The sequence below is a fragment of the Streptomyces inhibens genome, from assembly GCF_003389455.1.
GTDB lineage: Bacteria > Actinomycetota > Actinomycetes > Streptomycetales > Streptomycetaceae > Streptomyces > Streptomyces inhibens.
Genome location: NZ_QUAC01000480.1, coordinates 1 through 44,322, shown reverse-complemented (window position 1 = coordinate 44,322; position 44,322 = coordinate 1). Strand labels below are relative to the sequence as shown.

The window sequence follows — 44,322 nt, the reverse complement described above, 5'->3', positions numbered from 1 at the left end:
GGCCGCCGCGGCGGTGCCGCCGGCCGCGGCGATCCACAGGAAGCGGCGGCGGCTCGGCCCGCCCGGGGCCGCCGTGTCCAGCGGAGTGACAGGCATGGGCGGCGCGGTCACCAGGACGGCGGCGTGCGCCTCCCGTTGAGCGAGGTCCTCGCGCAGGCCCGGCGTGAGCAGCGCGGAGGGATCGGCGGAACCCAGCGCGTTCAACAGCGCGCCGACGGCCGGCCTGCGGGCAGGGTCCTTGTCCAGACAGGCCTCCACCAGCGGACGCAGCGCGTCGGGTACGCCGTCCAGCTGCGGCGGGGCGTGCACGGCCCGGTAGAGGATCTCGGCCGTGCTGCCGGCGCCGAAGGGGCCCCGGCCGATGGCCGCGAAGGTCAGGACGCAGCCGAGGGAGAAGACGTCGGCCGCCGGTCCGGCCTCGCGGCTCGACACGATCTGCTCGGGGGCCATGAACCCGGGCGTTCCGATCACGGCGTCCGTCCGCGTCACCTGCGTCGCATCCACCGCCCGGCTGATGCCGAAGTCGATGACACGGGGCCCGTCATGGGTCACGAGTACGTTGCCGGGCTTGAGGTCGCGGTGGACGATACCGGCGGCGTGGATCGCAAGGAGCGACTCCGCGAGGCCGGTGCCCAGGGCCCGCAGGGCCGGCTCGGACAGCAGGCCGAAGCGCCGCACGACGTCATGCAGGGACGGCGCGGGTACGTAGGCGGTGGCCAGCCACGGCTGCTGGGCGTCGGCGTCCGCATCGAGCACGGGCGGGGTGTAGAAACCGCTCACCCTCCCGGCGGCGTCGGCCTCGCGCCGGAAGCGCCCGCGGAAGTTCGGTGCCTCGGCGTACTCGGGCCGGATGACCTTGAGCGCGACCAACCGCGATCCCGGTGACCTGGCCAGGAAGACCCTGCCCATGCCGCCTTCGCCCAGGAGTTGGAAAATCTCGTAGGGACCGATCCTGCCCGGGGTGTGCGGTGGGGGGACCGTGGCGTGCTGGGGCGGGGCAGCGGTGGGCGGCTGCGGGACCGTGGCGGGTTGCTGGGGGACTGTGGTGGGCGGCTGCTGGAGCGTAGGGTCGCTGCCGCCGTGCGTCGGTGTGTGCACCTCGTTGCGGCGGCGGTCAGCTGAGCGAGCCGAGCACATCGCGGGCGGCGGCGATGGCGGCGTCCTCGGCCTGCTGCTGGTTCTTGCCGGAGTCCGAGGTGTGGTACGTGTAGCCCACGGTGAACTCGGCGTTGCCCGCACGGACGATCACCTGTGCCTCGGCCAGGGACATCGGGTCCTTGTCGACGGCGTGCACGACGTAGGCCTCCTCGCCGAGGTCGCTGAGCGACCGGGAGCCGGTGGTCGTGCGCACTTTCTTCAAGGCGTTGAGAGCACTCGACTTATGCATGTCGTACATGCCTTTCGCCGACGGTCCGACCATGAGGTTCACGCCCAGGTCCAGCATCTTGCCGCCAGAGCCGAAGGGCGTCCGCCAGCTCGGCATCCTGGTGATCATCGCCGCCATGGTCGCATTGTCGAACTGCGACGGCTTGCACTCGGTTCCGGGCGCGATGCGCGCGATGGTGGATGCCTTGATCAGCTTGCATGCTTCGGGCACCTTGGTGAACGCCTTCTCCGTCGGCGCCGACGGCTTGGCGGCACCGCCCGGTGCGCCAGGAGACTTCCCCGATGCGGTGTTCTTGCCGTCGTCCCCCGAGGCGGCAATGATCACACCGACGATCGCGGCCACGGCGAGCGCCGCGCCACCGCCGATCAGCCAGGGCCGCGCACGCCGCCCCGCGGACGGCGCACCGCCTTGCGGCAGCGCCGCCGGGACGGGCTGAGACCAGGCCGAGGGTGCGCCAGGCGGTTGGGCTGAGGGTGCGCCAGGCGGCTGGGTCGGGGGCGTGCCCGGCGGTTGGGCCGGGGGCGGAGGCGGCATCTGGTCCGGGGGCTGCGCCGCAGGGCCCCATCCCGGCGTTCCCGGCGTTCCCGGCGTTCCCGGTGTTCCCGGTGTTCCCAGCGTTCCTGGTGTTCCCGGTGGGAGCGGTTGGGTGGGGCCGGTCTGGCCGGGGCCCTGCTGGGGGTTCATCTGCGGACTCTCACTCACGGGGCGGTTCGCTCTCCGTCTAGCTCTCGACGTAGGAAACAGGGGACCGGGTAGCGCCGGCGGAGACCTGGGTGAGGTCGAACCCGTCGGTCATACCCGGCGAGGCCGGGGGGTGGGGATGTGCGGGCGGTGTGCTCAGCAGGAGTACGGCGGGGCTGCCGGAGCGACGACCGCCGCCCTCGCGCGCAGGAGGCGGGCGGACAGGGACGCTCTCTTCGAGCGTGTTGGCAGCCGGTTGTGAGCCATGGGCCGAGTATGGACCAGACGCCCTGTCAATTAAAGTCTAGTTCTAGAAAATTTATCTACTTCAGTGGCCGGAACCTGCGGGCCGGAACTGCGCGGTGCCACCGCTTGCGAGGGCGGGCCGAGCCTCGGCCGGTCATAACGGGCAATGGCTCCGTGCCGGTTCGATCAAGACGACGACGATCCTCAGTGGGAGCAGCTCCAAGTGGCGTCAGTCAACGGCAACGGCACACCCTGGCCAACGATCGGATGATCCGAACGAAACGGCCCGGGTGCGTTGTCCCGTCACGTTGATGACAGGAGACGCACCTTGCAGCCCGGTGATGCCCAGAACTCCCCAGCCACCGACAGTCCGGTCCCATACAGTGCCGAGGCTATGACAGTTCTTGCTTCTTTCGACTTTGTACGCCACATCGATGGGCTCCGCTACCACTTCGAACGGGACGGCGAGCGTCACGGTCGCCCCGCCTATCGCCGAACGGATGGGCAGGTGTGGTGTATCTGGGCGCCGACGGACGGCTGGCACTGCGAGATCGCCGACGGCCTCGTCACCGCACATCCCCTGAACAGTCACGGTGACGAACCCGAACCCCCTGCCACCGTATGGCGCAGCTTCAAGCGCGACCGCTCCTACCTCTACGACCTCCGTCCCTTCGGATCCGAAGCCTGATCCATCGGACAGGGCCTGGGGTCTGTCCGTTCAGCCGTCGCACCACGGCACAGACGGCGACGTGTGGCACGCGCCCGGCGGCGGAGGCGGGGCGCCCTCGCACACCTGGCCCACGGCCCCCGGTCAGGATCATCACCGCCGTCACAGTGGCCCTCAAGCACTGCACCCACACGTCACCACGGCGCGCCGACATGAGACAGCCACCGCCGTCCACACCATGAGCGCACACAGCACACAGCACACCGGCGGCGAGATAGCCCCACACCGGATCGGGTGTGCCGGGTTCGGCGGGGTCGAAGCTCCACCCGGAGACCCACCACAGCCCGAATGCCATGGCGAGGACAACAAGTTCGAGAACGACGAGGGTGAGGGCGTCAGATACGTCCGCGCCCCGGGGCATCAACTTGTCAGCATGGCCGGGGACTTGGCCATGCCCCAGCCCGTCCCGGAGGGCGGGACGACGGAGACATGAGTACGGGAGGCAGGCAAAGGCCAGGCCCGGGGCACGTGCCCGCGAGTGACGTCATCGGTCGGCTGGTTCAGGAAGATGACCGTGCCGTGGTCACGAGATCCGCCATGGCCGCGGCCATGCGTTGGTGGAAGCGCCACAGGAAGGGATCACGGGGGCTGGGTGCACCGAAGAATCCCTGCGGCGTCACCCGTCGGGCGTGTTCACCTCCCTTGCGCCATTCCATGAGGTCCTCCGCGCTCAGCCCCGTCGGCTTCAGTTCGGCCATGGCGTCGTAGTCGACGAGTTCGGGGAACCAGCGCATCATCAGGGCGCTTTCGATCTCTTCGGCGTGCACGCCGAGTTCGCCTGTCAGCTCCAGGCCCTCGAAAAGCGGTTGCATGGCGAATGACGCCAGGGCGGGGGTTGGTGAGCAACCGAGCCGGTCGGCGATGAAGTCGGGTTCCAGCAGCACTACCCCGGTGTGCCCTTGATCGTGCTGGCGCTGCACCACGTCAAGCAGCATGCGGTTGTGGGCGATGTCCCCTTGATGATTGATCACGTAGATCCGGTCAAACCCGTCGGTGGACAGGGAGTCCAGGATGTCGGTGTGCAGAGCTACGGCGGTCTCGGGGCGGGTCCGGAACGTTCCGGGGAACGCCGACGACACCTGGTTGATTCCCCAGAAGACCGGCGGAGCGATCAGAGCCTCCACCCCACGTTGCTCCAGCTCCGCCAGCACCAGGCGACAGAGTTGGTAGGCGCCGTACGCATCGGTTCCCAGCGGCAGGTGAGGGCCGTGTTGTTCGATGACCCCGGTGGGCAGCAGAACGCATGCCCCTCGTTCGGCCGCTGCCTCTACCTCCGGATAGGTCAGGTCGGCCATCGTCCGAGCGAAGATCGAGTAACCGTTGTTCATGAAGCCCCCCTCGACTGGTTCTGCGCCACGTGGCGCTCAACCCCGAGCCATCCTTGCGCGCCGCGGGCGTGGTGCGCGAGCAACAGCTCCGACCGGCTCCTGACCGGCACGTTGTAGAAAGATCACAAATGAAACCACCGTGTCCACGATCAACCGGCCCAGTGTGATGTCGACCCGGACCACACGCACACCGATGCACCGATGCCGGGGAACCGGACTCGACTCGTGCGATGAAGGTCACCGGCCGCAAAGACCGGGGAGGGAACAGCAGCGGGTTGTGCGGTGTGTAACCAAGGTGGCCGAGAGCCGCTGCGGGCTCCTGACTGAAGAGCCGGGGCCCATCCCACACTGAGCAGCGCGGGCTGGCGGGACGGCGTTGCTTTGTCGGGGCGCCTGAGCCCGGCCTCCACGGGCGGGCCGCGCTCCGAGGCCGAAGAGAGGCCAGCGGCTGAGTGCCCCGTCCGAACGCCGTCGGATACCGATCTCGACACATGGGCAGTCAGCCCAAGAAGGGGCGTCCAAGATGAGGCGTGCCTTGGTCAGCGGTTTCGCGGCCGTCTCCCTGGCTGCGGCCGGTCTCGTTGCCACGGCCGGAACCGCCGGCGCGCAGGTGCCGAACACCCACCAGCCCAGGTCGAATTGCGTCGACTGGCATGACAGCAACACTCAGGGTGTCGCCTCTGTGGGCGGCCCTTACCAGGCCTGGGTCAAGTGCGCCAACGGCAGGTACGTCTTCGGACACGCGGTGCGCAACTACTCATGGTCCTACGCGTATTGCACCTCCGTGCACTCCTACCGCGTCGCCGGCGACGTGAGCTACCTGCAATGAGCCCTTAGCCCTGAGCTCTGCTGGGCGCTGTCGTCGGCGTCACCGTTCGTGCGGTGACAGGTCACGTCGGTACCTCGGGCCAGCCATCGGCGCAGGCGCGGCTGTGGGTGGCGGGGCCGTACCGTCTCGTGTGCGGGGGCGGGAGGGCCCGTCGCCGCGCAGGCCACGAAGCCTCTCTCGGAGCGTTCCTGGGATGGGCCGTCGACCAGTACCCGGGTCGAGTGGCCGATGCCTGCTGTATCGCCCACCCCGGGGGACGCGCCGCAAGACCGTTCGGCCAAGCCTGCCCAGCAGGACATGAGCGCCGCGCTGGTGCGCGACTACGGTGGTTGTCGTAGAAGCGGCGGGTCGCGCCTATCTTGACGGCTCCGAACTCCTCCGGCCTGAACCAGCAGCCCTGCCGCTGCTGCCGCTGATGGCGTCGGTCCAGTAGATCTCGTCCGCGCCTCCACCTGGTCCCCAGCTGCGCGCTCACACAGAAGGTGTGACTCCCCAGCTTCACCTGGAACGTCGCGGCGCCACGCGGCCGCTGCCGGTCTCCTCACCCGGCTCACCCGGCGTGTTCTGCGCCTGCCCGGTGCCGTCTTCCGCAGTGTCGATGGCGATCAGGGGTTCGGACGGACGGGCGTAAGCGGTGACCACGAACTTGCTTTCCCCCATCGCCTCGATGAAAGCCAGTCCCTCCGGCTGCCCGGTCGCCGCCACGAGCGGGTCCAGGGTCTGCACGTTCGGAGCCGCCAGGGCCCCTCCGACGACGGGCTGGAGGTCCTGGTGCAAGTCCGCCATTGCGCAGCCCTGCCTCACGGTCCGGCTCGTGATCGTCTGCAGCACCATCGTCACCCGGTCCTGAGCGGGGACCTGCTCCCGGTGCACCCGGCCCCACTCCCGGGTCTCCGCATCAGCGACCGCCGTCCCCAGGGCGTTCAGCAGCAGCTGCTCCGGATTGGTGGGCGTATGCCGTGCCGTAGCCGGTCGGCGCTGTGCGGCATCGCCCCCAGCAGCACATTGCCGTACGGGCCCGGCCTCGGCGCCCGGCTCACACGCTCCTGCGCACGCGACCCCGACAATTACCTGTGATCCGGGTGCTACATGCCCATTCCTGAGCAAGGCCCCCACAGGCGTTGCGTCTTTCCCGCGTGACATTCGACATAGCAAAATCTCGAAAACCAGGGGCAACTGCCCGGTTTCGCTGAGATCTTCCCCCTGCGATTAGCTGGCGCTCACAGTCGGCCAGCGGTAGATCTCTGGGCGCTAAGGCTGTGCACCCTTACGATCAGCGCCTGCCGCACCGCGCACCCCCATACCGCGACGGCCTCTCGTCTCCTTTCTTATTTCGTTTTTGATCCAGAAGAAGGCTTCATGAAGCTTCGTCGTGCCTTGGTGACGGTCGCCACGACCGCCGTACTGCCGTTCGCCCTCACCGCGTGCTCCTCCGGTGACACCAGCAGTTCATCGACGGTCGAGTCCGGACCGTCAGCCCGTCCCACAGCGGGCGGCCCGAACGCCGGTCTGCTCAACGGCACCCGGCTGAAGTCCCTGCTTCTTCCCGTCGGGGTACTGCCCAAGGGCTACAAGGCCGACCCGCAGGCCACGCGTGACTCGGGGAAGGCCTTCGCACCCCCGTCGTCGAGCTCGGCCGTCGACTTGGCGGGCGCCTGCCCGAAGCTGGAGGCCAGCGCCTGGATCCAGACCAGCGGCATCGAGAGCGCCTCCTTCGCCCAAGGCGACTTCGCAAACGCCTCCCAGGAGGAGTTCAACCAGGAGATCGACAGTTTCCGAGGCGCAGACGCGCAAACGGTCATGACGCGCTTGGAGCAGGTGCTCAAGCACTGCGCTCACTTCAAGGACACCTCCAACGGCACCACTGCTTCGGTGACGATCAAGACCGCGAAGGTTCCGAAGGTGGGCGACCAGACCCTCAAGGCCGTACTCTCCGCGCCTGAGTGGGAGGGCGGCACCACGCTGGTGGCGACTCGGGTCGGGAAGGTCGTCATCACCACCTTCTACAACGTCCAGTCCAGTGACATGGGCGCCTCCGGCCTCGGTCTGACCAAGAAGATCGTGGCACAGGTGCAGCAGGCGAAATAACGGGCTAGGCCGTTTCGTCCAGATGTGATCGCGTGGAAGTTCCGGACCGGATCGCAGCGGGTCCGCCTGCCCGAGAAGTACGGCAGGAGGGTGTTTGTAACCGGCTGCGTATGTGGGCTGTCGGCGACACCTGGGAGTGTGACTTCACCGCGCTGATGGCCCAGGCTGACGCCGGCGAGGACTTGAACCGGGCGGTTGCGGTGGACTTCACATCGCGCGTGTGCACCAGTACGCGGCCGGGGCCCGCCAGAAAGGGGCCCCGGCTCGCGAACCGGCCGACCATGCCCTGGGCCGGCCCTGGGGCGGGCTGATCACCGAGATGCCTCTCGCGGCCGACGGCTACTGCCGGCTCTGGCGTTCGTTCTCACCGCCGGACAGGCGGGTATGCGCCTGCCTTCGCGGACGTGATGGCCCGCCTACGTGTTCCCCGTCGGCGTGGGCGGCCTCGCACCAGGCCGGATGTGGTCCTGGCGCCTTCGACCGCGAGGCGTACAAGCAGCGCAACGCCGTCGCGCGGTGCATCAACCGCCACGCAGTCGAGCAGCTTCAACCGCCTCAAGTAACACCGGGTGGCCGTGGCTACCCGAGTCGATGAACCCGCTGACTGCTACGAAGCCTCGGTGTCCTCAAGGGGCATTGCCCCCGGAGGCTACTGACGCGGTGCTTCAGTCGCCAGGCCATCGAGATGGGTGGCGATGCGCTGCAGCAGGTCCATCAGGACCTGGAAGTCCTCATGTGAGAGGCACTCCATCATCCGCACCCGTTCTGTTCCGGCTCGCTCGGAGACCCGCTGGTGCGTGCGCTTGCCCTCTTCAGTCAGTGCCACGCCGTCGGCGTCCGTAACGCGCACCCAGCCGAGCTCGGCGAATCGCTCGACGTACGGGCGCATCGTCGGCTCGTCGCCGGACAGGAACGCCGCCATGGTTTCGTCGATTTCGGCGACCGTGATGGGGCCGTAGGAGATGGTGTTCAGCACCTGCCAACCGCGCCGGGTCAGACCGTCGTCGGCGAACAGTCGGTCGAAGCTCGTCTCGATGGCGCCGTCGATGTACTTGAGCCAGTAGCCGAGCGGGCGCTGCTCGCGGACGTTGGGCAGTTGAGTTTTGCCGGTCATGGCGACCCCCCTATTGTATGTATTTTTACAACAGATGTAATCTAGCATGCATGTCGAAGAGTGAACAGGACGAGGCGGTCGCCGCCGTCGAGCGGGCCATGGTGGCGATTCGCCGCAGCCAGACCCGTCGATCGCTGGGGCGACTGACGCCACCCGATGAAGACGGGGCAATTGATCCCACGCTGTTCGGCGTGCTGGACGCCATCGAGGACCGCGGCCTGCCGTGCGGCGTCACGGATGTCGCCGCCGCACTCGGCGTGGACCAGCCGAGGGCAAGTCGCCTGGTGCTCCGTGCCGTTGATCAGGGGCTGCTGGTCCGTCAGGCCGACCCGTCCGACGGGCGGCGCACGTTGCTCACGCTGACCAGCAGCGGGCGAGGACAGCTGTCCCGCATGCACAAGCTTCGGCAGGACGTCTTCGCTCGGGTGATGGCGGACTGGTCGGACGCCGACCGGTCCGCGTTCGCCCGGCTCATCACCACGTTCGTGGCTGCGTTCGCCGAGGTGGTCTCCGGCGCCGACTAGGTTCTGGTGCGAGGGCTGAGCGGCTTTGGTGAAGTTTGCTGTTGATCCTTTGATGCGTGCGCGTTGACGGTTGAGGGCTTGGTCGACTGTGGTGCCGACCGCTTCGGCGGTGGTGTGGACGCGCTCGGGGGTAGTCCTCGTACTTCGCCGTGCGCCACACCCGCTCGATGTCGTTCAGCTCGGGACTGCGGGGCGGGAGACAGAAGAGTTCGACACCGATGGTGGCCAACTCCTCGCGGCGCCCTTTGAAGACCCGGGCCACGTGCGCGGAGGCGTTGTCCAGGACGACGGTGCACGGCCGTACGCGCGTGAAACCCGTGGGGGGCTTGTCCAGTGCGGCGGCCCCGCCCGGCAGGCGGGCCGGCCTCGTGCACACGAACTCCAGCAGCAAGGCCGCGTCAATCTTGCCGCAGGTCCTCTCCCGGACCAGATCGGCGTGCTGTCCGACCGCCAGGGCTCCGAGCACGTGCACACGCCGGCCCTTCTTGTCCTCGCATGGCACGACGGCCCGCTGCCCTGCCCGTGACCAGGTGTATCCGGTGGGCATGGTCGGGGCGAACCCGCTTTCGTCGAGGAAGTACAGGTCCCTCACGCCCTCGTGCGCGTCCAGCCGTAAGGCCGTAAATCCTCCAGCCTGGCCCGCGCGGCCTGCTGGAGGACGGGGTCGGCCTTGTGCCGCAACGTGTCCCGGGTTCGTTTCCACCGGAACCCGTCCCAGTGGAGCAACTCGGTCAGCCAGGCCGCCGAGGCCCTGCCGCCCCGCTCGGCGGCCAGCCAGTCGCACAGTGCGGCGGCAGTCCAGGTGCGGCCCCGGCGCCCGGACTCGTCCAGCGGTGCGGCCAGCGCCTCGCGGTCCTCGCGGGTGACCGAAGCCGGGCGGCCCGGGCGCGGGGCATCCGCCAGCGCGTCGCCCCCCGGCCTCGAAACGGTGGACCGCACCGCGCACCGTGACCTCATTGCATTCGAGCAGGTCAGCCACCTCGGGCACGGTCAACCCCCGCCCCATCAGCCGTATGCAGTCCAGACGCAGCCTGGTACCCGGTGCGAGATCACGTGCCCGTAGACGCTCACGCACCTCGCGTTCCTGATCAGACGTCAACACCACATGCAGGATCTTCGGCATGGGCAGCCCCTCCCTGCCCCACCTCATACCCGAACCGCAGACACATCACCAACACCGCCGCTTAGCCCCAGGTGAGCGGGTCGAGATGGAGGTAGAAGCGTAGGCGGTCGTGGTCGAGGGAGATGCCGTACTTCTCGGCGAACGCCGCGTCCGCGGCCCGCGCCCGCTCCTCGTCCGTCCATGTCTCCCGCGCGCTGGTGAGCAGCAGCGCCAGGTCGGCGTAGCGGTCGGCCAGCCCGAGGCGGCCCAGATCGATGAAACCCGACACGTCCAGGGTCTGCGGGTCGAGGACGATGTTGGGCAGGCATAGGTCTCCGTGGCAGACGACCGTGTCGGCGGCCTCCTGGTCCCGTCGCCGCGCGACCTGCGGGACGAGGCGGGCCAGCAGCTCCGCGGCCGGCGTGTGCTGCTGCTCGACGGGGAGGAACTCCGGGTTCACCGCGCCACGGGTCACGACGTCGCGCGCTATGGCGACCATCCCGTCCACGTCCCGGCGGAACGGGCACTGCTGTACGGGCAGCTCGTGCAGCCCGCGAACCGCGTCCGCGATGCGTTCCCAGGAGGCTCGCAGGTCCGCGGCGGACACTTGGTCGGCGGGTACGCCGGAGACGGCACCGGTCACAAGGCAGGCGCCAGCAACGCCGGTGTGCCAGTCAAGCACCCGTGGCCCCGGGACACCCTGGTCGCTCAGCCATGCGACCCGGTCGCGCTCGGCCTTCAGGTCGGCTGCGTCCGCTGCCGCTACGCACTTGGCGTACCGGGTGCCGTCCGCGCTGCGGAAGACGGCGGCCCCCGATTCGCCCGCGGTGACGGGCAGCCAGTTGCCCTCGCCGCCACCCTCACCCAGCAGCACCGGCGACACGGTCTGAGGTCCAGGACGTTCACTCATGGCGGCCACTCTAAGCGGATGGATGCAGTGAAGTGCGCTGCCGATCCCGCGCTGGTCGCGGGTTCGGACGGGGAAAGGATCAGCACCCGACTTTGCCGTAACCGCGTAGATGAATGAGTCCGATGTTTGTGCTGGCCGCGACTATGGCGAAGGGCGCCCGTTGGCTCGTGTGTGCCGGCAAAGCTGGATGCTCTTCTGAACCGCATTGGAGGTGTCGGAGTCGTTCGCGGGTGGTTCGGGCTTGGTCCTGGCCTATGGCCACCTCGGCCTCGACCCTGCCGTCCAGGACCGACTGTCGGCCGTGCCGGGACGGTTGCTCAACCGTGTCACGGTGATGCGGGACATCTGCATCGAGCACGGTGGCCGCACGGCTTACGAGGATGCGCTTGCCGACGTTCGGGCGGCCTGGCGCAACGATCAGATGCAATGTGCGATGGCGGAATTGCTCGGCGGCACACCGGACGCCGCCGACCTCGGCGCCCGTGACCGCCACCTGGCCGACAGCGTGCTGCAACTGCTCGACCGGTCTGCGCCCGACACCTGGATCGTGGCCACTGCTCACAACGTCCATATCCAGCGCACCGTCAACCCTGAGGGTGGTCCGCTTGCTCGGGTGCCCATGGGGCACCCGCTCGCCAAGGAGTTGGGAGCGGAGTAAGTGTCGGTGGCGTTGACCAGCGGCGGTGGCCGGACCGTGGCGAACGTACCGGACCCGGCGCACCCGGCGGGGATGCGCCAGTCCGCTGCAGCTGCTCCTCAGGCACCGCCTGACAGCGTGGAGGCCCTGTTCGTGGGCGTGCCGGAAGCGCCGGCGATGGTCGAGACCCGCGCACTGCGCACGCACGCCCGACGACACGGTCTGCCGGAGCCGATCCGCATCCGCATCCGCATGGACGACGGCTTCCTGCCGATGCCTGCCTTGGACGCCTATGACGCGGTGGTGAGCGTCCCGCGCACCACGCTCAGCGCGGACTTGGCCGAGTAGGCCCCAGGTCGGTAACACTGTTTCCGTTGCGCTACAGTGTTGCCCATGAGCACGCTCTATCAAGACGCGCTACGCGCCGGTCAGGACGCCGTGCGCACCACGATCCTCGATTGCGCCATCAACCTGCTGGTCACGGACGGGCCCGCCGCGTTGACCATGCGGCGGATCGCCACCGACATCGGCTCCTCGACCAAGGTCCTCTACACCATGTTCGGTGGCAAGGAAGGGCTGATCGATGCGCTGTACCGGGAGGGCTTCGCGCGGCTGCGCCGGTTTCAGGAACAAGTACCGCGTACCGAAGACCCGTTGACGCACCTCACCCATCTCGGGGCGGCTTATCGGGAGCACGCGATTGCCGAACCGGCCTACTACCGGGTCATGTTCGAGCAGACCGTACCGGGCTTCCGGCCGAGCGCGGAGGCCCTCGCCGTCGCCGAGACCGCCTTCGACACCTCGGCCGCCGCCGTGGCCGCCTGCATGGAAGCCGGGATCTTCCAGCCGGGCGACGCCCGTGAGGTGTCAAAGATCTTCTGGGCGGCATCGCACGGCGCGGTGAGTTTGGAGATCGCCGGACATTTCACGCCGGAGGACGGTGGTCGGCGCTATGACGCGCTGATGGCGGCGGTGGCACGGGCGTTCAGCACCCAGCACGATTCGAAGAACGAAGGGCAAGGAACATGACCACCACGCGCAACCGCTACCTGTCGGGGAATTTCGCCCCGGTCACCGAGGAAGTCACCGCCTACGACCTGCCCGTGACCGGGCGGATTCCGACCCATCTCAACGGCCGCTATCTCCGCAACGGCCCCAACCCACTGGGCATCGAGGACGCCGCCGCGCACATCTGGACCCTCGGCGCGGGCATGGTCCACGGGGTGCGCATACGGGACGGGCGCGCCGAGTGGTACCGCAACCGCTGGGTCCGTTCCAGCGCGGTCGCCGACCACCTCGGCGAGCCGCGTCGCGGCACCCCGATCGACGAACAGTTGGACATCTCGCCGAACGTGCAGGTCGTGGGCTTCGCGGGCAGTACCTTCGCACTCATCGAGGGCGGCATCCGCCCCTACGAACTCACCTACGAGCTGGAGACGGTGGGGCCCTGCGCCTTAGGGGCGACCCCGGAGGGGTACAGCGCCAACGCCCACTCCCTCTTCGACCCGCGCACCCGCGAACTGCACTCGCTCGCCTTCCGCTACGGCTCCGACAACGTCCAGCACATCGTGATGAACGACTCCGGCACGGTGCGGCGGACCACCACCATCCCGGTCCCCGGTAACCCGTACATGCACGACTTCGCGCTGACCGACCACTACGTGCTGCTCTTCGACTCACCCGTGGTGTTCAGCCCCGCGCATCTGTCCACCGGGGTGCCGTTCACCTGGGATGACCGCCGTGGGGCGCGCGTGGGGGTATTGCCGCGCGAGGGTGGCGAGGTGCGCTGGTTCGGGCTCACACCGAGCCTGGTGGGGCACACCCTCAACGCGTACGAGAGGCCGCACGAGGACCTGCGCGGGTCGGGCACGGGCGGTTGTGACATCGTCGTCGACGTGGTCCGGCATCCCGAAGGGTTCGACATCAGGGACGTCGGGTCCAGCCGGCCCACACTGGACCGGTGGACGATCGACCTGACGGCGGGGACGGTCCGGGAAGAACGCCTCGATGACCGGGTCCAGGAATTCCCCCGCCTCAACTCCCGCTATACGGGCCGCCCTTACCGGTACGGCTACGCCGCAGCGGTCGAGCTCTACGCCCCGCCCGCCGGCCCGGAAGACGACCGGCCGGACGAGGGGTTCAGCAATGCGCTGCTCAAACACGATCTGAGCCGGGGAACGACGGAAGCGCACGAGTTCGGGCGGGACGCGGCCGTGGGGGAGGGGGTGTTCGTCGCGGCGGAGTCGCCGGCGGCGGAGGACGACGGGTACGTCATGGCGTACGTCTTCAACCCGGAGCGGTCCGCATCCGACCTGGTGATCCTCCCTGCACAGGACTTCAGCGGCGAACCGATCGCCCGGATCCACCTGCCGGTGCGGGTGCCGTTGGGTCTGCACGGGAGCTGGGTTCCGGGGGATGACCGGTGAACGGGGACCGTCGACCGGGCTGCCTGGCCTGGCCGTAGCGCTCCGGAACGAGGGGTCGTAGGCCGCCTGGGAGCCGCATGTAGTTGCCGGATGAGGCCGCGGCGTCGCCTGAGGCGCACCTGCTCGCGTACCCGACCACGTACGTGACGGCGGCGACTAGGCTGCACCTGTTCAGTGGTCAGTGCCGGCCCACTCATCTCGACCACAATCCAGGCACTGGCCAAGCAAGTGCCCACCTGGCACGACAACCTACGGCTGATCGACTTCACCCCACTGCCCTGCGCCGCCTCCCGGGAAACAGCCAAACGCTCCGACCTGGCCGGCCACGCAGGCTACGGCTACTGCCGCAGCCATTCCCGCTACTTCTGGGGATTCCGGCTCTACCTAGTGACAACAGCCGAGGGCATGCCTGTCACATGGTGCCTGACCCACCCAGGGCTCGGCGAACGAGAGGTGATGACCGCACTGCTGGAACGCGACCGCCACCTCGTCCATTCCGGCCAGGTGATCCTCGCGGACAAGGGCTTCGCCGGCCGGGAGTTCGAGGCATTCCTCGCCGGGCGTCCGAGCGCCCGGGCGTCCATCTGGTGCGGTCGGACCTGAGGAACGAGCCTGTCCGACACGGACGCCTGGCCCAAGTCCGCCAGTGGATCGAGGCCGGCCCGGATGCCGACGGGCCGGCCGTCGGCGTCGCCCTGTTCGAGGACGGCTCGCGCGCGGCCGTGTCGAGCAGGAGCATCGCGTTGTACGCGGGAGTGCCGGGCCGGGCGTGGTAGGCGACCAGGCGGTGGCCGCTGGTGCCTTCGCCAAGGCCGCCTCGCCGGTGGTCCAGGGGGACGCCGTAGGAGGAACTCAATTGCGTTGTCCGAACGCCGCTGACAGGGTCCTGGCCATGCCTACCTTCTCTGCGCCTGATGGAACCCGGCTCGCCTACCGCATGGACGGAGACGGTGACGGTGACCCGGTCGTCTGCCTCCCGGGAGGCCCCGCGGACTCCACCTACCTCGGCAACCTCGGCGATCTGTCCACGCACCGCCGGCTGATCTGTCTGGACTTTCGCGGTACCGGCCGGTCCGCGATTCCCGAAGACACCACCTCCTACCGCTGCGACCGCCTTGTCGACGATGTCGAGGCCCTGCGCGAACATCTCGGGCTTCCCCGGATGGACTTGCTCGCTCACTGCGCCGGCGCGAACGTCGCGGCCCAGTACGTGGCCCGGTATCCGGGAAACGTCAGCAAGCTGACTCTGATCACTCCCAGTACCAGGGCCGTCGGCATCACGATCACTGCGGAGACGCGACGCGAGACCGCGCAACTTCGGAAGAACGAGCCATGGTTCCCGGCGGCGTTCGCCGCCTTGGAGGCGATCGTCGAGGGAACGGGCAGCGACCGGGAGGCCATCGCTCCGTTCTTCTGCGGCCGGTGGGACGCCGCGGCACAAGCTCTTCATGCGACGAGCCAGCCGAGCAATGAGGAGGCTGTCAGTCTCTTCGGATCCGACGGCGCCTTCGATCCGGAAACCACGAGGGCGGCGCTTGCCGGCTACGAGGCTCCCGTCCTGCTGCTCGCCGGAGAGTTCGACCTGAACAGCCCCCCTCGGTCGACGGCCGAGTTCGCCGGGCTGTTCCCGAACGCGGAACTCGTCGTTCAGCCCGGAGCAGGCCACTACCCGTGGCTCGACGACGCCGAGCGGTTCGTGGCGACCACCGCGGCATTCCTGGGGTAGGCAACCGCCCGGTCGTCCGACTCGTAAATCAATGCCCCTCGTGCCTGACAGTGCGAAGGCCTTCTGACGAGTGGTTGTGACTCAGCGTGCCCGGTACGAAGAAGTTGAGCTGGCGGGGGTTTTAACCGGCCGCAGAGGGTTCTGAGTATTGATCGTTGTCAGGAGGCTCAGTCCAGGAGCTGCGTACGGAGTTGGGAGATCAGGGTTTCGTCGGCGCCGAGGTGCTTGAGGGCGTAGTCGTGCACGGAGCCATAGGTGGAGGCCAGGTCGGACAGGAAGAGCCGCATGACCTCCTCTGGTGCTCTCCCGTAGCCGGGCCACTTCAGAGTCCGGTCCGGGTGGGCCGCTTTCCAGTCCGCGATCAGCCGCTCGGTGGCCAGTTCGGTGAGTGCGAAGTCCGCGGCGATGGCGTCCTCGGCCACGCCCAGGAGCGAGAGAACCAGGCCGGCCAGCAGACCGGTGCGGTCCTTGCCCGAGGCGCAGTGGAAGACCTGCGGGGTGCTCTCGGACACGATGATCTCCAGTGCCTGACGGAGTTCCCCGGCGCCATCGAGAGCGACCTCCGCGTAGCGGTCGGCGAGGAAACGCCAAGGGTTCAGGTCAGGGTCGATCTCAGCCTGGTCGTAAGGGCGATGCTCCACGCTGAGGTTGACGTAGGCGAGACCCTCGGCACCAGGTACACGGCCCTTGGCTTCGATCTCCCATGGGTAGCGCAGATCGATCACCGTGCGGATGCCCAGAGAAAGAAAACGGTCCCAGTCGGCTCCCTGGAGCTTGGAGAGCGAATCGGACCGGTACAGGCGACCCCAGCGCACGGTACGGCCGTCCCGGGTGTGATAGCCGCCCAGGTCACGAAAGTTGTGCAGGCGCTCGAAATCTATCTGCCGTCTCATCCGCCGCACCCTACGTCCTCGTGCCGGACGAGTTGTGTTGTTTCGTCGTGTGGCGCCGCCGACCGAGGTGAAGCGCCGCCACGCGTGCCGGGCACCTGCCGGTCAGGGGTTCCCCAGCGCGTTGCGGGCCGGTGCAGCACCCCGCGCAGGCGCAGGGCTTGGACGATCTGTGACGCACCAATGCCCCCGCGCTCCACATGAGCACGGGGGCACCGGTGTCCGCACCTCGTGAGTGCCGGGTTGGGCAGTGCCGTGGCTGCGACCACTGCCCAACCCGGGGCTTGTCAGGCCTGCGGCACCAGCTCCGGGTGCTCGTGTTCGCAGGCGTCGTCGAGTCCGTAGGTGTCCCATGCGGGGAACGGGTCGTCGGTGAGCTGTTCCCCGGCGGTCAGGAGGCAGGCGGTCAAGGCCGCTTGTAGTGCCTCGGTGCGCAACCCGGTGCCGATGAAGACCAGTTCCTGGCCCTGGCTGTCGCCGGCATCGCGGGCACCGGACGGCTCGAAGCGTGCGACGGCTCCGGCCTGGGACCACAGTCCGGTGACGTTCGGGCGGCTGGCCAGCCAGAAGAAACCTTTGGAGCGAAGGATCTGGCCGTAGGTGCCGCTGTCGAGGCCCTCGGTGACGAAGGCCCACAGCCGGCCGGGATGGAACGGCGCATCGGCGCGGAAGACCGTGCTGGAGATGCCGTACTCCTCGGTCTCCGGTACGTGGTCGCCGTTCAGCTCCCGCACCCAGCCCGGGGCCTGCTGGGCCCGTTCCAGGTCGAAGCGCCCGGTGCCGAGGATGTCGGCGGAGTTCACCCGCCCGTGCCGCGCGCGCACGATGCGGGCGGCCGGGTTGAGGCGGGCGAGCGCGGCCTGAAGGCGGTCGGCGCTGTGCGCATCGACGAGGTCGGTCTTGTTGAGGATGATGACGTCCGCGAACTCGATCTGGTCCATCAGCAGGTCGCTGACGGTGCGTTCGTCCTCCTCGTACTGGTCCAGCCCCCGCTCGGCCAGCCCGTCGCCCCCGTTCAGCTCCGGCAGGAAGTTGGCGGCGTCGACGACGGTGACCATCGTGTCGAACCTGGCGAGGTCGCCCAGCGTCGCTCCGTCGTCGCGCGGGAAGGCGAAGGTGGCCGCGACGGGCATCGGTTCCGAGATGCCGCTGGACTCGATGAGGAGATAGTCGAAGCGGCCTTCGCGGGCCAGCCGGTCGACCTCTTCGAGAAGATCATCGCGCAGGGTGCAGCAGATACAGCCGTTGGTCATCTCGACCAGGCGTTCCTCGGTGCGGGAGAGGGCGGCCTCGCCACCGCGCACCAGTGTCGCGTCGATGTTGATCTCGCTCATGTCATTGACGATGACCGCGACGCGCAGGCCCTCCCGGTTGCCCAGGACGTGATTGAGCAGGGTGGTCTTGCCGGCTCCGAGGAAACCGGACAGGACCGTGACGGGCAGTCGGTTGTGGTGGTGCGTCATGCCGTCGGCTCAGCTCTCCGGGCGCAGCAGCCCGCGTTCGTACGCCTTGGCCAGTCGCTGAGGTACGAGGTACGGGGTGCCGTCGACGGTGATGGGTACGAGCTGGGGGGTGGTGGCCTTCCACTGGGCACGGCGGTGACGGGTATTGCTGCGGGACATTTTCCGCTTGGGTACGGCCATGGTGACCTCCTGCGTGACTGGGTGACGGAAGGAGGCTATATGAAAATGGATGCCATTCCCAAATTGCGCGGATGGTGCCTTGGATGCCGGCGCGCCATAGTGGGACGACGTGGTCCGATCCGGCCGTCGTGAGCATGTCCCCTTCGCCGGGCGCCAGGCCGGCGCCGATGCGCTTACGGGGATGCGTCTCCCGTGGCGGTGTCCGAATGATCAGCCTGCCGTCCGTGGCGTGCCACAGGCCGTATCCGTGGGGGCCTACCAGGGCCAGGTGGCGCCCACTGGGCGTGACCCGGATTCCGACGGCCGAAGCGCTTGGTCGTGCGCGTGGCCGCGCACAGCGGTTCCCGGCATCGGCCCGTCAGTGCGCGACGGTTGGGGCGGCCGCTTCTTGCGGGTGGTGGGTGTGGTCCCGGGCGGGGGCCGCGGGCAAGGCGACCGGTGGGTGGTTGTGGGCGCGGGACCGGGCGGAGTGGCGTAGGGCGAGGTGCCAGACGGCCAGCAGGACACCGGTCAGCAGCGCGCTGTGCCACAGCAGTGCGTTCAGGTGGCCGGCCGCGAGGTAGGCACCCGCGGCCACGGCCGCCAGTGCGCACACGGCGCGGTCGACGATGCTCTCGACGGAGAGCAGGGTGGCGCGTGGTGCGCCATGCGGAATGGCGTCGTTCACCAGCTTGCGCTGGAGCGGGTAGACGAAGCCGCAGACGGCGGCGAACAGGCAGAGCAGAGCGATGGCGGTCCATGGGCCGCCGAGGGCGAGACCCGCCAGTGTCCCGGCCATCGCGAGGCTGAGCAGTGTCACCCATGCCGCCGGCCGCAGCCGCGAGGTGAGCCACTGCGGGCGGGCCGAGGCCACCGCCTCTGCGACGGTCATGGCGGCCAGAATCGCGCCGTGCGAGCTCTCGCCGATGCCGTGGTCCAGCAGCACCGGCTGGAAGAGGTTGACCTGGCAGATGCGGGAGAGGGTGAAGACCGCGACGCCCTGCACCATGACCAGGGCGAGCCACGGGGTGGCGCGCACCGTGCGCAGTGCCGCCGCGGCGTCGTGCAGGGCCGCGGTCCGGCGGCGCGGTCCGGCCGCGTGCGGGGAGGGGGCCTGGCCCGGCAGGACCAGGGCGCAGAGCAGGGAGCCGCCGGCGCTGACGGCGCTCAGTACATACGGTGCGCCGTGCGCGAGGTCCATGAGCGGGCCGACCAGCGGCCAGCACAGTACCTTCGCGCCCAGGCCCCATGCCCTCGCCTGTCCCTCGGCCTTGAGGTAGTGCTCGTCCGCGCCCTGGGCGCGCAGGCTGTCGTAGAGATAGGCGCTGGCGGCGCCGGAGGTCAGGGAACGGCCGGCGGCGATCGCCAGGAAGTGCACCAGGAAGCCGGTGTAGGTGGGAGCGAGGACGGGGGCCAGGTTCGCCGCGGTCATCACCACGGCGCCGGCGCGCAGGCAGTTGCGGGCCCCGATACGGTCGGCCACCAGCCCGGTCGGAATCTCGAACAGGCAGAAGGCGACGTAGTAGATGCTCTGGATGCCGAAGATCTGTCCGTCGGAGAGGCCCGCCTGCCGCTGGTAGGCGTAGAAGACCGGCATCCACCACAGCAGGTTGAACAGCAGCTGGAAGCCGTTGTTCAGGCGGATGATCCGGCGGGCCCGCGGGGGCAGGGGCCGGGTCGCCGTCCGCGGTCCACCGGCGCTGCCCGGGCGGGCGCTGCGGCGGCTCATCGCGCGTAGGGGCGGATCTGGACCAGGTGGAACGCTCCCTGATCGGTCATCAGCCACTCGATGTCGAGCGGACGGTCCACGTCCGGTGCGCTGAAGTGCGACTGGAGCAGCCGGCCGGCCAGGGCCAGCTGCGCCAGCCTCTCCCGCGTGGCGGCGGGCAGGTCCGTGCCGGACGAGCCGAGCGCGACGGTGCGGCCACCGCCCTCGACCGTGTTGTAGAGGTACTGAAGGGGCAGCGCCGTGCCGTCGACGACGGCCTCGGGCGATCCGGGCGAGCAGTTGAGGCAGACGTTGCGGAAGTCCGCGCGCTTGGTCGGATTGCAGGTCACCAGCACTCCGCCGAGGTCGGCCGGCACGTACGGCTGGACGATCACGCCCATGTAGGTGTCGTCGAGGGAGATGCCCGCCTGGTGGCGGAGCCGGACGCTGCGCGGCGACAGCAGGGACGCCCACACCCGGCGTACGGCGTCGAGGAGTTGGTCCGCGCCGTACACGGAGGTGACCGAGTCGTAGACGCCCGCCGCGGAGAACCCGGGCAGGTCCTCGGCGTTGGCCGACGAGCGGACCACGAGACGGCGTCCGGCGGCCGGTCCGGCGGGCAGTGCCCGGACGATTTCGCGGGACACCTCGTCGGGGAAGGCAGCGGTGCGGACGAGTTGCTGCAGCCGCAGACAGAGCGGCTCGACCGCATCGAGGGCGCCGCGGTCGAGAGCCGCCTTGAGCCGGTCGATGCCCTGTCGCAGTGCCGGGGAGGAGGTCACGAAGCGGTGCTGCAGGCCGAACGGAAGGGCGATGCCGTCCGGCGCGCCGACGGTACCGGCCACGAAGTCGGCCGCCGCGGCCCGGAGTTGTCCGGGGGCCGCCGGGTGCGTGGTGCCGAGGCGGGCGGCCAGATGCCGGTAGAGGTCGGGGCGGGGCGGTCGCGGCTGCCCGTGGAAGGCGGTGAGGTCGGCGGTACGGGCGTCCAGGACGTGGTGGAGCTCCCCGAGGTTGGCCGCCTTGGTGCCGTAGCGATTCTGATCCTCGCGGCGCAGTCGGCGCAACGGTCGCGCCGAGATGTCGTCCAGCAGCGGCGTTTGCAGCCGGATCCGCTGCTGGCGCCGGGCCGGGGCGGCCGGCACCGCCGCCGGGGCGAGCGGGACGAGGCTGATGTCGTCCTCGGTGACCCGGTAGCGGACCCAGCCGCCGGCCAGGCTCTCGGCGTCGATGAGCCGGTCCAGGTCACGGACGACGGCGTTGGGGATGCCCCAGCCGGCGGCGAGGACGTTGGTGTGCGAGAGCGGGGTGGTCGCCGCGGTGTTGATGAAGCCCGCGACGCGCGGTACGTCATCCGGCAGGCACGGCATGGCCAGGATGTCGGATCCGCCGAGTGCGCCGGCCGCGGCCGCGTACTCCTCGGTGGTACGGAAGTGGCGGAGCCGGCCGGAGGCTTCGCCGGGGTTGAGCGGTGTGCGGGTGCGATGGCCGAAGAGCTCGTGGCTGAGGATCCGCGGCACCCGGACGTCGCTGATCGGGGTGAGGGCGTGCTCCTGACCGTGGTTCGCCGGCTTCAGCAGCAGCGGCAGCCGGCCGTCGAGCCGGTGGCGGACGTACGTGTAGAACTCCTCCAGCAACGAGCCGTCCATCGTGTCGGCCTCGGTCGTCTCCAGGACGAGGAAGGGCCGGCGGCGGCCCTCGGTGTCCTCGTCGGTGTGCAAGGAGAGCACTCCCAGCAGGAAGCGGCGGTCGGGGGCCATGTAGACGGAGGCGTTGAAGGCGTCCAGGCAGGAGTCCAGCTCCGCCGGTTCCATGCCGAGGACGCGGGTGGCGATGTAGTCGACGTGGAAGGGGTGGACGGCGGTGTCGAGCAGGTGCCAGGTGTCCTCGACGCGGTCCACCACGACCTTCAGATACGGGTGGCCGGCCAGGGAGCCGGACAGGCTCCGGAACAGCGGCAGGGCAAGGTGTTCGCCGACAGCCGTGCGGTCGGTGACGGGACGTGGATCGGCGGCCGGCGGGACGATGGTGGTGTTCATGAGCGGGCCTCCGTGGCGCCGGCAAGGGGAAGGATCTTCGGCAGGGCGTGCACCAGGGCCTGGAAGTCGCGGAGCACGGCCTCCGGGTCGGTGGCGGACAGCAGGCACAGCGCCGCCATCGTGTTGGCGCCCGCGGCCGGGTCGTACACCGGCACCGGCGCGCCGTCCGGGAGCGAGTTCTCGGCCACCACGGACAGCCGGCCGCCGTCGCTGACCGGCACCGCGTCCCGTACCGTCGGGAAATCCCAGACGCGGCGGTCCGGCCAGGCGTCACCGGCGGCGTCGACGGCAAGGACGACGAGCGAGCCGGCCGCGCCGCGCGCCTCCTGGGAGGTGAGGGTCTGGGCGGGCCATACGACCGGACGCCCCAGCAGGTGGTCGACGAGCATGCCGATGAGGTCCAGGCCGAAGACCTCCTCGATCTGCGGAACGGTCATCGCGCCACCGAACCGTGCGGCGGTCTCGATCACCCACATCCGGCCGTCCGCACCGAGCTTGATCTCGGTGTGGGTACCGCAGTTCTCCAGGCCCAGCGCGTCGACGGCGTCGCGGGCGAGAGCCACGATGCGCCGCTGGGCGTCGTCCGGCAGTGCCGCGGGGGTGATGCCGGCGCGCTCGGTGAACGGCGCCACGGTCGGCATCCGGCCACTGAGACACACCGGGCGGAACTCCCCGTCGGCGACGACGCCCTCGACGCTGACGTAGTCGCCCCAGCCGCTCTGGTCGAACCAGCCCTCGGCGGTGCCCGGGACGATCTCCTCGACGAGGAAGTCCCCGCCGGCTCCGGCCACATGGAGTTCGGCGTAGCCCAGCTCCGCGGATTCGGCCATCACGGCGCCCGCCCGCTCCCAGGCCGCCGGTATCTCGTCGGCGGAGCGGATGATCTGGTGTGCGGTCGACCCCGCGCTCCAGGCGGCCTTCAGCAAGAGGGGGAGACGGAGCGTGGCGGCCGCGTCGCGGAACTCCTGCTCGTCGGCCACCGGACGGAACCGCGGCTGGGAGATGCCCCGCTGCATCCAGGTGCGGCGCATCAGCCGCTTGTCGCGGGCGAGCGCACTGGAGCCGCCGGCCCCGGCAAGGCCGAGCTTCGCACAGGCCTCGGCGACCGCGACGACCGCGTACTCGGAGAAGGTGACGACCGCGTCCGCGCCGACGGCCTCGGCCCGGGAGACGATCAAGGAGACCAGGTCGTCCTGCTCGGACCCGGCGGGGCTCAGCACCGAGGCGCACAGCCGCTCGGCGGCCGGGGCGACGGTGGGCGGAAGCGTGCTGAGCGCCAGCAGGTGCACTGCCGACCGCGCGGCGACCCGTGACAGGGCATACCCCAAGGGCGGACCGCCCTTGGCATACACAAACAGCACCTTGCTCACTGGAATCCGACTCCTCTACAGGCGGGTGGGGGGCCGTACCTACCGGTGGACCGGGGCGGCCGACGACGCCGGATCGCTGTCCGTTCGCCGTACCTCAAGCGAAGCAGCAGGGCGCCGCCCGATGCGCCACGGCGGGCCTCACGCACTCAGGCAAACGCCAGAGTTGTGGAGTTCGCAGTCAGCCGGTGAAGATTCCGTGATGCCGTATGGCGGTGGAGGAAGTGCGTCCGGCGGTCGGGGCGCATGCGTCCAAATCGGCCGAGAAGCGGGTATGCGCGCGGGTGGCGCGGGATACGCATGGCGGTGGCGCGGTATGCGCCGTCGTTGAACTCTTCACCACAGAGAGGCCGTCGTGGACGAGACCGGTCTGAAGTCGCTGCTCGAACACCTTCCGGTGTCCTGGTGGGAGGCCGACCGTGAACTGCGGGTGATCGACAGCGGGGGTGGGGCCTTCGACGACACGGGGACCGCGCAGCGCTTCCTGGACACCGTGCGCCAGGAGCTCTCCGGCCCGCCCGCCGCCGGCCTCAGCCACTGGCAGGCGCACTTCGACGGCCGGCTCTTCGATGTGAACTGGCGTCTCGGCGCGCCGCGGCAGGGCCGCTCCCGCGGGCTCGCCGTGGAGCTGGGCACCGGCCCGGCCGCCACCCGTCGTTACGACGCCTTCGCCGACCTTGCCCCCGCCGCGGCCTTCATCCGGGACGCCGGCGGTCGCCACCTGTGGGCCAACCACGCCTACGCCCACCTGTACGGCACCACACCGGAGCACGTCATCGGCAAACACGTCGAGGACGTCGACGCACCCGCCGACGCCGCGCGGGTCCTCGCCCTCGACAAGGACGTGCTCACCCGCGGCAAACCGGTGCGGCACACCCTCGCCTACCACCGCCCGGACGGCAGCAGCGGGCAGGCGGCCGGCCATCGCTTCCCCGTGCAGGAGGGCAACCAGACCTGTGTGGCCGGCATCTACATCGACATCAGCGACTACACCCGCGCGCTCCACCAGCGCCGGGAGGCCGAGGAGAGCCTGTGCGCGCTGCGGGACCACAGCGGGCTGCCGTGCGCGCTGATCTCCGCGGGTGGCCGGATCCAGCAGGCGAGCGCGGCGGCTGCCGAACTGCTGCAGATCCGGCTGTCCGACCTGGTCGGCCGCCGGGCCGACACCGTGCTGGCGTCCGCCCCGGAATTACCCGGTCTGCGGCGCGGCTGGCACGATCTGATAGCCCGTCGCAGCCGGCGGATCCAGACCTCCGCCCTGCTCGTCGACGCCCACGGCCGGCAGCGCCGGGCCCGGCTGCACCTGACGACGGTGGGCCGGAGCGCGGCCCGCGCCACCAGCGTCTGGGCGGTCGTCACCCACCAGGGCATCGCCCACGAGTCCCACCCCGCCCTGACGGCCAGTCAGGAACGCATCCTGTCCCTGCTGGCGGCCGGCCGCAGCAACGCGGAAATCGCCACCTCGCTGCACCTCTCCCGGCAGACCGTCGACTACCACCTCAGCCGCCTCCGGGACCTCCTGGACGCCCCCAACAGGTGCGCGCTGGTCGCTCGCGCCTACGTCCTCGGCATCCTCGCCCCCCAGACGTGGCCCCCGCGCCCGGCGACCGCCGGCCCGCCACGGAAAGCCACCTGACGGGCCCGGGCCGCGCCGGGACCGGTACTTCCACGCCACCGCATCGAAGCAGGCCGCTGCCGAGGGACCGTTCCCGACACCGCCGTTTAGCGACCGTTGATCTCCGATGGGAAGGATCACCTTCGCAGGCGCGAACCAACGACCATGAGGGGAAAACCTATGGGTGTCCTGAAGATCGGCCGGCTCGAATGCATCAAGCAGGAGGACTGGAACGGTAAGGACGACATCTACATCACGATCAACGGGGGGAAGCCGGTCTACTCGACCCAGATCGGCGAGGACGGCAAGCGCGACATCAACAAGTCCTTCCGGTTCGAGGGCGACGTCGCCGTCGTTCGCATGTACGAGAGCGACAGCGCCGATGACGACGACCTCCTCGGTGAGCAGGTCCCCCTCGCCGGCTACGGCGAGATGAAGTTCCGCGAGGATGACGCCTACTACACGCTCTCCTACAAGCTCGAACCGTAGCCACGGGCAGGACTTGGCAGTCCGTACGTGACACATCCGGGTTGTAGGCCGGCCCGACTTTGCCAGGGGGGCGGCGGCCGCGAACGCGCCTCAGGTCGACACGATTCCTCTGGCTTACGTGACCGGCCTCTGCCCGGGGCGGCCCGGACGGTCCTGCCGTCGCGCGGTGGCACCGGCAGGGCTGCTTGGCGGGTCAAGGAGCCGCTCGGCCTTCGTGGTGCGCTGGTAGTACACACGGTTTCCCGCGCGGGTGCGCGTGACCAGCCCTGCCTGATGGAGCCGCGTGAGGTGGTAGGACACCGTCGACGGGCTCATGTGGTGCTGTTCGGCAAGTTCAGTGGTGGTGCGCGGCGAGTCCAGGAGCGTCAGCAAACCGAGACGAGAGTGGCCGATGACGTTTCCCCACGGTTGTCCCGCTGTGCCGCCCGGCCCGCCTCGACTGCCTGGCTTGCTCGGGCGGCGCGTCGGATAGATGAGGATGCTGCCCCGCTCATGCCAAGGGTCGACGCCGACCAGCCAGCCGGGGGCCAATGGGGAGGGGAAGAGGCGTAGCCGCCCTCCGCAGTCCACGTGGCTCACATCGGCCCCGCGCTCGCTGCCGCCGAAGCTCAGGGTGTTGTCGCGATAGGCGATCGTTGGGTGCAAGGAGTTGAGGGCGCCGCTCAGGCCCGTCCGGGCGATGGTGTGCGCCCGATCGTCGATGTCGGCTTCCGCCCGCGCAGCGATCGAACTCCACACGGGAGCCAGGCAATCGTTCCAGAACTGCTCCAACTCGCAGGCGACTTTCTGCGCGAACTCCCGCTCTCCCTGCTCCAGGAATGTCCGGACCGTGGGCTCGGTCGAGGATGTCGGATTGTCCCGTGGGGACGACATACGCAGCACTCTGTCCATCTGCCGGGCGACGAGATGGGTGGGTGTGGTGGCGACACGGTGGAGTTCGTCCTCGAGGTCGGACCCTGGACTGTCGCTCTGCCCGGCCATGAAGCCGGGGGCGTAGCCGCGGATCTCACGGCGCAGGGCGGACAGCAGGTGCAGCCGCCGTTCCTGCAGGGTCTCCCTGACTTCTCGGCCCGTGAAGTATTCATGGTGCAAGGCCGCCGGGTAGCGGGGGTGGATCACGGCACCCACCTGCATCAAAGGCGATATGGCAAAGCAGGTTGCGGCCAGCGAGTCCGCGCTCAGACGTAACTGAAGCATCGGCACTTCCCCCGTGTCATTCGAGTCTCCTCGAATCACCTGTACGTGTCCTCTGATTAGCACTTGAATCGTCTCTGTCGCAAGGCGAGGCCCCCTGAGACCACGGGGGAGGGGGCCGGGCTACCAGCCACGCCGCACCGACAGACCATGACCTCATGGGGGAGATGACACATATGAAGCGCACGCTCGTCCTCACACTCACCGCCGCGTCGCTGAGTGCAGTGAGCCTGCTCGGCCTCGGAACGGCGACCGCCGGTGCCGCGCCTTCCAAGAGTTCCGCACCGGCCGCGGTTTCCGCCGAATTCGGTCTGCAGGCCGGCAAGTTCTATGTCTACAAGGACGACAACTTCAAGAACGGGTACTACCCCTTCGTCCGGTCCGACGGGAACCTGGCGAACAACAAGTGGATCGGGGGCGACCACGCCCGCAGGGCGATCAACAACGGCACGAGCTCGGTCAAGAACAGCACGGACCGCTGGGTGGGTCTGTACGACAACGCCGACGACGGACACGGTTGCGGCGGCGCCAAGTATTCCAGCCGACCGCACAGCGAGGACTCCGACCTGACGAACAACGGCTTTGACAACAAGGCAAGTTGCGTCCGGTTCCGGTAGGAGCGCGTTCGGGGTGGGGCGCCGGGCTCCATCGGTGCCCCGCCCCTGACTCATGACTGTCAGAGGGTTCACCCTGTCGTCCCGTTCCGCGCTTGCCGCGCCGGCTTTCCTTGTCCTGGCCACCGGGTGTTCGTCGGCGACAGCAGAGCCGTCGTCACGGAAGGAAGCGGATGTTCCCGTCGTCTCTTCCGTCGGCGAGGAGGCGCGACGCCTGGTCCTGCCTTTCGACGCGTACGCGATATCCACTCCTCAGATCCATACCATCGAGTCCGCCGAAGATCTCCTGATCCGCGACTGCATGCGTGAACATGGAAGGGGATGGAATACTCTGCCCGGGCCGAGCGGCATCGACTGGGCCCCGTCGAACCGGCGACGTTACGGCCTCATCGAATCGGAAATCGCCGCCCGCTTCGGCTACCACCTGCCGCCGACCCCGCAGGAGCTGACCCGCCGCGAAGCGGTATGGGACGCACGAAAGAAGCTGCCGGAACGGGAACAGCTGGCCGCCTTTGGCAAGAAGGGCGGGGCGGGTGCTGGAAGCAGGCGCACGAAAGCCTGCTCCGAGGGATTGCGCAATCCGACCAGTCCCTGTTCAACCGGCGCATCGGTGAGGAATTCGACGCCTCCAGGCGCGACAGCGAGGTGGTACGCGTCGTCCGTAATTGGAGCGCGTGTATGAAGGAGAAGGGATTCCGCTACTCCGCCCCGCTCGCAGTCACCGCTGATGCCCGGTGGGGCAAGTCAACTCGACCCTCCCGACAGGAAATCGCCGTGGCACAGGCGGACATTCGATGCAAGGAGAAAACCGATCTCGTCTCCGTCTGGGCCGGCGTGGAGACTCGGATGCAGAACGACGCCATTCGTAGCCGCTCGAAGGAATTCCGGGTGCTGAAGGCCGAGAAGGAGCAGTGGCTCAAGGCTGCCCGCCGGGTCCTCGAACGCGGATGAGTCATGGCCGTCACGCCGCGGGTGGCCTACGGGGAACGTTTGCTGCGGCGTCGGCCGGTTCACCGACATGAATTCGTCCTTGGGGCTGTCCCGCGATGGCTACGGCAACTTCGTGCTTGAGCAGGTGGCCAAGGATGCCGGGTACGCGCGCGGCGTGCTCTATCACCACGACACATCATCAAGAAACGTAACGGAGAGCATCATGAAGGTTGGCATGATAGCAAGCCACTATCCGCACCCTTCCCACCGCGAGGAGTTCATCTCCCGCGTCCACCGGGTCCGCAAGGAATTTCTGCGGACACCGGGATGCCTGTCGGCCGACTACTGGGTGTCCGCCGACGGCGACGCGGTGATTTCGATTGTGCAATGGGAGTCCGAGGAAGCATCCGCCGCGTCGTTCGCTGCCGTCCAGGCGGCAGGATTTGCTTTGGACCTTGCCTATGACGAGCGTGAATCACGCCCTCGCGAGATAGTCCGACTCGTGGCGCCCTGACCCCACCACCTCATTTCGACACGCGGCCGCGACAGCTCTCGCACATCTGAAGCCGCCCACCACAGAGACCCGCTCGCCCGAACCGCCCATCGGGCGAGCGAGCTCAACTCCACACGACCGTCACCTGCCGGGCTCGTGCGCGGCCGTTCTCACCCGTCGAGTGCCGCCGCCATGTGGTCGAGGTCGGCGAGGATCTCGGCGAGACGTTGCTCCGGGACGGCGTCGGTCATGCGCTGGTCGATGGCGTAGACGGCGGAGCGTGCCGCCGCGAGGCGACGGTGGCCCTCCTTGGTGAGGTGGGCGGGCAGAGCGCGACCGCGGTCGGTGGTGGCCGGCCGGGTGATGAGGCCGGCGTCCTGCAGTCCGCGAAGGACGACGTTCATGGACTGCCGTGTGACGAAGGTGCCGCGCGCCAGCTCGGCGTTGGACAGGCCGGGGCGCTGGTCGAGGAGTTCGAGGCAGGCGTACTGCGGCACCGTCAGGCCGTACTCGCGCAGTGCTCTGTCCATCGCGCTGCGCAGCGCTGCGGCGGCGCGCTTGAGGCGGTATCCCAGGCGCTCGGTCACGTCGGCGGCCGGGGTCTGGCTGGAGGGAGTCCCATCGTGCATGTCAGGAGTTTGACATGTAAGCGCGGCGCCGTCTATCTTCCGTGTATGTCAAAGTCCTGACATGAAAAGTCCTGACATGAAGCGCGATCGAGGAGTACACATGACTGTCACCGTCAGCGGGCCGGACTTCATCGCTCTGCAGGTGCGCGATGTCGAAGCGGCCGCCGCCTTCTTCGAGGGGCATCTCGGGCTGCGCCGGGCGCCTGCCTCGCCGCCCGGCGCCGTGGTGTTCGCCACCGAGCCGGTTCCGTTCGCCGTCCGCGAGCCGCTGCCGGGAGTGGATCTCGACGCCGTCGAGCGGCCCGGCCTCGGGGTCGCCCTGTGGTTCCGGACCACTGACGCGCAGGCTCTGCACGACAGGCTCCACTCCGCAGGGATCCCCATCGTCAAGGCACCCGAAGACGGTCCGTTCGGCAGGATGTTCACGTTCGTCGGCCCTGAGGGCTACGCCATCACTACGCACGAAGGATGACCATGACCGCCATCGTCATCACACCGCGCGGGCCGTTCTCACTTGCGGCGAGCATGCGGTTCCTGGAGGGCTTTACGCCCGCCGGGTACCGCGACGCCTCGGACGGCAGGGTGCTGCGCCTGGCCTTTCCCGCCGACGATGGCCACTCGACGGTGAGCGCGGAGGTGAGCCAGACGGAGGGCTCGGGGGGCTCGGCGGGCTCAGAGGGCTCGGCGGGCTCCATACAGGCGAATGTCACCGTGCACACCGGGAATCCGGGCAAGGACGGGATGGGCGCGGCATCCGCGGAATCGGATGGTGTGAGTGCGGTGCGGGCGCAACTGGCCCGCATCCTCTCGCTCGACGTCGACGGCAGCGGGTTCCCACGGCTCGCCGAGCACGATCCCGTCGTGGCCGAGCTCATCGCGGCGTACCCGGGGCTGCGACCGGTGTGCTTCTACTCGCCGTACGAGGCCGCGGCCTGGGCGGTCATCGGCCACCGCATCCGGATGGTCCAGGCCGCCGCGATCAAGGGCCGCATCGCCGAGCACCACGGTCAGCGCGTGGCCGTCGCCGGACAGTTCCTGCACGCCTTCCCCACCCCGCTGGTCCTGCGCGGACTCAGCCGTGTTCCTGGCCTGCCCGAGGTGAAGGTCGAACGGCTACGTCTCCTCGCCGACGCGGCTCTCGCCGGCGATCTCGACGCCGCCCGGCTGCGCGCGATGCCGGTGGACGACGCCCTCGCTCATCTGCGGACCCTGCCCGGCATCGGCCCCTTCTCCGCGGAGCTCATCCTCATCCGAGGCGCCGGACACCCCGATGTCTTCCCCCGCCATGAACGCCGGCTCCACGCCTCGATGGCCGAGGCCTACGACCTCGGCGATCCGGACGCCTCCGACGCGCGCCGGCTCGCCGGGATCAGCGACCACTGGGCGCCCTACCGCAGCTGGGTCGCGCTCCTGCTGCGCACCCGCCGGGAGGAGCAGGCCGGACAAGCAGCCCGCGGTCGCTCGGTGCGGTAGTGCCCGCGGCGGCCAAGTCCGCCGGTGCCGCAATCGCCACGGCGAAGCGGCAACGGCCCGTGTTCGCCCGCAGCGCCCTGCGCTCGTTCACTGATCGTCGGCAAAGCTGCCCCGCTCAGTGAAGCGATTAGTCGACGGCGGTCATCAGTTGCGCTCCCACTTCTTGCGGCCGATCAGCCTCTGCCCGAGGAGCACAGCGACGCGCTCGCCCGCCTCGAACACCGAGTCCAGAGCCGCCTCGACGGTCTCCTCGACGCCCTCCTCCTCGGTGGTCAGCACCACGACGTGGATCGAGGGGTCGCGCTGCGCCTCACGGATGGTGTGCGAATGGCCGGAGTCCGGGACGTAGGCGATCTGTTGGACGTCGCGCTTCTTCCATGCGCTGCTCGCATGGCGGGCGGCTGCGTCCCTGCGACCTGCGTCCCTGCGACCTGCCGCCGACTACGGGCGGGCTACGGTCGTTCGTCGAGGAATGCCCCGACCAGAGCGCCGGCCTCGGTACGGCATTCTTCGAAGTAGGCGTGCCGGGCGCCGGGGAACAGATGTGTCCGGGTGTGGGGGATACGGGCGGCGAGCAGCGGGACGTTGTCCGGTGGCGTGAGCCGGTCGTGCTCGCCGTGCAGGATCAGGGTGGGCGCGCCGATGAGGGGGAGTACGTCCCAGGCGTCGTGCTTGTTGCTGGCCACCAGGTGTCCGCGCCGGGCATGCGGGGGCATGTCGGGGTCGCCGAGGGTGGTGTACGGGCCGGGGTGGTCGGTGAGCCAGGCGGGGGAGTACATCAGGTCGGTCAGGGCCTGCCGTGCGGCCTCCGGATCGGTTTGGGCCAGGGCGCGACGCACCGAGGTGTCGCGCTCGACGGCGTACGGGCCGCCGGGAGAGGTGCAGCCCAGCACGAGGCGCCGGACCCGGCCGGGGTGGCGGGCGGCGACCCATTGGGCGACCCGGCCGCCCATGGAGGTCCCGTAGACGTCGGCGCGCTCGATATCCAGGTGGTCGAGGACCGCGATGACATCCTCGGCGAACTGCTGTGTGGAGTACGGCCCTTGGGGCTTGTCGCTGTCGCCGGTGCCGCGGTAGTCGAGGGTGAGGGTGGAGTGCGTGGTGTGGAAGTCCTCGCGTATGCCGTCCCACCAGTGGTGGTTGTTCGCCTGCCCGGCCAGGAGGACGAGCGGATACCCGTCTCCCCGGCGCTGGTAGGACAGTGCCGTGCCGTCCTGGGCGTGGGCGATGGCGTGGGGATGGTGGCCGGTGTCGGTCATGGGGGTTCCTGAGGGTTCCTTCGGCGGGGTGTTCTTGGACGCTTGGGCAGGCGCGCGTGAGGTCACTCGCCCTCGGCGAGAACGTCGGCTCCCTGTACCTGGGCGGAGGGCCATCTCCCCTGGGTCGCCGCCGAGTTGATCTGACGGGCCAGCTCGCGAGCGACGGCCTCCACGGCGGGAGGGGTACGCCCGAACCTCGGTGTGCCGAGGATGATCGAGCGCCACACGTCGGGTTCGCACAGCGGCGCGGCACTCAGGGCGCCCTGCGTGACGTCCTCGGCGATGCCGACACCGGGCAGGACGGTCCAGCCGTGGCCGGCCAGCACGAGTTGCTTCTGCACCCGCATGGAGTTGGTCTGAACGGCGACGTTCATGTCGGCTCCGGCCCGCACCGCCGCGGCGTCGATCAGGCTGCGCAGCGCATGTCCGGACGCGGGCATGATGAGCGGGTGCGTCGCCGCCTCCGCGAACGGGACGGGACGATCGGCCCGAAGACCGGCCGACGGCGGCGCGACCACCCACAGATGCTCGCGCACCAGCGGCCGGGCGTTGAGTGACGGCGTGCTGTCCAGGTTGTAGAGCAGCGTCAGGTCCAGGTCCCCGTCGTCGAGCCACTGCTGCAGATGCCCCGAGTAGGCGGTGATCAGACGCAGCTCGACGCCGGGGTGGTCGCGGGCGAGGGCTGTCACGAGCGGCTCCGCCAGCAGATCGCTGGTGCTCTCCAGCAGTCCGACGGTGACGATGCCCGTCACCACACCGGGAGTGGGCTGCACCTCGGCGCGGGCCCGCTCCAGTTCGTTCAGCGCGCGCCGCGCCCGGTCCACCATGATCGCCCCGGCCTCGGTGGGCCGCATGCCCTGTCCGGTCCGTTCGAAAAGGGGGACGTCGAGTTCCTGCTCCAGGGTGCGGATCTGCCGGGTCACCGCGGGTTGCACCAGGTGCAGCAGCTCCGCGGCACGCGTGACGCTGCCGACCTCGGCCACCGTGACGATTGCCTTGAGCTGCTTGATGTCCAAGGAGCTTCCTTCCACCCCCCCCATCCGAAGTACGCATGGGGCCATTACGTATTGCTATTTCGCCGACGCTGCCATGACCATTCATGATGGTACTCCCGACACGGGACCCGCACGCTTCTGGAGGTCACCCCATGACCGAGCTCCCCGAAGAACTGCCGCTCTCCGGTATCACCGTCGTCAGCGTCGAGCAGGCGGTGGCGGCCCCCTTCGCCACCCGCCAACTGGCCGATCTCGGCGCGCGTGTCATCAAGGTGGAACGCCCGGGCGGGGGCGACTTCGCCCGCCGTTACGACACCACGGTGCACGGCGAGTCCAGCTACTTCGTGTGGCTCAACCGGTCGAAGGAGTCCGTGACGCTCGACCTGAAGTCGGACCGGGGGCGGCAGGTGTTGGAGCAACTGCTGGGCGGGGCCGATGTGTTCGTGCAGAACCTGGCCCCGGGCGCGGCCGCCAGGATGGGCCTGGGCGCCGATGACCTCGCCGAGCGCTTCCCGTCGCTGATCCCGTGCTCCATCTCGGGCTACGGATCCAGCGGGCCGTGGGCCGGCCGGAAGGCGTACGACTTGCTGGTGCAGTGCCAGACCGGCCTGGTCTCGCTGACGGGGAACGAGCACGGCTCGGCCCGGGTAGGGGTATCGGTCGCCGATATCGCGGCCGGCATGTACGCGTACTCGGGCATCCTCACCGCGCTGTTCACCCGGGCGACCACCGGCGTCACCCGGTCCGTGGAGGTATCGCTGTTCGAGGCACTGGCCGAGTGGATGAACCAGCCCGCCTACTACACCCGTTACGGCGGCACCCAGCCCCCGCGCATCGGCACGCAGCACGCCACCATCGCGCCGTACGGCGCCTACACCGCGGCTGACGGCAAGGACGTGCTGTTCTCCATCCAGAACGAGCGTGAATGGGCGGCCCTGTGCGAGCGGTTCCTGGGCCTGCCCGGGCTCGTCGGAGATCCGCGCTTCGCCACCGGCCCCGACCGCGTGGCCCACCGCGAGGAACTCAATGCGATCGTGGCCGAGCGGTTCGGCAGGTCGGACAGCGGCGAGGTGATGAAGCTGCTGGACGAGGCGGGCATCGCGAACGCCGGCGTCAACGACATCGACGAGTTCGTGCGTCACCCCGTACTCAGCGCCCGGGACCGCTGGCGCGACGTACGGATTCCCGGGGGAGCAGTGGTGCCCGCGCTGCTGCCACCGACGGACCTGGCCGGCACCGCCCCGCGTATGGACGCCGTCCCCGCCGCCGGCGAGCACACCGGGAGCATCCTGGCCGAGTTGGGGTACAGCACGGCCGACATCGACGGTATGAGGGCCGACCAGGTCATCTGAACTGCCTGTCCAGGGCTGTCGGCGGCAGTAACGCCGGCCGTCCCTCCACCCCTGACCCTGTCAGCAAGGAGCGTCACAGCATGAGCACTCTCGACATCCTGTCCGAGGACGAGCAGCTCATCGTCAGGACGGTGCACGACTTCGTCGACAACGAGGTGAAGCCCGTCGTCCGGGAACTGGAGCACGCCAACACCTACCCCGAGGCCCTGATCGAGCAGATGAAGCAGCTCGGGATCTTCGGCCTCGCCATCCCCGAGGAGTACGGCGGCACCCCGGTCTCCGCCCCCTGTTACGTCCTGATCACCGAGGAACTCGCCCGCGGTTGGATGAGCCTGGCCGGTGCGACGGGCGGCCACACCGTCGTCTCCAAGCTGCTGCTGGACTTCGGCACCGAGGAGCAGAAGCGCCGCTACCTGCCCCGGATGGCCACCGGCGAAATCCGGGCCACCTTGGCTCTGACCGAACCGGGCGGCGGCTCCGACCTCCAGGCCCTGCGCACCATCGCCCGCAAGGACGGTGGGGGAGGATATGTGGTCAACGGGTCGAAGACATGGATCACCAACGTCCGGCGGTCCGGGCTGATCGCCCTGCTGTGCAAGACGGACCCGGAGGCCGAGCCCGCGCACAAGGGCATCTCGATCCTGCTCGTCGAGCACGGGCCCGGTCTGACGGTCTCGCGCGATCTGCCCAAGCTCGGCTACAAGGGCGTCGAGAGCTGCGAGTTGTCGTTCGACGCCTACCGGGCGCCGGCCGACGCCGTACTCGGTGAGGTCGAGGGCAAGGGCTTCGCGCAGATGATGAAGGGCCTGGAGACCGGACGGCTCCAGGTCGCCGCTCGCGCGCTCGGGGTCGGCCGGGCGGCACTGGAGGACGCACTCGCCTACGCCCAGGAGCGCGAGTCCTTCGGCAAACCGATCTGGAAGCACCAGTCGATCGGCAACCACCTCGCCGACATGGCCACCTCGCTGACCGCGGCACGCCAGCTCACCCTCTACGCGGCCCGCGAGGCCGAGGCGGGCCGACGCATCGACATGGAGGCGGGCATGGCCAAGCTCTTCGCCTCCGAGACCGCGATGCAGATCGCCCTCAACGCCGTCCGCATCCACGGTGGTTACGGCTACTCCACCGAGTTCGACGTCGAGCGCTACTTCCGCGACGCACCGCTGATGATCGTCGGCGAGGGCACCAACGAGATCCAGCGCAACATCATCGTGAGCCGGCTCGTCAAGCGCGGAGGGCTCGACGCGTGAACATCGTCGTCCGTGTGAAGTGCGTGCCCGACGCCACCGGGGATTCCTTGCAGATCGTGTTGACGACGGCCGGGAGCTACGTTTCCAGGAGGCCGGCGTAGCCGAAGGAGACGCGAGGCCGACAGCACCGCTTCCGGTCTTCCCGCTGGCGTGGCGCCCTGTTCCCGATGCCCGCCCCCGACGCCACGCCATGCGCGTGGGCGTCGCAACAGAGGTGCGTCGCAGTCGCATTGCTGCCGACGGCAGGGTCAAGTCCCCATTGCCGAGGTGCTGCTCGGGTGATCGCTGTACGCGGTGATTCCTCCACGGGCCGCCAGCCAGGGCATTCGGTGGACGAGGTTGTCACGCAACTCGGTGAGCGCGGCGATCCGCTCTTCCAGCTCGGCCACCCGCTGTGCGCCTACAACGGCGTACCCGTCGGTGCACAGCGGGTGGTAGGAGACCACCTCAGGTAGGTCGGCGTCGAGGTAGCGAAGGAAGGACTTCACATCTTCGACGGTGAACCCGCTGGCCAGAAGCTCGCGGATGTTGCGGACCCGGCGCACCGCGCCAGGCTCGTACACGCGATAACCCGCCGCCGTACGGCCGGACTCCAGCAGACCCTGCTCCTCGTAGTAGCGCAGGGCACGGGTCGTGGTCCCCGCCTCCGCGGCCAGTTCACCGATCAGCATCGCAGCCACCTCCAGGTCCGACCGTACGGCCTTACGCACACGTGAAGGTCAACTCCCCAGCCGGACCACTGTCTTCCCGGTGTACGCGCCCTTCACAAGATCGAGCAGGGCCTGCGGCGCGTTGGCCAGCCCATCGATCACCGTCTCGTCGTGGACGATCGAACCCTCGCGCAGCCAGGAGCGGAACTGCGCGCCGAACTCCGGAGCGCGCTCAAGGTGATCGCTCAGCGTGAAGCCGCGGATGGTGAGGCGTTTCCCGAGGACGCCGAGCAGGTCGCCGGGCCCTTCGTCGGGACCGGCCTTGCTCTGCCGGTTGAGGGCTCCGCACACCGCGATCCGGCCGTGCGGGTTCATGACCTCGATCGCCGCACGCAGCTGATCGCCACCCACATTGTCGAAATAGACGTCGATGCCTTCGGGCGCAGCCTCGCGCAGCCGGTCCGCGATCGGGCCGTCGTGATAATCGAAGGCCGCATCGAACCCGAGCTTCTCGGTGAGATAGGCGGCTTTGGCCCGCGATCCGGCGCTGCCGATCACCCGGGCCGCTCCCTTGAGCCTGGCGATCTGGCCGGCCATGCTTCCGGTCGCCCCCGCCGCGCTGGAGACGAAGACGGTGTCGCCGGGCCGTAGCTCCGCTGCGTCCATGAGCCCGACATAGGCGACCAGTCCGAAGCCCAGGTAGGTGGAGGGCGTCGGATAGGCGTCCCGGTCGACGCGGCGGAACAGCCCGGCCCGCGCCACGGCGTACTCGCGCCAGCCGAGCCTGTGCATCACCAGGTCGCCTTCGCCCAGTGACGGATCGGCGGAGGCGACCACCTCACCGATGGCGTCGCCGTACATCACCTCGCCGACCTCGTAGCGGGGCATCGGCAGGCCGGGCTCGCCCGCGATCAGCATCAGCATGCCGGGGTCGAGCGACATGAACATATTGCGGACCACCACCTGACCCGGCGTGGGATCGGGGACAGCAACCTCGGCAATCTCGAAGTCGCCGGGAGCGGGCAGGCCCTTGGGCCGGGCGATGAGCCGGGCCTCCAGCCCTGTGCGCAAGGCGCCGGAGCGGTGGGAGGGCGTGGTGTTCTTCAAAGATGCGTTCATGCACACGACGCTAGGGATTGACCCATGCGTGAAGGTCAAGCCGTCCGGCCGGTGACGGACCGGATTCGAGGGCCTGGCCGGCACGTGCCTGGTTCCACGGAGCTCCGGGCAGTTCCGAGGTGTCCCTGCGGTGGCGGACCAGAAGGAGCCGTGTGCACCCCCACCGCCGACCGATCGTGGACGCGAGCCGTTCGGTCGCTCAGTGCTGGAGCGCGACCTTGAAGACCACGATGACCAATCCGAGGAGAAGGTTCACCGCACCCGCGACCAGGATCAGACGGCGCGAGGCACCGGCGCGCACGGCGGCCAGAGTCGCCCAGCCGACCTGTCCGGCCAGAGCGACAGTGAGCGCCAGCCAGGCCGTTCCCTGCACTCCCAGTCCGAAGAGTGGGCTGATCGCCACGGCAGCGGCCGGTGGGACGGCCGCCTTGAGGATCGGCCGCTCGTCGGCGAACAGGCGGCGAACCTCCTTCCGGCTCACGGGCCCGTGCACCATACGGGCTCCGAAGAGGCGGGAGAAGACATGCGCGGCCCAGAACACCAGACCGGTACCGAGCAGCAGCACCATGAGTTCCAACCGCGGAAACGAGCCGAGCGTTCCGGCGCCGACCACCACGGAGGCGGCGAGCAGCGAGCCGTATACCGCGCCGCTGTAGTCGATATGAGCGGCACCGGTCGGTGGCCGAGTCTGTGCGTCATGCGCGCGGGTCCGGTGTGTCACACCTCCAGGGTGCCCGAGCAGGCGCGCTTCGCATGGTCACAACGTGCGACGACGGGGGAGCGGCCGGTGCTGAATCAACCGGTGTCACGCCCCGCCGCGGCCCGTCCCACCGTCAGGGCCAGCCTGCGCACCCTGCGCCAGTCCATCGGCGGCTTGCCGCGCGGCACGCCGGGACGGTGGCGGGGCAGTCGTACGCGCAGCGCGCCCGGTTCGATCCAGCAGCGTACGGGGGTGGGCACGGTGAGGGCCTCGCCGTCGACACCCACCGGGATGGCGGGTGCGTCGGCGTCGACGACCACCTCCTGGGCGGCGATCGAGGTCAGTCCGGGCCCGTGCCTGCCGCGCAGCATTGCGGCCGCCTGCACCGCGTTGTCGACCGTGACACCAAGCACTCCCAGGACACCGGAGTCCAGCCGTTCCCGGCGCCCCAGACCCGCGGGATCTCCCATCCGGTAGGGGTTGTTGCTCACCAGAACGGCTTGGGGCCCGTCGACGGTCACGGCATCAGCGTGCACCTTCAGGCGCGGGCCGCTGTGGTGGGTCAGCAGGTCGGGCAGCAGCTGAAGGGTGGTACGGGCCTTGTCGTCGCGATAGGCCGGGCTCTGCACCACGGTCGCGTACGCGCCGAAGGAGGCGTTGTTGACGAAGACCCGCCCCCGGCCTTCCGCCGCGGGCGCCCCCACGTCGATGAAGCCCAGGTCGACGCGTAGCTCGACGCCGTCGGTGAGCGCCTCAAGGCACGCCGAGGGATCCTCACGGTCGAGGCCGAGGTCCATGGCGAAATGGTTGCGGGTCCCGGCGCAGATGACGACGAACGGAACGCCGCGCTCCGCCGCCACGCCCGCGACCAGGGCCTGTGTACCGTCGCCGCCCGCGACACCGAGCAGGTCGGCGCCGTCGTCGACGGCCCGCCTCGCCAGCTCGGCCACGTCCTGCGGCTGCGCGGGGTCCAGCACGACGACTTCGGCGCCGAGAGCCCTGGCCTTGTCCGTCAAGTGGAACCTCCCGACCTTCCCGCCGCCCGAGCGCGGGTTCATGATCAGGAACGGGCGTCCCGGAGGAGCGACCCGGCGTTCCGGCGTGCGCGCCGGGCCGGTGTCCTGTGCCAGTGCTGTTCTGCCCGTGACGACGGCAAGCGTCCACAGGGCGAGCGAGACGAGCACCACCCACAGCAGCCCGGCGACCGCGTAGAGCACCAGGACGGCGACCGGTGCGGCTGCCGTCAGCAGGAGACCGAGCACCCTGGCCGCACCTCCGTGCGCGAGCACCCACCACAGGCCGGCCGCCGTGGCGGCCAGCCCGGCCAGCCCCACGGCCACCAGCACGACGCTCCGTAGCCCGGCGAACACCAGCAGGACCAGCAGCGCCGCCGTTCCCGCCGCCAGGGCCAGCCGTGCGGCCCAGCGTCTGTCCACGCGATCAAACCTCCCGCCGCCTGCCACAGCCCTCCCACCGTCCACTCCACGGGCGCGGCCCGCGAAGCGCATCACCCGGGGCGGGCGATCCGTCCCCAGGTCGTCGCGTGGCGATCAACGGCCGAGCACGTGACCATGGGAAAGCCGGTTCCGGTCCCCCGCCACGAGCCGCTTCACCCAGTGGCGGAAGCGGAGTCCATGCCCGGCCAGGCGCCGTCCATCGCCTCCTGGGGGTGGTGCTCATGCTTCCAGCCCGTGCCTCAGGCGCAGAGGGCGGCGAGAACACCGTCGTCCCGTCCTTCGGCGTAGCCGGCGTACCGCTGGACCCGTCCGGGGGCCCACTGCTCGCGGCCAAGTTCTCGGTCCCGGCCGTCGCTCGCGGCTTCGTCCGCAGACAGCGGCTCCTGGACCGGCTCACCGATGGCACGAACGGGCCGCTCACCGTCGTCACGGGCGCGGCAGGGGCCGGAAAGACGATTCTCGTCTCCTCCTGGACGCAAGGGGGGACGCACCCGGGGCCGGTGGTGTGGGTGACCCTGGACTCCGACGACACCCCCGGTGTCATCTGGGCCTACATCGTGGAGGCGTTGCGCCGCGGGCTTCTCGGACTCACCGGTGACATCGGCATGCCTGTCGGTGCCGGCAGCGCCGATCACTCGATGCTGGTCCGCCTCTGCTCCGCCCTGGAACGGCTTCCCGAGCCGGTGGTCCTCGTGCTCGACGGCCTGGACAAGGTGCCCGGCCGGGAGGTGACATCGGGCCTGGGATTCGTCCTGGACCACGCCGGGCCGCGGCTGCGCCTGGTCCTGACCAGCCGGGAGGATCCCTCGCTGCCGCTCCACCGCTACCGCACCGAGGACCGGCTGTACGAGATCCGGGGCGCCGACCTGGCGTTCACCCCGCACGAGGTGGCCGTGCTGCTGCGCGGGCACGGTCTGGTGCCGGGCAGGGAGACCGTGGAGGCCCTCACCAGCCGCACCGAGGGCTGGGCCGCCGGGCTGCGGCTGTGCGCCCTGGCCATGGAGGGTTCGGGCGACGCGGACGGCTTTGTGCGGTCGTTCACCGCCTCCGAGCACGCGGTCGCCGACTACCTGACCGCCGAGATCCTCGACGCCCAGCCCGCCGCGACCCGGGAGTTGCTGCTGCGTGTCAGCATCCTGGACCGGGTGCACCCCGATCTCGCCAACGCGCTGACGGGGCGCCAGGACGCCGAGGGGATCCTGACGCGGCTGACGCGTGCCAACGCCTTCGTCGAACCCCTTGCCGACACGGGGTGGTGTCGCTTCCACCCGCTGTTCGCCGCGGTGCTCCATGCGCATCTGCGCAGCCGGCGGCCCGGCCTCGAACCAAGGTTGCACCGCCGGGCCGCACGCTGGTTCACCGGTTCCGGCCAGGTCACCGAGGCCCTGGCCCACGCGGCCGCGGGCGGGGACTGGAAGTACGGCGCCGCCGAGGCCGTCCGGCACCTGATGCCCGGACGTCTGCTGGCCGACCCCGAGGCCGAGGGGCTCGAAGGGCTCTTCTCCCGCATGCCCGCGGACGTCCCGGGAGCCGAACCGGCCCTGGTCGCGGCAGCCTGCCACCTGTCCCGGCGCGACCCTGTGGGCTGCCGCGCGTGCCTCGCGCGGGCCGAGTACCACCTGGACTGCAAGGGAGCATGTGCCACGCCCGAGGCGCGGCTCACCCACGTCCTCCTGCGGCTGTTGTCCGAGCCGTACGAGCAGCGGCACGGAGGTGCGGACGGCACGGCGGCGGCCGAGGAGGCGGCACGGCACATCGGGGAACTGATGGCGCAGCTGCCACGATTCCGGATCAAGGAACACCCCGAGATCGAGGCGCTGCGACGCCACGGGCCGGCCTGCGCCCTGCTGAAGTCCGGACGCCTCGACGACGCCCGGACCGCGTTCGCGGACGCCGCGCGGGCCTGTACGGCCGAGGCGACGCACCTCGTGCGGCACCAGTGCTTGGGGCGGCTCGCCCTGGCCGAGGGGATCGACGGGGCGCTGACCCTGGCGTCGGACCACGCCCGGTGCTCCCTCGCCGTCGCCGACCAGCACGGCATACCCCAGCCCCACCGTTCGGGGGCCGGTCACCTGGCGCTTGCCACTGTGGCATGCGAACGCGGCGAGGTCAGCACGGCGATTCGCCACATCGATCAGGCCGAGGCGCTCCCCGATACCCACGACGACCCGGTGCTGATGACGGAGAGAGCGATCCTCTGGTCCCGGGTGGAACTGGCGCAAGGCCGGTGGGCAGCGGCCCTCGCGGCCCTGGACGAACTCGTCCCATCCGCCCTTGTGTGGCCCGCCGAACGCCTGGCCGTCGCGCGCTCCACCGCGGCCCTGGCCCGCGGGGACCATGCGACGGCGATCTCCGCCTTGGACGGGGCCGAAGCTGCAAGCCCGTCCCGGACCGTCGCCCTCGCGCTCGCCCACCTCGCCGCCGGACACACCGAGACCGCTCTGCACCTCGTCGCCCCGATCGAAGACTCACCCGGGCCGAGCCTGCCCGATCGCGTACGGATCGGGCTGCTGCGGACCCGCGCCGCGATGCTGGGCGGCGACCGGGCAGCCGCTCACGCCCTGCTCGCCCAGGCTCTGGACGCGGCACGCCCCGAACAACTGCGACGGCCTTTCACCGAGGCCAGACCCTGGATGCGGCACCTGCTCCACCGCCCGGACGGCCCGCTCGGCGTACATGCCTGGCTCACCGCACGGCCACCGGACCGTCAGGACGACCCGATCCTGATCGAACCGCTGAGCGGCCGTGAACGGGAGGTGCTCGCGTACCTGGAGCGGATGATGACCACCGACGAGATCGCCGCCGCCCTGCACCTGTCCGTCAACACCGTCAAGACGCATCTACGGAGCATCTACCGCAAACTCTGCGTCTCCTCCCGCCGCGAAGCGGTCGAGCGCGGCCGGGAGTTCCGCCTTCTGTGAGCTTGCCGGCCTTGCCGTGCGATTGCGCTTTCTGTGAGCTTGTCGGCCTTGCCGTGCGGTCACGCCTTTTGTGAGCTGGCTGGCCCTGCCGTGCGGTCACCTGCTGTGGGTGATGCCGTCCCGTCGCACGGCGGGCAAGCATGCGGGAAGACGGTGTTCCAGGCGCGGGGAGGAGCGGTGGGACGCATGCGTTACGAGTTCCGCGTCACCGGCCACGTATCCGCGGGCCTGGCCGAGGCGTTCCCGGAGCTGGACAGGGTGCTGGCCCCCCGGCAGACGCTGTTCTTCGGGGCGGTGACCGACGAGGCGCATCTGTACGGGCTGCTGAACCGCTTCCGGGATCTCGGCCTGCGCGTCGAGGAGATGCGCCGCCTCGCGGACTGACGCCGGGAGCGAGGAGGCCTTCGCGACAGCGACGCATCCGGCCCTCCATGCCACCACCCCGGCCGAGCGAGCCGCCGCACGGCAAGGCCGCCTGCTCCCGAGTACCGGGTCCCGGCCACGCCCAGTTCTACCGCGGCGCCGCGGCGATCATGGCTGCGCGGCGCCGTCTGCTCGGCCGCTTCAGCGTGGTCGACATGCCGGATCACCGCCGCAACCGACTGATACGGCACCACCGGTCACTCACCCGTCCCGGGCGATGCGGAGCAGCCGCGGCGATGGCCACGGTGGAGATCACCGCCCGGCCATGGACGGTTCCGCGCGTGAAGGGAGGAGCCGATGGCCTCGTCCAGCCCCTCCGCTCCCCAAGGCTCCGGTAGGCCCGAAGAGGAGCCCGCCCTGAGCGCCGCCGAACGCGCGGAGTACGACAGGCTGCGCAAGGCCGCCGCCGTGCGCCACCGGTGCTGGCGCTACACGGCAGGATGCGTCCTGCTGGTTCTGGCCTTCCTCCTCGCCCCGCTCGCTGTCGTTGCCACCTGGGTGGACAGGGAGGTTGTCGACACCGACCGGTACGTCCAGACCGTGGCACCCCTCGCCTCCGAGCCCGCCGTGCAGAATGTCGTGACCGACCGGCTGACCAACCGCGTGGTCGGCACCGTCGACGTCAAAGCGATCACCGAATCCCTCACCAAGGCCCTCCAGAAGGCCGGCGCACCGCCCGTGGTGGTGAAGCACACCCCGGCGCTGGCCGGCCCTCTGAAGAGCGCGCTCACCCACACTGTGCACGGTGTGGTGTCGAAGGTGGTGACCAGCCACCAGTTCGCCCAGGTGTGGGACGAGGCCAACCGTGTTGCCCACGCCGCGGTGGTGAAGGTCCTCACCGGCGAGGGGAACAGCGCGGTGCAAGCGCGGGGGGACACCATCGTCCTGGACATCGGCACCATCGTCGACAAGGTCAAGCAGCGCCTGGTGGACGCCGGCTTCGAGAAGGCGGCAGACATCCCCAAGATCGACCGGACCGTTCCGCTGTTGCAGGTCGACAAGCTCCAGCAGGCGCAGGGCGTCATGCGCCTGCTCGATGTCGTCGGCACCTGGTTGCCCGTCGTGGGCCTCGCGCTGGTCGCGCTCGCCGTCTGGGTGATGCCCGCGCACCGGGTGGCGCTGATGAGCGCCGCGATCGGGATCGGCGTGATGATGATCGTGCTGCTCATCGGCCTCGCGGTCATGCGCGGGGTGTATCTGGACTCCGTCCGGCCGGCCACCATGCCCCGGGACGCGGCCGCCACCATCTTCGACACGTTCGTCCGCTTCCTGCGCCAGAGCACTCGCACCGTCCTCGTCATCGCTGTGATCACTGCCCTCGCGGCCTACCTGTACGGGCCCGGCCGCGGTGCCCGCGCCGTACGCTCCGGCGCCGCCCGGAGCACCGGGGCCGCCGGCCGGGCCCTGGCCC

At 69.6% G+C, this 44,322-nt stretch carries 46 protein-coding genes and 2 pseudogenes; 24 read left to right on the top strand and 24 right to left on the bottom strand.

Annotated elements, in window-relative coordinates:
• Together DY245_RS42310 and DY245_RS42305 are read right to left on the bottom strand one after the other, a co-directional pair.
• The coding region (locus DY245_RS42310) for a serine/threonine-protein kinase (RefSeq protein WP_147318439.1) at nucleotides 1–1,098 on the bottom strand (1,098 nt) is incomplete at its 3' end.
• Nucleotides 1,099–1,114: 16 nt separating this feature from the next.
• The gene (locus DY245_RS42305) at nucleotides 1,115–1,729 is read right to left on the bottom strand and encodes a hypothetical protein (RefSeq protein WP_128512435.1); all 615 of its coding nucleotides are present in this window, start codon (nucleotides 1,727–1,729) and stop codon (nucleotides 1,115–1,117) included.
• 979 nt (nucleotides 1,730–2,708) lie between these two features.
• Between DY245_RS42305 and DY245_RS42300 the strand changes: the two genes are divergently transcribed.
• On the top strand, nucleotides 2,709–3,002 hold the full coding sequence (locus DY245_RS42300; protein WP_128512430.1) for a hypothetical protein: 294 nt from the start codon (nucleotides 2,709–2,711) through the stop codon (nucleotides 3,000–3,002).
• Here the strand turns inward: DY245_RS42300 and DY245_RS48670 are convergent.
• Complete coding sequence (locus tag DY245_RS48670) at nucleotides 2,947–3,402, bottom strand: DUF6234 family protein (RefSeq protein WP_483409841.1); 456 nt, start codon at nucleotides 3,400–3,402, stop codon at nucleotides 2,947–2,949. The two genes, DY245_RS42300 and DY245_RS48670, sit on opposite strands and share 56 nt — an antisense overlap.
• A 139-nt stretch (nucleotides 3,403–3,541) precedes the next feature.
• The gene (locus DY245_RS42295) at nucleotides 3,542–4,369 is read right to left on the bottom strand and encodes a creatininase family protein (RefSeq protein WP_128512429.1); all 828 of its coding nucleotides are present in this window, start codon (nucleotides 4,367–4,369) and stop codon (nucleotides 3,542–3,544) included.
• 523 nt (nucleotides 4,370–4,892) lie between these two features.
• Here DY245_RS42295 and DY245_RS42290 point away from each other — a divergent pair.
• Nucleotides 4,893–5,198 (top strand): hypothetical protein, encoded by a 306-nt coding sequence (locus DY245_RS42290; RefSeq protein ID WP_128512428.1) that lies wholly within the window; start codon nucleotides 4,893–4,895, stop codon nucleotides 5,196–5,198.
• A 498-nt stretch (nucleotides 5,199–5,696) separates the two neighbouring features.
• Here the strand turns inward: DY245_RS42290 and DY245_RS42285 are convergent, their stop codons facing one another.
• Nucleotides 5,697–6,032 (bottom strand): hypothetical protein, encoded by a 336-nt coding sequence (locus tag DY245_RS42285; RefSeq protein ID WP_128512427.1) that lies wholly within the window; start codon nucleotides 6,030–6,032, stop codon nucleotides 5,697–5,699.
• Between the two features lie 525 nt (nucleotides 6,033–6,557).
• Here DY245_RS42285 and DY245_RS42280 point away from each other — a divergent pair.
• Nucleotides 6,558–7,286: a hypothetical protein gene (locus DY245_RS42280; RefSeq protein WP_128512426.1), complete on the top strand. Its 729-nt coding sequence runs from the start codon at nucleotides 6,558–6,560 to the stop codon at nucleotides 7,284–7,286.
• A gap of 21 nt (nucleotides 7,287–7,307) precedes the next feature.
• Nucleotides 7,308–7,815, top strand: a pseudogene (locus tag DY245_RS47350) (transposase family protein); the annotation flags it as partial.
• Between the two features lie 120 nt (nucleotides 7,816–7,935).
• Here DY245_RS47350 and DY245_RS42275 read toward each other — a convergent pair.
• The gene (locus tag DY245_RS42275; RefSeq protein WP_128512425.1) at nucleotides 7,936–8,400 is read right to left on the bottom strand and encodes a MarR family winged helix-turn-helix transcriptional regulator; all 465 of its coding nucleotides are present in this window, start codon (nucleotides 8,398–8,400) and stop codon (nucleotides 7,936–7,938) included.
• 50 nt (nucleotides 8,401–8,450) lie between these two features.
• Between DY245_RS42275 and DY245_RS42270 the strand changes: the two genes are divergently transcribed.
• Entirely contained in the window at nucleotides 8,451–8,924 is a 474-nt protein-coding gene (locus DY245_RS42270) for a MarR family winged helix-turn-helix transcriptional regulator (protein ID WP_128512424.1), read from the top strand.
• Here DY245_RS42270 and DY245_RS48570 read toward each other — a convergent pair.
• The 3 genes from DY245_RS48570 to DY245_RS42255 all read right to left on the bottom strand — a co-directional run bounded on the left by DY245_RS48570 (nucleotide 8,875) and on the right by DY245_RS42255 (nucleotide 10,936).
• Nucleotides 8,875–9,627 carry a transposase gene (locus DY245_RS48570; RefSeq protein WP_425329522.1) on the bottom strand — a complete coding sequence of 251 codons (753 nt, stop codon included), beginning with the start codon at nucleotides 9,625–9,627 and terminating at the stop codon, nucleotides 8,875–8,877. The two genes, DY245_RS42270 and DY245_RS48570, sit on opposite strands and share 50 nt — an antisense overlap.
• Nucleotides 9,513–9,863, bottom strand: coding sequence for a winged helix-turn-helix domain-containing protein (locus tag DY245_RS42260; RefSeq protein ID WP_181924096.1), 351 nt, complete (start codon nucleotides 9,861–9,863; stop codon nucleotides 9,513–9,515). Before DY245_RS42260 ends, DY245_RS48570 begins: the two co-directional genes overlap by 115 nt.
• Before the next feature lie 245 nt (nucleotides 9,864–10,108).
• Nucleotides 10,109–10,936 (bottom strand): APH(3'') family aminoglycoside O-phosphotransferase, encoded by an 828-nt coding sequence (locus DY245_RS42255; protein ID WP_128512421.1) that lies wholly within the window; start codon nucleotides 10,934–10,936, stop codon nucleotides 10,109–10,111.
• 211 nt (nucleotides 10,937–11,147) lie between these two features.
• On the opposite strand from DY245_RS42255, the gene DY245_RS42250 reads away from it, so the two are divergent.
• From DY245_RS42250 to DY245_RS42225, 6 genes and pseudogenes are all read left to right on the top strand, one after another.
• A complete protein-coding gene (locus DY245_RS42250) occupies nucleotides 11,148–11,594 on the top strand; it encodes an erythromycin esterase family protein (protein ID WP_244943610.1) in 447 nt (148 codons plus the stop codon).
• 36 nt (nucleotides 11,595–11,630) lie between these two features.
• Nucleotides 11,631–11,921, top strand: a complete 291-nt coding sequence (locus DY245_RS42245; protein WP_147318438.1) for an erythromycin esterase family protein — start codon at nucleotides 11,631–11,633, stop codon at nucleotides 11,919–11,921.
• Nucleotides 11,922–11,966: 45 nt separating this feature from the next.
• On the top strand, nucleotides 11,967–12,602 hold the full coding sequence (locus tag DY245_RS42240; protein WP_128512418.1) for a TetR/AcrR family transcriptional regulator: 636 nt from the start codon (nucleotides 11,967–11,969) through the stop codon (nucleotides 12,600–12,602).
• A complete protein-coding gene (locus DY245_RS42235) occupies nucleotides 12,599–13,999 on the top strand; it encodes a carotenoid oxygenase family protein (protein ID WP_128512417.1) in 1,401 nt (466 codons plus the stop codon). Before DY245_RS42240 ends, DY245_RS42235 begins: the two co-directional genes overlap by 4 nt.
• A 180-nt stretch (nucleotides 14,000–14,179) precedes the next feature.
• Nucleotides 14,180–14,775 (top strand): annotated as a pseudogene (locus tag DY245_RS42230) (transposase family protein); the annotation flags it as partial.
• Between the two features lie 116 nt (nucleotides 14,776–14,891).
• On the top strand, nucleotides 14,892–15,725 hold the full coding sequence (locus DY245_RS42225; RefSeq protein ID WP_128512416.1) for an alpha/beta fold hydrolase: 834 nt from the start codon (nucleotides 14,892–14,894) through the stop codon (nucleotides 15,723–15,725).
• A gap of 167 nt (nucleotides 15,726–15,892) precedes the next feature.
• Here DY245_RS42225 and DY245_RS42220 read toward each other — a convergent pair whose 3' ends face one another.
• The 6 genes from DY245_RS42220 to DY245_RS42195 form a co-directional block, all read right to left on the bottom strand.
• Nucleotides 15,893–16,618 (bottom strand): tyrosine-protein phosphatase, encoded by a 726-nt coding sequence (locus DY245_RS42220; protein WP_128512415.1) that lies wholly within the window; start codon nucleotides 16,616–16,618, stop codon nucleotides 15,893–15,895.
• Between the two features lie 284 nt (nucleotides 16,619–16,902).
• Nucleotides 16,903–18,078, bottom strand: coding sequence for a GTP-binding protein (locus DY245_RS42215; RefSeq protein WP_128512414.1), 1,176 nt, complete (start codon nucleotides 18,076–18,078; stop codon nucleotides 16,903–16,905).
• Nucleotides 18,079–18,087: 9 nt separating this feature from the next.
• Entirely contained in the window at nucleotides 18,088–18,258 is a 171-nt protein-coding gene (rpmF, locus tag DY245_RS42210) for a 50S ribosomal protein L32 (RefSeq protein ID WP_030077900.1), read from the bottom strand.
• Between the two features lie 358 nt (nucleotides 18,259–18,616).
• Nucleotides 18,617–19,966, bottom strand: coding sequence for an MFS transporter (locus DY245_RS42205; RefSeq protein ID WP_244943608.1), 1,350 nt, complete (start codon nucleotides 19,964–19,966; stop codon nucleotides 18,617–18,619).
• Nucleotides 19,963–21,981, bottom strand: coding sequence for a PEP/pyruvate-binding domain-containing protein (locus tag DY245_RS42200; RefSeq protein ID WP_128512413.1), 2,019 nt, complete (start codon nucleotides 21,979–21,981; stop codon nucleotides 19,963–19,965). The genes DY245_RS42205 and DY245_RS42200 overlap by 4 nt, the downstream gene beginning before the upstream one ends.
• Nucleotides 21,978–23,351, bottom strand: a complete 1,374-nt coding sequence (locus DY245_RS42195; protein ID WP_128512412.1) for an ATP-grasp domain-containing protein — start codon at nucleotides 23,349–23,351, stop codon at nucleotides 21,978–21,980. The genes DY245_RS42200 and DY245_RS42195 overlap by 4 nt, the downstream gene beginning before the upstream one ends.
• 352 nt (nucleotides 23,352–23,703) lie before the next feature.
• Between DY245_RS42195 and DY245_RS42190 the strand changes: the two genes are divergently transcribed.
• Together DY245_RS42190 and DY245_RS42185 are read left to right on the top strand one after the other, a co-directional pair.
• A complete protein-coding gene (locus DY245_RS42190) occupies nucleotides 23,704–24,984 on the top strand; it encodes a helix-turn-helix transcriptional regulator (protein WP_128512411.1) in 1,281 nt (426 codons plus the stop codon).
• Nucleotides 24,985–25,143: 159 nt separating this feature from the next.
• Entirely contained in the window at nucleotides 25,144–25,452 is a 309-nt protein-coding gene (locus tag DY245_RS42185) for a hypothetical protein (RefSeq protein WP_128512410.1), read from the top strand.
• 114 nt (nucleotides 25,453–25,566) lie between these two features.
• Here the strand turns inward: DY245_RS42185 and DY245_RS42180 are convergent, their stop codons facing one another.
• On the bottom strand, nucleotides 25,567–26,649 hold the full coding sequence (locus DY245_RS42180) for an ArsR/SmtB family transcription factor (protein ID WP_244943609.1): 1,083 nt from the start codon (nucleotides 26,647–26,649) through the stop codon (nucleotides 25,567–25,569).
• 155 nt (nucleotides 26,650–26,804) lie between these two features.
• Here DY245_RS42180 and DY245_RS42175 point away from each other — a divergent pair, with 155 nt between their 5' ends.
• From DY245_RS42175 to DY245_RS42160, 4 genes are all read left to right on the top strand, one after another.
• Nucleotides 26,805–27,263 carry a hypothetical protein gene (locus tag DY245_RS42175; RefSeq protein WP_128512408.1) on the top strand — a complete coding sequence of 153 codons (459 nt, stop codon included), beginning with the start codon at nucleotides 26,805–26,807 and terminating at the stop codon, nucleotides 27,261–27,263.
• A gap of 52 nt (nucleotides 27,264–27,315) precedes the next feature.
• Nucleotides 27,316–27,942, top strand: coding sequence for a hypothetical protein (locus DY245_RS42170; RefSeq protein WP_128512407.1), 627 nt, complete (start codon nucleotides 27,316–27,318; stop codon nucleotides 27,940–27,942).
• Between the two features lie 92 nt (nucleotides 27,943–28,034).
• Nucleotides 28,035–28,211 carry a hypothetical protein gene (locus DY245_RS45550; RefSeq protein WP_220378001.1) on the top strand — a complete coding sequence of 59 codons (177 nt, stop codon included), beginning with the start codon at nucleotides 28,035–28,037 and terminating at the stop codon, nucleotides 28,209–28,211.
• A 67-nt stretch (nucleotides 28,212–28,278) separates the two neighbouring features.
• Nucleotides 28,279–28,704 (top strand): antibiotic biosynthesis monooxygenase, encoded by a 426-nt coding sequence (locus tag DY245_RS42160; RefSeq protein ID WP_244943607.1) that lies wholly within the window; start codon nucleotides 28,279–28,281, stop codon nucleotides 28,702–28,704.
• A 149-nt stretch (nucleotides 28,705–28,853) separates the two neighbouring features.
• Here DY245_RS42160 and DY245_RS42155 read toward each other — a convergent pair whose 3' ends face one another.
• Entirely contained in the window at nucleotides 28,854–29,312 is a 459-nt protein-coding gene (locus tag DY245_RS42155; protein WP_128512406.1) for a MarR family winged helix-turn-helix transcriptional regulator, read from the bottom strand.
• A gap of 100 nt (nucleotides 29,313–29,412) precedes the next feature.
• On the opposite strand from DY245_RS42155, the gene DY245_RS42150 reads away from it, so the two are divergent.
• Nucleotides 29,413–29,784: a VOC family protein gene (locus DY245_RS42150; protein ID WP_128512405.1), complete on the top strand. Its 372-nt coding sequence runs from the start codon at nucleotides 29,413–29,415 to the stop codon at nucleotides 29,782–29,784.
• A 2-nt stretch (nucleotides 29,785–29,786) separates the two neighbouring features.
• Nucleotides 29,787–30,785, top strand: coding sequence for a DNA-3-methyladenine glycosylase family protein (locus DY245_RS42145; protein WP_128512433.1), 999 nt, complete (start codon nucleotides 29,787–29,789; stop codon nucleotides 30,783–30,785).
• A gap of 144 nt (nucleotides 30,786–30,929) precedes the next feature.
• Here the strand turns inward: DY245_RS42145 and DY245_RS42140 are convergent, their stop codons facing one another.
• From DY245_RS42140 to DY245_RS42130, 3 genes are all read right to left on the bottom strand, one after another.
• Nucleotides 30,930–31,067 carry a hypothetical protein gene (locus tag DY245_RS42140; protein ID WP_244943606.1) on the bottom strand — a complete coding sequence of 46 codons (138 nt, stop codon included), beginning with the start codon at nucleotides 31,065–31,067 and terminating at the stop codon, nucleotides 30,930–30,932.
• Between the two features lie 170 nt (nucleotides 31,068–31,237).
• Entirely contained in the window at nucleotides 31,238–32,044 is an 807-nt protein-coding gene (locus DY245_RS42135; protein WP_128512403.1) for an alpha/beta fold hydrolase, read from the bottom strand.
• 62 nt (nucleotides 32,045–32,106) lie between these two features.
• The gene (locus DY245_RS42130) at nucleotides 32,107–33,060 is read right to left on the bottom strand and encodes a LysR family transcriptional regulator (protein ID WP_128512402.1); all 954 of its coding nucleotides are present in this window, start codon (nucleotides 33,058–33,060) and stop codon (nucleotides 32,107–32,109) included.
• A 131-nt stretch (nucleotides 33,061–33,191) separates the two neighbouring features.
• Here DY245_RS42130 and DY245_RS42125 point away from each other — a divergent pair, with 131 nt between their 5' ends.
• On the top strand, nucleotides 33,192–34,391 hold the full coding sequence (locus tag DY245_RS42125) for a CaiB/BaiF CoA transferase family protein (RefSeq protein ID WP_128512401.1): 1,200 nt from the start codon (nucleotides 33,192–33,194) through the stop codon (nucleotides 34,389–34,391).
• 80 nt (nucleotides 34,392–34,471) lie between these two features.
• Nucleotides 34,472–35,641 (top strand): acyl-CoA dehydrogenase family protein, encoded by a 1,170-nt coding sequence (locus DY245_RS42120; protein WP_128512400.1) that lies wholly within the window; start codon nucleotides 34,472–34,474, stop codon nucleotides 35,639–35,641.
• A gap of 248 nt (nucleotides 35,642–35,889) precedes the next feature.
• Here the strand turns inward: DY245_RS42120 and DY245_RS42115 are convergent, their stop codons facing one another.
• From DY245_RS42115 to DY245_RS42100, 4 genes are all read right to left on the bottom strand, one after another.
• Nucleotides 35,890–36,312, bottom strand: coding sequence for a MerR family transcriptional regulator (locus DY245_RS42115; RefSeq protein ID WP_128512399.1), 423 nt, complete (start codon nucleotides 36,310–36,312; stop codon nucleotides 35,890–35,892).
• 48 nt (nucleotides 36,313–36,360) lie between these two features.
• A complete protein-coding gene (locus tag DY245_RS42110) occupies nucleotides 36,361–37,410 on the bottom strand; it encodes an NADP-dependent oxidoreductase (RefSeq protein WP_128512398.1) in 1,050 nt (349 codons plus the stop codon).
• 199 nt (nucleotides 37,411–37,609) lie between these two features.
• Nucleotides 37,610–38,131, bottom strand: coding sequence for a hypothetical protein (locus DY245_RS42105; RefSeq protein ID WP_425329521.1), 522 nt, complete (start codon nucleotides 38,129–38,131; stop codon nucleotides 37,610–37,612).
• Between the two features lie 74 nt (nucleotides 38,132–38,205).
• The gene (locus tag DY245_RS42100; RefSeq protein WP_244943605.1) at nucleotides 38,206–39,546 is read right to left on the bottom strand and encodes a diacylglycerol/lipid kinase family protein; all 1,341 of its coding nucleotides are present in this window, start codon (nucleotides 39,544–39,546) and stop codon (nucleotides 38,206–38,208) included.
• A gap of 242 nt (nucleotides 39,547–39,788) precedes the next feature.
• Here DY245_RS42100 and DY245_RS42095 point away from each other — a divergent pair, with 242 nt between their 5' ends.
• The 3 genes from DY245_RS42095 to DY245_RS42085 all read left to right on the top strand — a co-directional run.
• Nucleotides 39,789–42,488 (top strand): winged helix-turn-helix domain-containing protein, encoded by a 2,700-nt coding sequence (locus DY245_RS42095; protein WP_128512397.1) that lies wholly within the window; start codon nucleotides 39,789–39,791, stop codon nucleotides 42,486–42,488.
• Nucleotides 42,489–42,674: 186 nt separating this feature from the next.
• Nucleotides 42,675–42,872, top strand: a complete 198-nt coding sequence (locus tag DY245_RS42090) for a hypothetical protein (RefSeq protein ID WP_128512396.1) — start codon at nucleotides 42,675–42,677, stop codon at nucleotides 42,870–42,872.
• Between the two features lie 336 nt (nucleotides 42,873–43,208).
• A partial coding sequence (locus tag DY245_RS42085; protein ID WP_128512395.1) for a hypothetical protein occupies nucleotides 43,209–44,322 on the top strand: 1,114 nt, incomplete at its 3' end.

Coding starts and splice junctions, on each gene's coding strand:
- DY245_RS42115 (WP_128512399.1), bottom strand. CDS start 36,312: ATGCTGATCGGTGAACTGGCCGCGGAGGCGGGGACCACGACCCGTGCC.
- DY245_RS42295 (WP_128512429.1), bottom strand. CDS start 4,369: ATGAACAACGGTTACTCGATCTTCGCTCGGACGATGGCCGACCTGACC.
- DY245_RS42300 (WP_128512430.1), top strand. CDS start 2,709: ATGACAGTTCTTGCTTCTTTCGACTTTGTACGCCACATCGATGGGCTC.
- DY245_RS42170 (WP_128512407.1), top strand. CDS start 27,316: ATGACTGTCAGAGGGTTCACCCTGTCGTCCCGTTCCGCGCTTGCCGCG.
- DY245_RS42225 (WP_128512416.1), top strand. CDS start 14,892: ATGCCTACCTTCTCTGCGCCTGATGGAACCCGGCTCGCCTACCGCATG.
- DY245_RS42205 (WP_244943608.1), bottom strand. CDS start 19,966: ATGAGCCGCCGCAGCGCCCGCCCGGGCAGCGCCGGTGGACCGCGGACG.
- DY245_RS42215 (WP_128512414.1), bottom strand. CDS start 18,078: ATGACGCACCACCACAACCGACTGCCCGTCACGGTCCTGTCCGGTTTC.
- DY245_RS42220 (WP_128512415.1), bottom strand. CDS start 16,618: ATGAGACGGCAGATAGATTTCGAGCGCCTGCACAACTTTCGTGACCTG.
- DY245_RS42135 (WP_128512403.1), bottom strand. CDS start 32,044: ATGACCGACACCGGCCACCATCCCCACGCCATCGCCCACGCCCAGGAC.
- DY245_RS42120 (WP_128512400.1), top strand. CDS start 34,472: ATGAGCACTCTCGACATCCTGTCCGAGGACGAGCAGCTCATCGTCAGG.
- DY245_RS42200 (WP_128512413.1), bottom strand. CDS start 21,981: ATGAACACCACCATCGTCCCGCCGGCCGCCGATCCACGTCCCGTCACC.
- rpmF (WP_030077900.1), bottom strand. CDS start 18,258: ATGGCCGTACCCAAGCGGAAAATGTCCCGCAGCAATACCCGTCACCGC.
- DY245_RS42095 (WP_128512397.1), top strand. CDS start 39,789: ATGCTTCCAGCCCGTGCCTCAGGCGCAGAGGGCGGCGAGAACACCGTC.
- DY245_RS42155 (WP_128512406.1), bottom strand. CDS start 29,312: ATGCACGATGGGACTCCCTCCAGCCAGACCCCGGCCGCCGACGTGACC.
- DY245_RS42275 (WP_128512425.1), bottom strand. CDS start 8,400: ATGACCGGCAAAACTCAACTGCCCAACGTCCGCGAGCAGCGCCCGCTC.
- DY245_RS42090 (WP_128512396.1), top strand. CDS start 42,675: ATGCGTTACGAGTTCCGCGTCACCGGCCACGTATCCGCGGGCCTGGCC.
- DY245_RS48670 (WP_483409841.1), bottom strand. CDS start 3,402: ATGCCCCGGGGCGCGGACGTATCTGACGCCCTCACCCTCGTCGTTCTC.
- DY245_RS42235 (WP_128512417.1), top strand. CDS start 12,599: ATGACCACCACGCGCAACCGCTACCTGTCGGGGAATTTCGCCCCGGTC.
- DY245_RS42290 (WP_128512428.1), top strand. CDS start 4,893: ATGAGGCGTGCCTTGGTCAGCGGTTTCGCGGCCGTCTCCCTGGCTGCG.
- DY245_RS42185 (WP_128512410.1), top strand. CDS start 25,144: ATGGGTGTCCTGAAGATCGGCCGGCTCGAATGCATCAAGCAGGAGGAC.
- DY245_RS42240 (WP_128512418.1), top strand. CDS start 11,967: ATGAGCACGCTCTATCAAGACGCGCTACGCGCCGGTCAGGACGCCGTG.
- DY245_RS42270 (WP_128512424.1), top strand. CDS start 8,451: ATGTCGAAGAGTGAACAGGACGAGGCGGTCGCCGCCGTCGAGCGGGCC.
- DY245_RS42255 (WP_128512421.1), bottom strand. CDS start 10,936: ATGAGTGAACGTCCTGGACCTCAGACCGTGTCGCCGGTGCTGCTGGGT.
- DY245_RS42160 (WP_244943607.1), top strand. CDS start 28,279: ATGAATTCGTCCTTGGGGCTGTCCCGCGATGGCTACGGCAACTTCGTG.
- DY245_RS42180 (WP_244943609.1), bottom strand. CDS start 26,649: ATGCTTCAGTTACGTCTGAGCGCGGACTCGCTGGCCGCAACCTGCTTT.
- DY245_RS42175 (WP_128512408.1), top strand. CDS start 26,805: ATGGGGGAGATGACACATATGAAGCGCACGCTCGTCCTCACACTCACC.
- DY245_RS42110 (WP_128512398.1), bottom strand. CDS start 37,410: ATGAACGCATCTTTGAAGAACACCACGCCCTCCCACCGCTCCGGCGCC.
- DY245_RS42280 (WP_128512426.1), top strand. CDS start 6,558: ATGAAGCTTCGTCGTGCCTTGGTGACGGTCGCCACGACCGCCGTACTG.
- DY245_RS42150 (WP_128512405.1), top strand. CDS start 29,413: ATGACTGTCACCGTCAGCGGGCCGGACTTCATCGCTCTGCAGGTGCGC.
- DY245_RS42285 (WP_128512427.1), bottom strand. CDS start 6,032: ATGGTGCTGCAGACGATCACGAGCCGGACCGTGAGGCAGGGCTGCGCA.
- DY245_RS42125 (WP_128512401.1), top strand. CDS start 33,192: ATGACCGAGCTCCCCGAAGAACTGCCGCTCTCCGGTATCACCGTCGTC.
- DY245_RS42145 (WP_128512433.1), top strand. CDS start 29,787: ATGACCGCCATCGTCATCACACCGCGCGGGCCGTTCTCACTTGCGGCG.